Raw genomic sequence first — 50,763 nt, forward strand, 5'->3', positions numbered from 1 at the left:
AAAGAAATCCATAAAAATATTTGTTGGAAAAAGAAAAGGCTGTCATGAATATTCACAAGATCAAATCAATCAGTTGATTGTGGATAATGCGCTTACGTATGGAAATGTGGTTCGATTAAAAGGCGGTGATCCATTTATATTTGGACGAGGAAGCGAAGAAATAGAGTATGTAGAAAGCTTTGGAATCCCTACCTTTGTTATTCCTGGGATCTCTTCATCCATTGCAGTTCCCGCTTATCAAGGGATTTCTTTGACCAAAAGAGGAGTGTCCGAAAGTTTTTGGGTAATAACCGGCACGACCTCCGCTAGGAAATTATCGAACGATGTTGCCTTGGCAGCACAGTCTTCGGCAACAGTGGTAATCTTGATGGGGATGAGCAAATTGGAACAAATTATTGCCTTGTTTCAAAAGGAATCCAAAGGGGAAACTCCCGTAGCGATCATTCAAAACGGAACTATGCCAGATGAAAAAATAGGCGTTGGGACTATAGATACAATTCAACAGGTTGTCACGGAGAACAAATTAAGTTCGCCGGCAATAATTGTTATTGGAGAAGTGGTTAAAGAAAGCAATAAGTTGAAAGGATTTTACGAAGAATTTTTGTCTAAAGAAATCAGTAGATAAAGCAAGAGAACTCCATAGGAGTGTTACATATTGTGATTCCGAAGATTCGGGAGATTTCAATCCGATGATGATTATCTAGCGTCAGATTTTAATCCGATAAAAATGAAAATAAAATGGAAACTATTAACGAACGAAACTCCGTAAAGTCACCCCCTCCTTCGGAGGGGGCTGGGGGGAGGAACGAATTATATCCTATTTTTTTAAAACTACACAACCTCAATGTGCTTATTGTAGGCGGAGGAAATGTGGGTTTAGAAAAGTTATCATTTATGCTAAAATCCAGTCCAAATGCAAATGTTGAGGTGGTGGCACCAAAGTTTTTGCCAGAATTGGAAGAGTTGGTTGAAAAACATCCTTCGGTGAAATTGACTAAAGCCAAGTTCAAGAAAAAAATGTTGAAGAAAAGGCACATGGTTATTGCCTGTACCGATGATTTGAAAGTCAATAAACGAGTGTTTGATTTCTCCAGAAAAAGATATTTGATTTGCAATATTGCTGACACGCCAGATTTATGTGATTATTATTTGGGCGGTATTGTAACCAAAGGAAATGTAAAAATTGCGATTTCGACAAACGGAAAATCACCTACAACAGCCAAAAGATTACGGGAGTTTTTCGAAGAAATAATCCCGGACGATATCAACAAAATGGTCGAAAACCTAAATGAATATCGCAAAACCTTGAAAGGAAATTTCGAAGAAAAAGTGCAGAAAATGAATGAAATTACAGAAGCATTAAAAAATAAAGAATAGAACAGTCACAAATAAATGAATGATATAAATCATATAAATGTATAATAATAATTCGTTTATTTGTACTTATTAAGAATGATTACAAACAATAAATAAAATGGTTAGAACAGACATACTTATAATAGGAGCCGGACCGACAGGTTTATTTGCAGTTTTTGAAGCAGGATTGTTAAAATTAAAATGTCATATTTTAGATGCCTTGCCACAAGCCGGCGGACAATTATCTGAATTATATCCAAAAAAACCTATTTATGATATTCCAGGATTTCCTGAAGTATTGGCGGGTGATTTGGTTGATAATTTAATGGAGCAAATCAAGCAGTTTGAGCCGGGATTCACGCTGGGAGAACGTGCCGAAACAATCGAAAAACAAGAAGACGGAAGTTTCATCGTAACCTCAAATAAAGGGAAAAGATTTCATGCTTCGGTTGTAGCGATTGCTGGTGGTTTGGGAAGTTTTGAACCAAGAAAACCATTGATCGAAGACATCGAATTTTACGAAGACAAAGGAATCAAGTATTTCATCAAAAATCCGGAAAAATTCAGGGACAAAAGAGTAGTAATCGCCGGAGGTGGTGATTCAGCTTTAGACTGGAGTATTTTCTTGTCGAATGTAGCTTCTGAGGTAACTTTAATTCACCGTAGAAATGAATTTAGAGGTGCTTTAGATTCGGTAGAAAAAGTACAGGAATTAAAGAACTTAGGGAAAATAAAAATGATTACGCCGGCAGAAGTAGTTGGTTTGAATGGAGCTGAACATTTAGAATCAATTGACATTGAGGAGAATGGAGCACACAGAACCATTCCTACCGATTATTTTATTCCTCTTTTTGGATTAACTCCAAAATTAGGTCCTATCGGAGACTGGGGATTAGAAATCGAAAAGAATGCTATCAAAGTAAATAATGCATTGGATTATCAAACGAATATTCCGGGGATTTTTGCCATTGGTGACGTAAATACCTATCCAGGAAAATTAAAGTTGATCCTTTGCGGATTCCACGAAGCGACATTAATGTGTCAGGCAGCGTACCAAATCATCAATCCGGGCAAGAAATATGTATTGAAATATACTACAGTTTCTGGTGTTGACGGGTTTGACGGAACCCGTAAAGAGGCTCCAAAAGCCGTGGTGAAAGCCATAGTTTAACAACTTAACACAAACTAGTTAAAAAATATAGCGCTAATACTTGCAAGTATTAGCGCTATGTCTTTACTTTGCACTGTTCATATATTTATTGAAAGTTATCACGAAAGGCGGAGGGAAAGACCCAATGAAACCTTAGCAACCCTTTATCTTTAAAGAAGGTGCTACATTCTACTTTATACGGAACTAGTTTCAGTATCTAAGATAGATAACACACGAATACTCACTTAGTATTTCTCAAACCTTTTCTTGACAACATATCGATATTTAGCTTACTGAATTAATTTCAGTATCAGGAGCGAACAATTGGCGTTTTTCTGCCAATACCGTTCCCGCTTTACGCTATATCTTTTTTTTATTTTACCCTGTCAGGGTTTAAAACCCTGACAGGGTAAAATAAAAAAAAGGATACCGCTGCAATCGGGGCTAAAGAGCTAAAATAGTGAACTTTTGTAATTATTAATCAAAAGTATAAATCCCGATACATATCGAGATTTACAAGAAATAAAAAGTTATGTCAAGCATTTCAAAAGATAGTTTAGGAGTTCCCCCTTCGGGGGTTAGGGGGACAATTCAAGAAGAAATAAAAAAGAGAATACTCGTGCTCGATGGAGCAATGGGAACCATGTTGCAACGCTACAATTTTTCGGAAGAAGATTTCCGAGGCGAACGTTTCAAGGATTTTCCGCATTCTCTCAAAGGGAATAACGATTTGTTGTCGCTCACACAGCCTAAAGCGATTCGTGATGTTCACGCTGCCTATTTTGAAGCGGGAGCTGATATCGTAGAAACCAATACTTTTTCTGGAACCACCATCGGTATGGCCGATTATTATCTGGAAGAATATGTTTACGAACTCAACTACGAATCGGCAAGAATCGCCCGTGAAGTAGCAGATGAATTTACAGCCAAAAATCCAGATAAACCTCGTTTTGTGGCGGGTTCAATAGGACCAACAAACAGAACAGCGAGTATGTCGCCAGATGTAAATGATCCAGGTTACCGAGCCGTAACTTTCGATGATTTACGTATTGCCTACAAACAGCAAGTAGAAGCTTTAATGGACGGTGGTTGTGATTTATTATTGGTGGAAACTATTTTTGACACCTTAAATGCAAAAGCAGCCCTTTTCGCGATTGAAGAAGTCAAAGACGAACGCAATATCGATATTCACATCATGGTTTCTGGAACGATAACCGATGCATCAGGAAGAACACTTTCGGGTCAAACGGTAGAAGCTTTTTTGATTTCTGTTTCGCACATTCCGTTGTTGAGCGTAGGTTTTAATTGTGCTTTGGGAGCCGATTTATTGAAACCGTACTTGCAAACATTGGCGCAAAATACTTCGTTCAATGTATCGGCACATCCAAATGCAGGATTACCAAATGCGTTTGGAGAGTATGACGAAACACCCGAACAAATGCAGGCATTCATCAAAGAATATTTGGACGATAATTTAATAAACATCATAGGTGGTTGTTGCGGAACAACCCCGGAGCATATCAAGTTGATCGCTGATATAGCGAAGGATTATAAGCCAAGAGTTTCGACTGCGGTGATGTAATGGATAAATAAGAAATATGCACGGATTAGGTAATTTTTCGAAAACAAATAAACCTTAAAATCTAGATAAATGAATAATCTATTTTGTTTAATAAAATTTGGAAGAAAAGAGAATTTAGAAAAATTAATTGAAAAAGGACAAATGAGATTTGGTGCTATTGTTGATTTTCAAAAGTCAACAGAAAAAGAACGAGGTGACAAATTTGAGGGAGCAATCAATATTACAAATGAACAATTTTCAAAAATAGAATGTGACCATCCTGATTTAGGAAAGTTTACTTTTCAACCAATTGCTAATTCCCCAGCTAGCGCGAGCGTCCCGCTCGTGACCTCAAACAAAGGCAGGTAAAAAGATTTTGAAAAAAAATAATTTAGAAAGGCACGAGCGGGACGCTCGCGCCAGCAACATACGAGTTCCATAGGAACTATACATTTTGTAGCAACGGAATTTATTCCGTTGATTGTAGATAAAAAATATAATGGTAAGCAGGGTCTTGCGTGAGGGATAGTAGCGGCATCCTTTTGTGGAGCGATAGCGGAACAAAAGATATAGCGAATAGCCGACCTTTGGGGCACGCCCAAAATAATGAGAAATAAAAAGATTAAACCTACAAGGTTTCTAAAACCTTGCAGGAGCAAATAAAACAAAAATGGCACAAGTAGAAATTAGAAGAAACCTTGTATTATCAGGATTAGAGCCTTTAATCATTACGCCAAACAGCGTTTTTGTAAACATTGGCGAACGAACCAATGTGACAGGTTCTAGAAAATTCCTTCGATTAATCAAGGAAGAAAAATACGAAGAAGCACTCAGCATAGCTAAAGAACAAGTTGAAGGAGGCGCACAAATCATCGATATTAATATGGATGAAGGAATGCTTGATGGTGAATATGCTATGACAAAATTCCTGAATTTAATCGCTGCGGAACCTGATATTTCTAGAGTTCCGATAATGATTGACAGCTCGAAATGGGATATTATCGAGGCGGGTCTGAAAGTGGTTCAGGGAAAGAGTGTCGTAAATTCTATTTCATTGAAAGAAGGGGAAGAACAATTTATTCATCACGCCAAATTGATTAAACGCTACGGAGCTGCGGCAATTATTATGGCTTTTGATGAGGTGGGGCAAGCCGATAATTACGAACGTCGAGTAGAAATTTGCCAACGTTCGTATGATATTTTGGTAAACAAAGTTGGTTTTCCTCCACAGGATATTATTTTCGATTTGAATATATTTCCAGTGGCGACAGGTATGGAAGAACACCGCCTGAATGCTTTGGATTTCTTTAGAGGAACCAAATGGGTTCGGGAAAATTTGCCACACGCACACATTAGCGGAGGTGTAAGTAACGTTTCATTCTCATTTAGAGGAAATGACACGGTTCGGGAAGCCATGCACTCGGTGTTTTTGTACCACGCGATCCAAAACGGAATGACGATGGGAATCGTGAATCCGGAGATGCTTTCTATTTATGACGAAATTCCAAAGGACCTTTTGGAACACGTTGAAGATGTAATTCTAAACAGACGCGATGATGCCACCGAAAGACTGTTGGACTTTGCCGAAAATGTAAAAGGAGATGTAAAAAGCAATGAAAAAGCGGTTCAAGAATGGCGTTCGGGAACGGTTCAAGAGCGAATTACGCACTCATTAGTAAAAGGTGTAGATGCGTTTATAGAAATTGATGTTGAAGAAGCTCGATTGGCTGCTATAAAACCCATCGAAGTTATCGAAATCAACCTAATGACAGGAATGAATGTTGTTGGGGATTTATTTGGTTCGGGTAAAATGTTTTTGCCGCAAGTGGTAAAATCGGCTCGTGTAATGAAAAAAGCGGTGGCCTATTTGTTGCCTTATATTGAAGCGAGTAAACAGGCTGGAGACAAACAAGGGAATGGAAAAATCCTGATGGCAACCGTAAAAGGAGATGTACACGATATTGGTAAAAACATTGTAAGCGTGGTGCTTGCGTGTAATAATTATGAGATTGTAGATTTGGGCGTAATGGTGCCTCCCGAAAAAATTATTGCAGCGGCCATAGAACACAACGTAGATATTATTGGATTGAGCGGATTAATCACACCGTCACTAGACGAAATGGTTTATCTCGCCAAGGAATTAGATAAAAGAGGGCTTAAAATTCCAATAATGATTGGCGGAGCAACGACTTCGCGGGCGCATACAGCCGTGAAAATTGCACCACAATATAGAGAAACGGTTATTCACGTAAATGATGCTTCGAGAGCCGTAACGGTTGCTGGAAGTTTATTGAACAAGGATAAAAAAATATACGCAAGTGACATTAGAGCAGAGTATGATGCTTTTAGAGAGACGTTTTTGAACCGTTCGCGCGACAAAAATTTCTTGACCATTGAGCAAGCTCGTAAAAATAAATTGCAATTGGATTGGGAGAATTTTACTCCTGTAAAACCAAATATAATTGGAGAACAAACCATCGAAGTCGATTTGGATGTTTTGGTTCCGTATATCGACTGGACTCCGTTTTTTAGAACTTGGGAATTGTTTGGAAAATATCCAGCGATTTTAACGGATGAGGTTGTAGGAGAACAAGCCACTTCGGTTTTTGCGGATGCGCAAGAAATGTTGAAAGTAATTTTGAGAGAAAAGAAACTGACTGCCAAAGGAATTTACGGAATTTTCCCAGCCAATCAAGTCAACGATGATGACATAGAATTGAGCGATGAAAACGGAAAAGTATTAGAGAAATTCTTGACGTTGCGTCAGCAATCACAAAAAACGAAAGGCGCTCCAAATATCGCTTTATCTGATTTTATTGCTCCAAAAGACAGCGGTAAAACCGATTATATGGGTGCATTTTGTGTGACGACCGGTTTTGGTGTAGATGAATGGGCGGCTGAATTCGAAAAGGATTTGGACGATTATAATTCGATTATGGTTAAAGCATTGGCGGATCGTTTTGCGGAAGCCTTTGCCGAATATTTGCATGAAAAAGTAAGAAAAGAAATTTGGGGTTACGCAGCCGATGAGGCTTTAACTACCGAGGCAATGATTGATGAAGTTTATAAAGGTATTCGTCCCGCACCAGGTTATCCGGCTTGTCCCGACCATTTAGAAAAACCAACCATTTGGAAATTATTAAATGTAGAAAAAGAAATTGGGGTGACCTTAACAGAGAGTATGGCAATGTGGCCCGCTTCATCGGTTTCTGGATATTATTTTGGAAATCCCGAGAGTAAGTATTTTGGGCTCGGAAAAATAAAAGAAGACCAAGTCATCGATTACGCCAAACGAAGAAGCGTTTCGACAGAAGTGGCGATGAAATGGTTGAATCCGAATATAGCAGATTAATTGATTTATGATTGTTGATTAACGAATGTTGATTTCAGATTTCTCAACTCATGACTCATAATTTATAATTCATAATTTTACAATGAAAGTAACACAACATATAGAAGACGCAAAAGAGAAAACATTATTCTCGTTTGAGATTATTCCGCCACAAAAGGGAAAAAGTATTCAGGAATTATACGACAATATTGATCCGTTGATGGAGTTCAAACCTCCTTTTATCGATGTGACCACTTCTCGCGAAGAGTTTATTTATATTGACAAAGGCAACGGCTTATTAGACAAAAGACTGACCAGAATGCGCCCTGGGACACTGGGAATTTGCGCTTCCATAAAACACAAATACAATGTAGACACTATTCCGCATGTACTTTGTGGAGGTTTCACCAAAGAAGAAACGGAGTATTTATTGGTCGATTGTCATTATCTGGGAATTGATAATGTGATGGCTTTGCGTGGTGATGCCATGAAGGACGAACAATATTTTATTCCAAAACAAGGAGGGAATGATTTTGCAGTCGATTTGGTAAAACAAATCAATCAATTGAATAACGGTAAATACTTGCATGATGTAATGGAGGTGGACAACAAATCCAATTTTTGTATTGGAGTTGCGGGTTATCCAGAAAAACATCTGGAATCTCCGTCATTACAATCTGATTTAAAAAGATTGAAAGAAAAAGTAGATGCGGGTGCCGATTATGTGGTGACTCAAATGTTTTTTGACAATGCAAAATATTTCGAATTTGTTGCCAAAGCCAGAGAAATGGGAATTACGGTTCCTATTATTCCCGGAATCAAACCCATTGCTGTACAAAGACATTTGCAGATATTACCTCAGATTTTCAGAATCGATTTGCCGGAAGATTTAATTCATGCCGTGGATCAGTGTAAAAATAATGCAGACATCAGACAAGTAGGAATTGAATGGGCAATCCAACAATCGTTGGAACTTAAAGCAGCCGGTGTTCCCGTTTTGCATTATTATTCCATGGGAAAATCAGAGAATATTAGACAAATCGCAAGTAAGGTTTTTTAATTTCCAATCGTATTTCATAAAAAAAAAGCTCGTTTAAATTCATTTTAAACGAGTTTTTTTTAGTTGTAAACTACTTCGTAATCTCCCTAAATACGGCCTCCAAGTTTTTATTTTTCTGATTCAGTTGCAGCGTTTTCAAACCGTTTGCATTGGCAAAATCAAAAACGGCTGGGCGCATGTCTTTGTCGGCTTTAAAGGTTAGTTCCCAAATCATGTCGTGCGTATTTTTATAGGAAGAAAGATTTTCGATTTTAGCAATTAATTGTTCTTCGACTTTATAATCAAATTCTACTTCGATAACTTGTACTGCATCTTCAGAAATTAAGTTGTCCAGTTTTTTATCGGTAACAATTTTACCGTTATTGATGATAATAACGCGGTCACAAATGGCTTCGACTTCCTGCATAATATGTGTAGAAAGGAAAACGGTTTTGTCTTTTCCCACGTTTTTAATCACATTACGAATTTCCATCAATTGGTTCGGATCTAAACCAGTTGTTGGTTCGTCCAGAATCAAAACATCGGGATTGTGTAATAACGCATTGGCAAGACCTACTCGTTGGCGATATCCTTTGGACAATTGTCCTATTTTTTTATGACTTTCGGCACTTAAACCTGTCAATTGAATTACTTCATCGATCCTGGATTTAGCTACTTTGTACACATCAGCGTTAAAAGCCAAATATTCTCTCACATACAAGTCCAAATACAATGGATTGTGTTCCGGTAAATAACCAATGGAAAGTTGAACGGCTTTTTGTTGGGTGTTTACATCATTTCCATTTACGATTGCTGAACCTTCATCGGCATTAATATACGTTGTCAATATTTTCATTAAAGTCGATTTCCCGGCTCCGTTTGGACCTAAAAAACCAACTATTTCTCCTTTATTAATGGAAAATGAAATGTTATCCAGTGCTTTTTGGGCACCGTAGCTTTTGGATATATTATTAACTTCTATTGACATGGAATTTTATTTGTTGCAAAAGTAAACAGAAAAAGTATTGATTTATTGTTTTTTGTAGCCCAATAGCTAAAAAGACCTTTTTCAAAGTTTTACAAAGCGAGATGATATTCTATTTTAGATTTATATATTTACCATAAACTATATAAATATGAAAAATACACAGTCGGGCAGTTTCTTGAAAAACTACAAAAGTATTTTATTGCTACTTGGCGGTATTCTGGCAGGAAGTATATTAGGTTTAGTTTTTGGAAAAGGAGTAGAAGTGATTAAACCTTTGGGTGATATATTTCTGAATTTATTGTTTACAGCAATCATTCCATTGATATTTTTTACGATTGCATCTTCGATTGCCAATTTAGAAAAATCAGAGAAACTTGGAAAATTGTTTGTAATTGTCATTGGCGTGTTTTTAAGTACAGTATTGATTTCGGCCATTTTGATGATTGTTGGTGTGTTGTTATTTCCCATTCAGCAAGACATTATCATTTCCAAAATTCCATTAGAAAGCATTCAGGAAAGTTCTGCGGGTTCACAAATTACCCAGTTGCTTACTGCAAATGACTTTTTTGAATTGTTGTCTCGTAAAAATATGTTGGCGCTCATTATATTTTCTTTTTTAATAGGATTTGCCAGTTTGCATTCGGGTGAAAAAGGGAAAGATTTCAGTAGGTTCTTGAATTCAGGAAATGAAGTGATGAAACAATTGTTGCACATAATCATGAAAACAGCTCCAATAGGTTTGGGTGCTTATTTTGCGTATCAGGTTGGAATTTTTGGACCGCAATTATTTGGCGCTTATGCAAAACCGTTGGGACTTTATTATGCAGTTTGTGCTTTTTACTTTGTCGTATTTTTTAGTTTGTACGCTTTTATCGCTGGAGGAAAATTAGGATTTAAAGTATTTTGGAAAAATAATATTACGCCTTCATTAACGGCACTGGGAACCTGCAGCAGCATTGCGACAATTCCTGCCAATTTGGAAGGCGCGGAACAAATGAATATCCCGAGTCATATCAGGAATGTAGTTATTCCGTTGGGCGCGCCTTTGCACAAAGATGGTTCGAGTATGTCGTCCATTATAAAAATTGCGGTTATTTTCGCCATGTTTGGCAAAGATTTCACTGATCCGAATACCTTACTAATGGCTTTAGGAATTACTGTAATTGTTTCGGTAGTCGAGGGCGGAATTCCAAATGGAGGTTATATAGGAGAAATTCTGGCGATAACCGTTTATGGATTTCCTATGGAACAAGCCTTGCCAGCCGCGATGATAGTGGGGACTTTGGTTGATCCTATGGCAACATTATTGAATGCGAATGGCGATTTGGTTTCGGCAATGGTAGTAACCCGAATTGCGGAAGGAAAAAAATGGCTTTCGGCGAATTTAACCGCTTAAAAGCTTTTTGAGTTGGAATTAGTTGAAAAACGCATTTAGAAATCGGTAATAAGCGGTAGGTTAGAAGTCTCTTTTTTAGGTATTTTGTAATAAAAAGTAGTTTTCACAAAGAATTCTTTTTTTGTTACATATAATCAAATGTTTTTTTTGGTTGGGTTAAAATATGTTCTACATTTGCATAGAAATTAATACAAAAAACAACATCATGTTGAATAACCGATTTTATTTTAGCAACTCTTATTATTTCTTCTGGAAAGTGGAAAGGGATTGTTGTATGGTTATTTAATTATAAAATTAAATTGATACTATAAATATACAATCCCGATGCAAATCGGGATTTTTTTTTGCTTAAAAGTTTGTAAAATGAATGAAATAATTGGAATACAAGGCATAACGGGTTCTTTTCATCATCAGGTGGCACAGGAATATTTCAATCAGAATGTAGCTGTTGATGAATGTTTATCGTTTGAAGAGTTGGTTGACAGCTTGTTATCAGGGAAGTCAGATCAGGCGGTTATGGCGATAGAAAACTCTATTGCAGGGCCGATAATACCAAATTACGCTTTGATAGATAAAAATAATTTGCACATTATAGGAGAGCATTATTTGAATATTCATCAGAATTTAATGGCACTAAAAGGTCAAAAAATAGAAGATATTCAGGAAGTACATTCACATCCTATGGCACTATTACAATGCATGGAATTCTTGAAAAAATACCCAAACATAAAATTAGTTGAAGACAAGGATACTGCCGAAACAGCACGAAGAATACACGAAAAACAATTGAAAGGAATTGCAGCAATTGCGAGTAAAACAGCTTCGGAATTGTATGATTTAGAAATTTTGTTCCCAGAAATACAAACGATTAATAATAATATGACTCGATTTGTAATTCTGAAAAAAGAGAATTCATTTGTGGCAGAAAAAGAAATTAACAGGGCTTCTATTAAATTCGAACTGGATCATAAACGAGGCAGTTTGGCAGCAGTTCTGAATGTTATGAGTGACTGCAAATTGAATTTGACCAAGATACAATCCTTGCCAAAAATAGAAACGCCGTGGAAATATTCTTTTTTTGTAGATGTCACTTTTGAAGAATATGAAGATTATGCCAAAGCCAAAGCATTATTAGCGATTATGGCAGAATATTTTAAAGTTTTAGGCGAATATAAAAACACAAAACCATGATTAATACAGCGAAACGTCTGGATATAATTGAAGAATACTATTTTTCATCCAAGTTAAGAGAAGTAAGACAACTGGCTTCAGAAGGAAAGCCAGTCATCAATATGGGAATTGGAAGCCCTGATTTGCAGCCTTCACAAGCGGTGATTGATGCAGTGGTTCTAGCCATGCAAGATGAAAATGCGCATCAATACCAAAGTTATCAAGGGGTGCCGGAATTGAGACAAGGAATGGCTGATTTTTATCAGAACAACTTTCAAGTAGCATTGAATCCAGCTAACGAAATTTTGCCTTTGATGGGTTCCAAAGAAGGAATTATGCATATTTCACTGGCTTTTTTGAATGAAGGAGATCACGTTTTGATTCCAAATCCAGGCTATCCCACGTATACTTCGGTGACTAATTTAGTAGGAGCAGTTCCAGTTTATTACGATTTAAAAGAAGTAAATAACTGGGAACCGGATTTTGAAGCTTTGGAAAAATTGGATTTATCAAAAGTGAAAATCATGTGGATTGGTTATCCGCACATGCCAACAGGAGCAAGAGGAAGTTTACAGTTATTTGAAAAATTGGTGGCTTTCGCCAAAAAACATCAGATATTATTAGTCAATGACAATCCGTATAGTTTTGTTTTGAATGACAATCCGATGAGTTTGTTGCAAGTAGAAGGAGCCAAAGAAGTGGCTTTAGAATTGAATTCTTTGAGTAAAACCTTCAATATGGCAGGCTGGAGAGTTGGAATGGTTTTAGGAAATGCAGCTTGTATTGATGCCGTACTAAAAGTGAAAAGCAACATGGACAGCGGAATGTTTTACGGGATTCAAAAAGGTGCAATTGAAGCTTTGAAAAGCGACAAGACCTGGTTTGAATCGATGAATGCTATTTATAGAAAACGCAGAATTCTTACCGAACAACTGGCTGAGAAATTAGGATGTAAAGTATATAAAGAAGGGGTTGGATTATTTGTTTGGGCAAAATTGCCGGACGGAATTACATCAGCAGAGAAATTCATTGATGAAATTTTATATGACAAATCTATTTTTATTACACCAGGAACCATTTTTGGTTCTAATGGAGAAGGATACATACGATTTGCACTTTGTGTAAAAGAAGAAAAAGTACAAGAGGCGATAGAGAGAATTTAGTCCTCCCCCCAACCCCCTCCGAAGGAGGGGGAGCCGAAGCTAGTAAAGAGGGATTTAGATTTGTCCGTATTAATTTTTGACATTGACATTGATTTTTGCAATTGACATTGAAATTGAATAAAAAATGAAAATATACGTAATTGGAATAGGATTAATTGGAGGTTCGATAGCATTGGACATTAAAACGCTGCATCCGGATGCCAAAATTTATGGAATTGATACTAATGAAAGCCATTTACAGGAAGCAATTGCATTAGGAGTTGTTGATGCGGGCGCTACTTTTGATGATTTAGTTGATGCAGACTTTGTAATCGTTTCGGTTCCGGTTGATGTAGCGCTGATTGTTTTGCCAAAAGTATTGGATGTTATTGGTGATACTACGATTGTTTTTGAAGTAGGTTCAACAAAAACACCTATTTGCGAAGCGGTTGCCAATCATCCTAAAAGAAGGAATTTTATTGCCACGCATCCTATTGCAGGAACGGAGTTTTCAGGACCTTCAGCAGCGATAAAAGGATTGTTTCAAGGGAAAACCAATATTATTTGTGAAGTAGAGAAAACGACTTTTAAGTTACAGGAAAAAGCATTGGATTTGTTTAAAGAAATGGGAATGAGAATCCGTTACATGGATCCAAAATCACATGACAAACACATTGCTTATGTGTCGCATTTATCACATATCAGTGCCTTTATGCTTGGAAAAACGGTAATCAATAAAGAGAAAGATGAACAGGATATTTTTGATATGGCAGGTTCCGGTTTTGAAAGTACGGTTCGTTTGGCCAAAAGTTCCCCAGCAATGTGGACGCCTATTTTTAAACAAAACAGGAAACAGGTTGTGGAAACACTGGATGAATACATTTCGAATTTATCAAAATTTAAAGAATTATTAGAAAAGGAAGATTACGATGCGATTTATAATGAAATGCAAAGTGTCAATAAAATAAAAGAAATATTAAACGGAATTAATGTAAAAAAGTAGACCGTTTTCAGTAGACAGGCGCAGTCTCAGAAAACAGTTTCAAAAAGAAGAACAACACATAATAAAATAATTAAATAGTAACAATTATCCATTTATGGCTCCTTCCCTTTCGGGGAGGGCTGGGGTGGGGAAAAATTTAGAAAAGATGGAAAACAAGAAAGAAATGAGAAATTGGTTGAATGAATTCAATTTGACTCATCCATTTGTGATCGCAGGACCTTGTAGTGCTGAAACTGAAGAACAAGTATTGAAAATTGCACATGAATTGAAAGATTCAGATGTAAGTGTTTTTAGAGCAGGAATCTGGAAACCTAGAACGCGTCCGGGAGGATTTGAAGGAGTAGGAGAAATAGGTTTGAAGTGGTTGAAAAAGGCTAAAGAACAAACAGGATTGCTAATGGGTACTGAGGTTGCAAATGCTGCTCACGTAAAATTGGCTTTGGAATATGATATCGATGTATTGTGGATTGGTGCCAGAACGACAGTAAACCCATTTGCAATGCAAGAAATCGCAGATGCTTTAGCAGGAACTAAAAAAATCGTATTGGTTAAGAATCCGGTAAATCCAGATTTGTCTTTGTGGTTGGGTGGTGTTGAGCGTTTGTACAATGCTGGTATCGAAAAATTAGGGGTAATTCACAGAGGTTTTTCTACTTACGAAAAAACAAAATACAGAAATATTCCAGAATGGCAAATTGCGATCGAATTGCAAAACAAATTCCCTGATTTGCCTTTGATCATTGACCCTTCACACATTACAGGAGACCGTAACATGATTCTTGAAGTAACGCAAGAAGCATTAGATTTGAATTATGATGGTATGATTATCGAAACACATTACGATCCGGACAATGCTTGGAGTGACGCTGCACAACAAGTGACTCCAACCGCTTTGAAACAAATTTTTATTGATTTGAAAGTAAGAAAAGTAGATGATATGTCGGATGAGTTTACTCAAAAAATGAAAAAATTGAGAACGAATATCGATATTTTGGATGAAAACTTATTGGATTTATTAGGAAAACGTATGAAAGTAGCTGACGAAATAGGTCAGGTGAAAAAAGACGCGAACGTTGCTGTATTGCAAAACAACCGTTGGAACGAAATTCTAGGAAAAATGATTTTGGAAGGGGAGAAAAAAGGATTGACTGAAGAGTTTGTGCTAAAAATGTTCAAAGCGATTCACCAAGAAAGTATTGGTCACCAAGAAAAAGTATTGAACGCATAAATTTGAATTAGAGGTTATAAGTTAAGCGAACGCAGTACTGGATTAACCTTTGGGATCTGTATTCATGACTAAACAATCCCCACAGCTTTTGTCAAAAAAGTTGTGGGGATTTTCTATTTGTTGTTAGGAGTAATGTTATTCAAAGTGAAAAACTTTAAACTTTGAACTTCAAACCTAAAACAAAGAATTACCTTTGCAAAGTCTAAGGTTTTAAATCAAAAAACCGAATTCATAAATTGTAAATTAAAAAATGACAGGACTAGTATACAAATCTACAGGAAGTTGGTACACGGTAAAATCCGAACAAGGTGATTTTATCGAATGCCGTATGAAAGGGAAATTCCGAATTAAAGGAATCAAAAGCACCAATCCTATTGCTGTTGGTGATATTGTGGATTATGAACTCGAAGAAACATCAGATACCGTTACGGGAACTATTTATAAAATTCACGACAGGAAAAATTATATCGTACGTAAATCAGTGAATTTATCCCATCAGATGCATATTATTGCGTCTAATATTGATCGGGTTTTCTTGTTAGTTACCATTAATAATCCGCCAACAACTTTTAATTTTATTGACCGTTTTCTGGTTACTGCCGAAGCGTATGGAATTGAAACGATACTGGTTTTTAATAAAATAGATACTTTTGACGACGCTACGCTTGACGAACAATTGTACATGCAGCATGTATATCAGGAAATTGGATACAAATGTTTACGCGTTTCTTCTACTGAAATGAAAGGAATTGAGGAGTTGAAAGAAATGATGATTGGCAAAGTGAGTATGTTCTCCGGGCATTCCGGTGTTGGAAAATCAACTTTGGTAAATGCCATGGAACCTTCTCTACATTTAAAAACAAAAACGATTTCCGAAGCAAGTAAACAAGGGCAGCATACAACGACTTTTGCCGAAATGTATGATTTGTCTTTTAATGCCAGAATCATCGATACGCCAGGTATCAAAGGTTTTGGAATTGTAGACATGGAAAAAGAAGAAGTGAGTGGTTATTTTCCTGAGTTTTTTAAATTGAAAGATCAGTGTAAATTCAATAATTGTTTGCATAAAGACGAACCGCATTGCGCTATCAAAGCCGCATTAGAAAAAGACGAAATCGCTTGGTCACGTTATAGAAGTTATCTTAAAATTCTGGAAGGAGACGATGAACATTATCGTACTGATATTCATAATGAAGATAGAATAATCAGTGATAAAACGAGGGAATAACAATAGCAATTTCAAAAATTAATTTCAATTTCAAAAATGAAAATCGTCCTTCAAAGAGTTTCCTCAGCCTCCGTAACCATCGATAATAAAATTGTAGTCGATATCCAAAAAGGTTTATTGATCTTAGTGGGAATAGAAGATACCGATACGCAGGAAGACAGTAATTGGTTAGTTGGTAAAATTGCAAATCTTCGCATTTTTGACGATGCAAATCATGTCATGAATTTATCGGTTAAAGATATTGACGGAGATATTATTGTGGTAAGTCAATTTACATTGCATGCTTCTACCAAAAAAGGGAATCGTCCCTCTTATATAAAAGCTTCAAAACCAGAAGTTGCCATTGCATTATACGAGAATTTTGTAATTCAGATGGAGAAAGAAGTTGGTAAAAAAGTACAAACTGGCATCTTTGGCGCGGATATGAAAGTACTTTTATTGAATGATGGCCCGGTAACCATAATCATTGATAGTAAAAACAAGGAATAATTGTTTTAGTCCAATATGACTATCCCTGATGGGGCTTTTTATTTAAAAATATTACCCGATTTACTTTTGCTCAACTTTTTCTGTTTTTTTAACGGAATATCTACTTTTTAAATTGTATTTAATTGCTTACTTTTGAGACGATTAAAGTTAAGATTCCCCCCTCAATCTATTAGTAACTTAATATATCTCGAATTATGGCAAAAATAAACCATAACAATTACTTAGACGTTGTTGATAATGTTTGGACCTCTGCGAAAGAAAAAGGGATCATGCATATTAATTCTGAAGAACAAAGTTTTAATGGTAAAAAATTTACTATTAAAGGGAGAGATTTAATAAATTTTGGAACATGTGGTTATTTGGGCTTGGAAATGCATCCTGACGTAATAGCCAATTCAATGGAATTGACAAAGAAATTTGGTACGCAATTATCCATGTCTAGGGCATACATCCGTCCCACTTACATTCAGGAGTTAGAGGAGTTAATGTCTCAAATATTTGATGGTAATAAAGTTATCTGCTATACTTCAACTTCAAATGCGCATATTTCTGTTATCGCCACAATTATCAAATCGGAAGATTTAATAATACTCGATCAACAAGTGCACTTTAGCGTGCAATTTCCTTGTAAAAACACAAAATTACAAGGGACAGAAGTAAAAATGGTCAGACATTCTGATTATGAAATGTTAGAGGAAATGATTCGTGAAAACTACAATAAATACAACCGCATTTGGTATATGGCGGATGGTGTTTATTCGATGCATGGCGATTTACCAGATACAACTATTTTAAAAAATTTGCTTGATAAATACCCGAAACTACATTTATATTTTGATGATGCACATGGGATGGGCTGGGATGGAAAAAATGGAGCAGGGTATATTTACGATCGATTGGGGATTAATGAACGTATTGTCTTAATATCAACACTTGCCAAAGGTTTTGGCTGTGTTGGAGGAACGGCCATTTTTGCGGATCCTGAAATGTATCGAAGAACGGATATTTTTGGAGGACCGTTAAGTTATTCTCACCCATTATCTCCTGCAAATGTAGGAGCAGCAATAGCTTCTGCAAAAATTCATCTATCCAACGATATTTATACGTATCAATCAGAATTAAAAGAATTGATGAATTACATGAATATGAGATTGAAAGAAAAAAATCTCACGAATATTTCTTCTCCTGATTCCCCTATTTATTTTATTGGGAGTGGGTTAAATAAAGTAACACGTAATTTTGTTCATCGAATTTTGGAAGAAGGAATCTATGTAAACACAGCTGTATTTCCGGTGGTTCCTAACGATAAATCAGGTTTGCGATTTACATTGACTCGCCACAACACAAAAGCTGATATTGACTTATTTACCGATGCAATGGGGTATCATTTACCCAAGGCTATTGAAGAAGAAGGGGGTAGTGTTGAAAGAGTGTATAAAGAGTTTGGATATCGTTTGCAGAAAAATGAAAACAATTTACTAATTGACCCAATAAATAATTCGAGCTTAGTTGTCGAAGAATATGCAACAATACATGACATAAATGCTGAGAATTGGAATTTGATGTTTAAAGATAGAGGAAACATTACCCATTCAGGAATGCAATCTATGGAAGAAATTTTTTCCAATAATGAGAAACTAGAAGAGAATTGGAGTTTTCATTACATTGTAGTTAAAGACAAGGAAGGTAAATTAGTATTGTCTACATTTTTCACGGGGGCTATTTATAAAGATGATATGGTAGCACAAGAAAATGTGTCAAAACAAATAGAAGATGTGCGTAAGGATGACCCTTACTACCTATGCTCAAAAACATTAGCAATGGGTTCTCTATTTTGTGAAGGTGATTTTATTTATGTAGACATTGAACACCCTGAATGGAGAAATTCAGTTAATCATTTATTTGATTTTGTTTCAAAAGTGAAAAAAGACATTGATGCGACAGCAGTTATTTTTAGAGATTTTGAAGAAGGTAATGTTTTAAGCCAAATAATAGAAGATGAGGGGTATGCGAAAATACGAATGCCAAACACCAATGTCATTAAGAATTCTAAGTGGGAAACCACCGATGATTTGATGGCACTAATAAAATCTAGTAAAAAACGAGATAACATTAAACAATATGCTATCAGACATCTTGATAAGTTTGATATTAAAATCAAAAATCAAATAACAGATGAGGAGGCAATTCAATATTTTGATTTATTTACAAAGGTCAAAAATGCCAATTACTCATTCAACTTTTTTCAATATCCCCAAAAAATGGCTAAAATTCTTTCTAAATACGAAGAATGGGAATTTATTGAAATTAGTCTAAAAGAAAATGATCAAGTAGTTGCCGTTATCTTTGGTCATATTGGTGATGATCATTATTGTCCTTTGATCGTTGGATTAGATTATGATTATATTAATACGCATCATATATATAAGCAAGCCATGTTTCAAATGGTGAAAAGAGGAAACGATCTAAATAAAAAAATTACTTATTTAGGGTTGACCGCTGATTTTGAAAAGCAAAAATATTTAGCTTTGACAGTTCCTACATGGGCTTATCTGAAAGTAGATGAAACATATAACCTAGAATTAATTGAGTCGTATTCAAATATATAGTTGAATAATAGTAAGATACCAAAAAATAAATGTTGACTATGAAAGAAGTGGAAAATGATTTTATTAAATTTTGGATAGAAAATAATATTTTATATTCTCAATTTAAAAAACCAACTGATGGCACTATTGAAAACATAAAAGCAATAATTGATTTGCGCAATGAGATATCAGATGATAAGAAGCAATATTGGTGTTATGATTTTAATGGAATTAAATCGTATGATAAAGATGCACGCGATTATGCCGAAAAAAATGGGCAAGAACACTTATATGCATGTGCGGCAATATTAAATTCTCATATTGCAAAATTTATTCTCAATGCATTTATGGTATTGAAAAAACCCACAGTTCCGTTAAAAGGTTTTACAAAAAAAAATGATGCGATTAATTGGCTAAAAGAATTAAAGGAAAAAAACGAACGAGGTTAATCATTTTTAAATTATCTCTTTTTGAAGTCTTTTTCTTAAAAAAAGTTGTAAATTAGTTAGATAAAATGAAACGATAAATTAAATGACTAGACTGAAAGAAATATTAGCTTTGGTTCGTTCAATAAATATTGATGAGTTTCAAGAACAACTTACAACTGGAAATAGTTTAGATGATGTTCATAAAGAATTACTTTTCTTGGCTGAAAAGATTGAATCTAAAAAGACAAGGACTGATGTTATCATTGAATATATTTCAAATTGTTATGCCGGAGATTTTTTTAATTATTTACCCATTTCAGATGCTCAGGATGAATTAGATGTTTTCTGTATGGGGTTTAATACCTATATTGAAGAATTAAAAGCAGTTATGGTTTCTAAAAATTTATTAGAAACTAGTAATAAAAAATTAGTAGAGGAAAAGGAACGTTCTGAACAATTAGCCATGGCAAGAGATGAATTCTTGTCAAGTATGAGTCATGAAATTCGTACACCACTTAATGGTGTTTTGGGATTTACGGATTTATTGTTAAAAAATCCTTCTTTAGATGATGATAGTAAAAAGCAATTAGGCTATATAAAGATGTCAGGAGATATTCTTCTCGTGATTATTAATGATATTTTGGATTTAGCAAAAATTGAATCGGGACAAATTGCACTCTATGAAAAACCCTTCGATTTGTCAAAACTTACCCAGCTGATTTGCGATACTTTTTCTATTAAGATACAGGAAAAAGGGCTGGATTTTAAAATTTCAATCGATAAAAAAGTTCCTGTAATACTTAATGGCGATTCTATTCGAGTTTCTCAAATATTATTTAATTTAATTAGTAATGCCGTTAAATTTACCCCTACAAAAGGAAAAATTAGATTAAAAATTAAGTTTGATAAAGAAGAAGCAGGGTTTCATCATATAAAAGTCTCAGTACAAGATTCTGGAATAGGAATTCCATCAGACAGGATAGATGCTATTTTTGATCCATTTATTCAAGTAAGCAATGATACAGCAAGAAAATATGGTGGTACAGGATTAGGATTGACTATCATCAAGAAAATTATCACTATTATGAATGGCGAAATTCAGGTAAAAAGTAAACTTGGTGTTGGCACAAAATTTATAGTAAACTTACCTTTTGGTAAAGAGAATTTGAATTCAGTTGGTTCAAAATCAATTATAAATAAAGATAAATCAGTCATTCCTATTAATAGAGACGAAAAAATAAAAGTTCTTTTAGTAGAAGATAATCGGATTAATCAAATTTTGGTGCAAAAAGTGCTTTCAAAATTTAATTTCGATTGTGTTACTGTAGATAATGGAGTCTTAGCAGTTGAGGCAGTTATTAATGAAAATTTTGATATTATTTTGATGGATATAATGATGCCAATAATGGATGGATATGAAGCTGCTTTGATCATCCGTAATTTGGAAGATAAGATTAAAAAAAACATTCCAATTGTAGCATTAACTGCAGTTGTGACAGGTTCTGTTATCGAAGCTTGTTCTTCTGTAGGAATAGAAAGGTATCTATCTAAACCTTTCGAGTCAGAGGAGTTGTATAACGTTATCAATGAATTGGTTCATAAAGAAGTTAATGTTTAACAGCCATTATTTGAATTAAAAATATAATACATAATTCAATTTGTATTAATATAGATTTTAACTTTTGCTGTTCCATCTATATTTTTAAGATACATCTAGTTATTTTATGTAAGCGGGTTTGATGTTTAATTCGAAGACGCTTGTTTGCGAAATAGAATAATTATCCCAAAAGTAGAAGATGGATTTGTAAAAAGATAAAAAAAGGTATTTTTGCGCCGATATGAAAGTACTTTTGTTAAATGACGGTTCTGTAACCATAATCATTGATAGTAAAAATCGAGATTAAGTTTTCTTTAATCGAAAAATTCTTATATTTTTGACAAAAAGAATTTTATGATTTTTAAAAATATCTCTTTCCTATTTTTGTTTTTTACTTCTTTTATTTTTGCTCAAAAGATAGAATATAACTCTTTGAATATTTCCGATAGCTTAAAAGAAAATGCTAATGCTGTTGTTCGTCTGAATCAAATAGACATAGTTATTGCTTCACAAAGAAGCATGAATATCATCACTAAAAGAGTGGTAACGGTTCTAAATGAAAAAGGTCTTAGTGCAATTGACGCTATTGAAAGTTATGATAAAAGGACCAATATTAGAAATATCGAAGCAATTGTTTATGATATTTTAGGAAAAGAAATCAAAAAAATTAAGCGTAAAGATTTTAAAGACCAAAGTGCAGTTGATGGCGGTACCCTTTTTTCGGATAACCGTTATCTTTATTTAGATTATACTCCTGTCCAATATCCCTTTACAATAGTTTTTGATAGCGAGATAGAAACTTCTACTACGGCTTTTATTCCGAAATGGTATCCTTCAAGTGATTATTTTGTAAGTGTCGAAAAAAGTATTTTGAATGTAAAATATCCTGATAATTTAGGTTTCAAGAAAATGGAATTCAATTTTTCTAATTCCAAAATTGATAAAACTATTGATACTACAACGCAACTTTCATATAATGCTACTAATATTCTGGCACAAAAACAAGAAGATTACAGCCCTAGTTTTAGCTCTATTTTTCCAAATGTGATGATGGGATTAGAGTTGTTTCATTTGGAAGGGGTAGATGGGAATGCTAAAACCTGGAAGGAAATGGGCTTGTGGTTTTCGGATAAAATATTATCTGGAACAATGGATTTAACTGAAGAAACTAAAGTAAAAACAAAACAATTAGTGGGAGACGAAAAAGATCCTATAAAAAAAGCTAGAATAATTTACAAGTATGTTCAAGAAAAAGTAAGGTATGTTAGTATTCAAGAAGGAATTGGAGGCTGGAAACCTATGCTGGCTAGTGATGTAGATCGTTTAGGATATGGAGACTGTAAGGCTCTGACTAATTATACTAGAGCACTTTTACAATCAGTAGATGTTCCATCTTATTATACAAGATTGTATGGTGATAGAAATAAAAAAGATGTTATTGCTGATTTTGTTTCCATGCAGAGTAATCATGTCATTTTAGCTATCCCAACGGGAAATAATTATATCTGGTTGGAATGTACCAGTCAAGAGGATCCGTTTGGGTATCAAGGCACATTTACGGATGATAGAAATGTTCTGATCATGAAACCCGAAGGCGGAGAAATTGTCAGAGCAAAAAATTATGAAGACAAAGGCAATACACAAATAAGTAAAGGGGAATATATCATATCCCAAACGGGAGAACTTTCCGGAAGAATATCCATTGTATCGGAAGGAACCCAGTACAGCCAAAAAGCTCCTATTGAAAAACTTCAGCCAACAGAAAAGGAAAAACATTATAAAGAATATTGGGATAATATCAACAATTTGAAAATAAACAAAACAAGTTTCAATAATGATAAGAAAAAAATAAGTTTCACTGAAAACGTAGAGATTTCTGCCGGGAATTATGGTAAAATTACCGGAAGCAATTTGATTTTTACTGTTAATGTTTATAATCAATATACGGGTATTATCAAAAGAATCCGAAATCGTAAAAATCCATTCGAAATTCAAAGAGGCTATGCTGATACGGATGAGATAGCAATAGCCCTACCTACGGGGTTTACTATTGACTTTTTGCCGAGCAATTTTGAATTGAAAAGTAAATTCGGAGAATATAAAACCGAGATTATGAAAAATGACAATAGCAACATGGTTTATAAGCGTTCTATATTTATTAAAAAAGGACTTTATTCAAACCAAGAATACGATGAATACCGCCTTTTTATGGAGCAAATATCCAAAAATGACAATGCCAAAATTATACTAACTAAAAAACAATTATAAAATGAAATTCAATAAACTTATCATTGCATTGTTTCTGATGGTGTTTGTTTTAAAAACAAATGCACAAGAATTTAAATTAGGAAAAGTCTCCGTGGCAGAATTGGAAGAAAAGACACACCCTAAAGATTCTACAGCAGTTGCGACCATTTTGTTTAAAAAAGGAGAGGTTAGATTTGAATATTCTCAAGACAAAGGTTTTGAGATGGTTACGGTAGTGAAAACTCGTGTCAAAATTTATAAAAAGGAAGGGTATGATTGGGCAAATCAAGCAGTACAGTATTATATAGGAGGTAATTCAAAAGAAGGAATCTTTTTTTCGGACGCCATAACTTATAATTTAGTTGGAGGTAAAATAGAAAAAACCAAGCTAAAAAGCGATGGGGAATTTGACGAAAAAATTAATAAATATTGGGGTAGGAAAAAGATAGCGATGCCTAATGTAAAAGAAGGCTCAATTATAGAGTATGAATATACCATTAGAACGCTACGCATAAGCGAACTGAAAGAATGGTTTTTTCAAACCAGCATTCCAGTAAACTATTCGGAATTCACAACTTATATTCCGGAATATTTTGTCTATAATCCGAATCCAAAAGGCTACATATTTCCCAAGGTTACAGTGGATAAAAGTCAAAAATCCATAATAATAAGCAGTAAAGAAAGGTCAGGGTTTTATACTTCTAAAACTACCTTTTCTCAAGATAAAATAGATTATCAGGAAACAAAGACGACTTATTTAGCCAAAAATTTGCCTGCGATGAAAGAAGAGTCTTTTGTGAATAATATTGAGAATTATACGGCAAGTGTTTCGCATGAATTGGCCATGACCAAATTTCCGAACTCTCTTCCGGAAATGTATTCTACAGATTGGGAGACGGTTGTGAAAAAAATTTATGAAAATGAAGATTTTGGAACGGAACTCGATAAAACAGGATATTTCGAAGAAGATGTTATTACATTAATAAAAGGTTTGACTTCCCAAGAAGAAAAAATAGCCGCTATTTTTAATTTTGTTAAAACTAAAGTAAAATGGAATGATTATACTGGCTATTCTTGTAACGATGGCGTAAAGAAAGCCTATAAAGACAAAACGGGAAATGTGGCTGAAATCAACCTGATGCTCACTGCCATGTTGCGTTTTGCGGGAATTAATGCTAACCCGGTTTTGGTTAGCACCAGATCGAATGGAATTGCATTATTTCCAAACAGAACCGCTTTCAATTATGTAATAGGGGCAGTAGAAATAAATGATGGAATGATATTACTGGATGCGACGGAAAAGTATTCGATTCCCAATGTGTTACCGTTAAGAGATCTGAATTGGTATGGAAGATTAATCAGGAAAGATGGCACGTCAATGGAAGTTGATTTAATGCCTAAAGCCTTTTCAAAAGAATCTACAAATATGAATCTTGTATTGGGGAATAATGGTTCCATTGATGGAAAAATCAGAACTCAGTTTACAAATCATGAGGCTTTGTATTTTAGACAAAAGCATTTAGTGACAAGTAAGGATAATTATTTAGAAGCATTAGAAAATAAAAACAATAACATAGAGATAAGTGATTATGTTAGAGAAAATGAACTGGAATTGTCTAAGCCAATTGTAGAAAACTATTCGTTTAAAGATTCCAAAACAGTGGAGGTGATCAATGATAAAATTTACATTTCACCATTGATTTTTTTAGCTTCAAAAGAAAATCCGTTTAAGCAAGAAATAAGGGAATACCCTGTCGATTTCGGTTATCCAACAGAAAATAAATATAATATTAACATAGAAATTCCAGAAGGTTATGTTGTAGAATCCTTGCCTAAAGTGATGAATATTGCAACAGGAGAGAATGTCGGCGCTTTTAAATATATTATTGCCAACGAAGGAAATAAAATTCAGATTTCTATTACCGAAAATATAAATACAGCTATCGTACCAGCAGATTTTTATGATGTATTAAAAGATTTTTTTCAACAAATGATTGATAAGCAAAACGAAAAAATAGTTCTTAAAAAAGTGTAGCCTATAAACTAGGACCGATAAAGGATGCTTTGTCGGAGAGAAAATTAGATCTAGGGAAAAAAGATTATGACCTTTGTGGATTGAAACTTTTGGGTATGAATGACAAGTTTAATTAGTCCTTGTCTTGTAGCTTTGATAGCGCTTAATTTTTGAAGGATAAAAAAACTTTTTGAATCTTTGTGTTACCTTTGTGCTTGTCTGTGAAATAATTTTAAAAAAAAACAATGAACCTAAAAAACTCCCAACTAGACGTAGATACTTGGATTAAAGAACACGGTGTTCGTTATTTTAATGAACTCACAAATATGGCACAACTTACTGAAGAAGTAGGCGAAGTGGCCCGAATCATTGCCCGCCGTTACGGAGAACAATCCGAAAAAGAAAGCGATAAAAATAAAGACCTTGGCGAAGAATTAGCCGATGTGGTTTTTGTGGTATTGTGTTTGGCAAATCAAACCGGAATCGATTTGCAGGCTGCATTTGATAAAAAGATGGATTTGAAATCCATTCGCGACAAAGACCGCCACAAAAACAACGATAAACTAAAATAATGTTATATGTCGAGGTAAAGCTTTGGTACATGCTTTTTTTAAAATAAATTTGCCAAAACATACCAAACAATTACCAAAAATGAATTTACTGTTACAAACTTCCCATTCCAATTTACAAGCTCAAATTGCAGTTACCGGTTCAAAAAGCGAAACCAACCGACTATTATTGTTGCAAGCGTTGTTTCCTACTATTACTTTGGCCAATACATCCAACTCAGATGATAGTGAAGTCATGCAAAAAGCATTGAAAGGAAATGAGGAAATAGTAGATATTCATCATGCTGGAACGGCGATGCGATTTCTAACGGCTTATTTTGCTGTAAACGAAGGTCGCGAAGTAGTGTTGACTGGCTCTCAGCGAATGACCGAACGTCCGATAAAAGTTTTGGTGGAAGCGTTAGAGCAATTGGGTGCGAAAATCTCCTATGAGAAAGAAGCAGGGTATCCGCCTATTCGAATCAAAGGACAAAAAATCACAGCTTCTAAGGTTACTATTTCTGCAAATGTGAGCAGTCAATACATATCGGCATTGTTATTAGTGGCGCCAAAACTGGAAAACGGTATTGAAATCACTTTAACAGGTGAAATCACTTCGGTTCCTTATATCAAAATGACCTTGGCTTTGTTGAATGATTTGGATATTAAAACCAGTTTCGAAGGAAATGTAATTACCGTTTATCCAAAACAAGAAGTGGAATCGAAAGTAATGACCGTAGAATCCGATTGGAGTTCTGCTTCGTACTTTTTTAGTTTGGCTGCTTTGGCTGAAAATGCTTCCATTTCATTGACCAGTTATAAAGAAACCAGTTTGCAGGGTGATTCGGCTTTGGTTGAAATCTACAAACAAATGGGTGTCGATACGCATTTTGAAGGAAACAGAATGACTTTGGTTAAACAGTCTAATTTCAAACCTGAAACTTTAAACTTAGAATTAAATAATACGCCAGATATCGCCCAAACGATTGTAGTTACTTGCCTTGGATTAGGAATTGGTTGCCATCTTACAGGGCTGCATACCTTGAAAATTAAAGAAACCGATAGGCTGGAAGCATTACGAATTGAGCTAACAAAACTAGGAGCAAATATAGCAGTTACGAATGATAGCTTGACGCTTGTGGCTTCATCGAACATCAATCCTAATATTAAAATCGCTACCTATAACGATCACAGAATGGCGATGGCATTTGCCCCATTAGCTTTAAAAGTGCCGATAATCATCGAAAATGCCGAAGTAGTTTCAAAATCATATCCTGATTTTTGGGAAGACATGAAGAAATTAGGATATAATGTGTCTGAAATTTTGTAAATGAAATTTTGCTTAGTGCCCTTGCGCCTTTGTGGCAACGGACTTTTGAAAATAAACAGCAAAACACTTGACAACGCCTATCTCACAATCGTATATTTGCAAACGATTATAATTTATTGAGGCTTAACTCATAACTTATAATTCATAACTCATAACTTTATCAAATGAAATTATCACATTTTCAATTCGATTTACCAAAAGAACTTCTTGCCGAATATCCAGCTGAAAACAGAGACGAAGCACGTCTAATGGTTATTGATCGTAAGAAGCAAACTATAGAACATAAAATGTTCAAAGATGTTATCGATTATTTTGATGACGGAGATGTTTTAATTCTGAATAATACCAAAGTTTTTCCAGCACGTTTGTATGGAAACAAGGAAAAAACAGGAGCAAGAATCGAAGTTTTTTTACTTAGAGAATTAAACTCTGAGCAAAGACTTTGGGATGTTTTAGTTGATCCGGCGCGTAAAATCAGAATTGGTAACAAATTATATTTTGGAGATGACGACTCATTAGTTGCTGAGGTTATCGACAATACGACTTCTCGTGGAAGAACATTGCGTTTCCTTTACGACGGTTCTTATGAAGAATTCAGAAATAAATTAACAGAACTTGGAGAAACTCCAATCCCAAAATACATTTCAAGAGACGTAACTCCGGAAGATGCGGAACGTTACCAAACTATTTATGCTAAAGAAGAAGGAGCTGTTGCGGCGCCAACTGCAGGATTGCACTTCTCGAAACATTTATTGAAAAAACTGGAAATTAAAGGAATTAAATTTGCCGAAGTAACACTTCACGTAGGTTTAGGAACTTTCAATCCAGTTGAGGTTGAGGATTTGTCAAAACATAAAATGGATTCTGAGGAATTAAAAATTACTCAAGAAGCGTGTGATATTGTGAATGAAGCCAAAGCTAAAAAGAAACGTATTTGTACCGTAGGAACTACTTCTATGCGTGCCGTTGAAAGTTCAGTATCGTCACAAAACACCTTGAATCCTTTTGATGGATGGACAAATAAATTCGTTTTTCCTCCACATGAGTTTACGATTCCAACGTGTATGATTACCAATTTTCACACGCCAAAATCAACTTTATTAATGATGGTTTCAGCATTTTGCGGACATGATTTAATGAAAAGAGCGTATGCGGAAGCAATCAAAGAAGGATATAAATTCTATTCTTACGGTGACGCGATGTTAATCATCTAATCTGAATTACATCAGATTCTAAATAACAAAATCTCGTCAGTAATGACGAGATTTTTTTTGGTGTGCCCCAAGGTCGGGCTGTACGCTGTATCTTTATTTTCTTAAAGAAAGAAAATAAAGGATGCTGCTTCCATCCCTCACACAAAACAATTTAGGGATCATCATGATTTGTATTCCTAATTCACTTGATACACCAGTCGTACCGTAATATTAGCCGTTTTGTTTTTGGATTGCGTATTGAATGAACCGCCATAAGAAAAATCTTCCGATGAGTTTTGACCCGTAATTTGAAAAACACCCATATCTGATTTTTTTAGATTCCCTAAACTGGCATCTGCATTTTCAGCGATGCTTTTTGCTCTGATACTCGCGTCTTTTGTAGCTTCGGCAATCATTTTTATTTTTAACTCGGCGAGTTTTGTGTAATAATATTCAGGAGGAGTAGAATAAAATTCCACACCTGAGTTGATCAATTCACTTGATTGTCTAGATAATTCTTCAATTTTATTTACTTCCTTAGATTGGATGCTCACGCTTTGGGTTAAGGTAAATCCAGTGAAAATTTGCTGTCTTGTCGTTCCGTTTTCGTTATAGGTGGTTTCAAAATCTTTATTAAAATTCACCGCTGAGAATACCATTTCATTCGGAGCAATTCCTTTGCCTGATAAATAGCTTTTTATTTTCTCTCTGTCGGAATCTAATGCTGCGTAGGCATCTTTCAAAGTCATGCTTTTTTTAGAAAAAGAACCACGCCAGACAATTAAATCCGACACGAAATCCTTCTTTCCGGAGCCGGTTACGCTTATGGTGTCATTACTTTTATTTCGATTCTGAAAAGCATTCGAAAATAAATAGGAGGAAATTACCACGGCGATAGCAATAATAATAACGTTTAAACTGTTTTTAAGCATAGCTAAGAATTTTAAATTCAATCAAATATAGTTAAATAACGAGTTGTTTTTTAATTCCGTATAGTATTCGGAAACTATTTTTTCTCGTTCGGAATTTTAACTGTTTTATCTGTCGTCAATCGACTAAAAGTCTTTTATCTATCTGTCTTTTTTTACTACTTTTACAAAACAAAATACAAACCATGACATTCGAAAATACCCTTGAATTTGCAAAACAACTTGATTCACAAGATCAATTACATAAATACCAAGATGAATTTATTTTTCCGCAGGTAAATGGGAAAAAGGTGATTTATTTCACAGGAAACTCATTGGGATTACAGCCCAAACGTACTAAAGCGTATGTAGATGAGGTGATGAATGACTGGGCGAATTTGGCTGTTGAAGGTCATTTTTACAGTGAAAAACCATGGTGGGATTACCACGAACGATTTGCAAATCCGTTGAGTAAGATTGTGGGTGCTTTGCCAAGTGAAGTTACCGTGATGAATACGTTAACGGTCAATCTTCATTTGTTGATGGTTTCCTTTTACCGACCTACAAAAACCAGATATAAAATCATTTGTGAGGAAAAAGCATTTCCTTCGGACCAGTATATGTTTCAAAGTCAGGTTCATTTTCATTCCCGAAACATCGGGATAAAACCAGAAGATGCTATTGTTGAAATTAAACGTCGCGAAGGCGAACACAACATTCGCTTAGAAGATGTTTTGGCTAAAATTGAAGAAGTAGGTGATGAGTTGGCTTTGGTTTTAATTGGCGGTGTGAACTATTACACAGGGCAAGTTTTTGACATTAAAACGATAACTGAAGCAGGTCATAAAGCGGGTGCAAAAGTAGGTTGGGATTTAGCCCACGCTGCAGGAAATATAAAACTGGAATTGCACGATTGGAATGTGGATTTTGCAGCTTGGTGTAGTTATAAATACATGAATTCTGGACCTGGAAATGCTTCAGGATGTTTTGTTCACGAAAAACATCATAACAATAACGATTTACCAAGATTTGCAGGATGGTGGGGACACAATAAAGAACGTCGTTTCAAGATGGAACCAACTTTTGATCCTGTTCATGGTGCTGATGGTTGGCAAATCAGTAATTTACCAGTACTTTCTCTGGCACCTTATTTGGCTTCAGTAGAAATGTTTGATGAAATAGGAATGGACGCTTTAATTCAAAAAAGAGATAAAATCACTTCGTATTTAGAGTTCATTCTGCACGAAATAGACAAAGAAGTCGATAGTACTTTCGAAATTATAACGCCGTCAAATCCATCGGAAAGAGCGTCGCAATTATCAGTGTTGCTTCATGGGGAAGGACGCAGTTTGTTTGATTATCTTATGAAAAATGGTGTGATAACGGATTGGCGCGAACCTAATGTTATTCGATTAGCGCCAGTTCCATTGTATTGTTCTTTTGAAGATATGTATCACTTTGGACAAATATTGAAATCTGGAATTCTAAAATAAGTCAGACGCAGAATTATATAAGAAATAGTTTAAATTCTATAAAGTTTATTGCGCACTTTAGGTGTTTCTTTGTATAATTAAAAATTATAAAAATTTAAAATTATGAAAGCATTATATTTTATACTTATAGCCGCAGTTGTTGTTTCTTGTCAAAATCAAGGGAAAATGGAAATTCAAAAGGCAAAACAGGCTACTGTTGATTCCATGAAAGTTGAAATGGAGAAACAAAGAGTTATTGATTCGATGCAGGTTGAAATGGCTAAAATTGAAGAAGCCAAAATTGAAGAAGCCAAAATAGAAATTCAAAAAGAAGTTGTTGTTGTCAATCAACAAGCTGCTACAACAACTACCACTACGGCAAAAAAGAAAGGTTGGAGCGGAACTGCTAAAGGCGCTGTAATTGGTGCAGGAGTTGGTGCTGCAACGGGAGCAATCATAAGTAAGAAAAAGGTTCAAGGAGCTATAATTGGCGGTATCGCAGGTGCAGGTGTAGGTGCGGGAACTGGTGCTATTATAGACGGAAGTAAAAAGGAATAAATTTATTCTTATTATAATTGAGAGTGTTTAAGTTCGTATAGAATTTAAACACTCTTTTTGTTTAGTACCAAAAAAACAATGAAAATAAATTGTTTTAAATAACTTTCAAATCCTATATATTTGTTTATCAATTTATTCAAATATGAAATCGCCATGATTCCAAATCACAAACAGGAATGAAGAATGGCGATACCATATTCCGCTAAAAAAACAAATATTATCTTCGTATGAAAAAACTTAAAATAGTTCTTCTCGTTTTACTTTCAACAGTAGCAGTTTTAGCAGTAGCTTTAATTATTTATGGGTTTTATCTAAAACCAAAATATGAAGGTGAATTGCAACTGAAAAACATTCAAAAAGAAACGACAGTTTATTTTGATGAGTTTGGGATTCCACATATTTATGCGACCAATTCAAAGGATGCGATGATGGCTTTGGGGTATGTTCATGCACAAGATCGATTATGGCAAATGGAGCTGATGCGTCGTATTGCACCGGGACGATTATCGGAGATTTTTGGTTCAGTGGCACTCAAAAATGATAAATTCTTTGCAGGACTTGGAATCGAAGAAGCATCCGCAAAAGCGATTGCAGCTTTGGATAAAAACAGCCCAAGTTATCAATTGACTATGGCTTATTTAGATGGAATTAATCAATATTTGGAAGAAGGAACAACGCCAATAGAGTTTAGTTTAATAGGAGTTAAGAAAGAGAAATTTACGATTAAAGACGTTTATAATATTTTTGGTTACATGTCTTTTAATTTTGCGATGGCTCAACAAACAGACCCGTTATTGACTGATATTCGAAATAAATACGGAATGGAATATCTTAAGGATTTTGGAATCGATGGTTCGTTTAATACCACCCGAATTAAAAATGCTAAAGAGACATCACAAGAATATATCGCTATTTCAAAGTCAGTAGCTTCGCTATTGGAACAATCTCCAATTTCTCCGTTTATAGGAAGTAACAGTTGGGTTATTGCGCCAAAGAAAACTAAAAATGGGAAAGTTATTTTTGCTAATGATCCACACATTGGGTTTTCTCAACCGGGAACTTGGTATGAAGCGCATGTAGTAACGCCAGATTTTGAATTATACGGCTGTTATTTGGCTGGAACTCCGTATCCTTTGTTAGGACATAATCGCGAGTATGCGTATGGTTTAACGATGTTTGAGAATGATGATCTTGATTTGTACCAAGAGGAGAATAGTCCAAATGATGCCAATGCTTACAAGACACCAAACGGTTTCAGTGCGTATGAAATTCGAAAAAAAATTATAAAAGTAAAAGATTCTACTGATGTGGTTTTGAATGTAAAAATCACGCGCCACGGACCAATCGTGAATGACTTGATTGATGGTTTGCAGCAAGATAAACCCGTTGCGATGTCTTGGATTTATACGCAACAACCCATACAAATTCTGGATGCTGTTTATAAAATTTCGCATGCTAAAAGTAAAGCCGATTTCCAAAAAGGAGTCAGTTTGATAGCGGCGCCCGGTTTAAATATAATGTATGGCGATGCCAAAGGAAATGTGGCTTGGTGGGCAACTGGAAAATTATACAAGCATAATGCGGGAGTAAATCCTAATTTTATTTTGGATGGCGCCAGTGGTAAAGATGATATTAAAGAATATCTGGATTTCTCCAAAAACCCATCGGCGGTAAATCCAAAATGGGATTATGTCTATTCTGCAAATAACCAGCCGGAACCTATAGACGGATTTTTATATCCAGGCTATTACCTTCCTGAAGATCGAGCAAAACGAATCACGCAGTTATTAAATCCAAAATCGGATTGGGATAAAGCGGCTGTGGGAAGAATGATTTTCGATAATACGTCATTAGTTGCTCCAGAAGTGGTTCGGCATTTAATCTTGGATGTGGACCAGAAATCACTTTCTGAAAATGAAAAAGAAGCTTTGGTTGTTCTGAAAAGTTGGAAAGGTTCCAATAATCTTACTGATGTCGCGCCAACAATTTACAATAAATGGGTTTTTAATTATTTGAAAAATACTTTCGAGGACGAACTTGGTGCAGCTAATTTCAAGCAATTTTTGGAGACACATATTATGAAGCAAATTATTGCAAAACAAATCGGGAATAAAGAATCGCTTTGGTGGGATAATATAAGTACTAAAAATGAAAAAGAAACCCGAAGTCAAATTATATCACAATCGTTTAAAGAGTCGATTGTAGCTTTAGAAAAACAATTGGGAACTTCGGTTGCTGAATGGACTTGGAATAAGGTTCATACGGTAGAACACCAACATCCATTGGGAAAAGTGGCAGCTTTAAGAAGAATTTTCAATGTAGGTCCTTTTGAAGTTTCGGGTTCCACTGAAGTTATTAATAACCTGTTTTTTGATTTTACTGATGATGGAAATTATGTTGTAAAAGGAGGTCCGTCAACGAGAAGGATTATTGATTTTTCGGATATAGAAAACAGCTGGAGTATCCTTCCAACGGGGCAATCAGGGAATCCGTTAAGTGCGCATTACAGTGATCAAGCGGAGCTATATAATGCTGGAAAATTTAGAAGAATGAAGCTAAACAAGGAAGAGATTGTTAGAACTTCAACAAAATTGGTTTTTATTCCACATAAAAATTAATAGTTTTAAAGTTCTTAGTCTAATAAAATCAGTAATTTTGCCTAACTTTTTATAAAAAATTAATGCAAATTTCCAAAAAAATAGCGGTTGTAGGTTCTGGATTAGTTGGATCTTTATTAGCTATTTACCTTCGCAAAGCGGGTCATACGGTTCATGTTTTCGATAGAAGCCCAGATATTAGACAAATTCAGTTTTCAGGTCGTTCTATTAATTTAGCCATGTCTAACCGAGGCTGGAAAGCACTTGACGGTGTGGGAGTAGGCGATGCCGTGCGAGCCATTGCAATTCCAATGGACAAACGTGCCATTCATCTTGTAGATAAACTTAATTTTCAAAATTACGGACAAGAAGGCGAATCTATTTACTCGATTTCCAGAGGGACTTTGAATAGAAAAATGATCGATTTGGCGGAAGCTGCAGGAGCTGAATTCTTTTTCGAACATAAAATTTGGGATGTAACTTTAGATGATGCTACTTTGCACATCGGTGAAACCGAAAGAGGTGCTTGGGAAGAAAAAAAGTATGATATGGTTTTTGGTGCCGATGGTGCTTTTTCCAGAATTCGTCATCGCATGCAGCGTCAAAGCATGTTTGATTATTCACAAGAATTTTTACCTATTGGATATAAGGAATTAAACATTCCTGCAAACGCGGATGCAACTCATAAATTAGACAAGAATTCTTTTCATATTTGGCCCCGTGGGGAATATATGTTGATTGCGTTACCCAATTTAGATGGTAGTTTTACGTGTACTCTGTTTATGCCTTTTGAAGGAGAAAATTCTTTCGCTTCATTAAAAGACCAAAAAGAAGTGGAAGCTTTTTTTGAGAAAAACTTACCGGATACTATTGATGTTATTCCAAAATTGACTGAGGATTTTTTCAAAAATCCAACAAGTACTTTAGTGACTATGAAATGTTTTCCGTGGACTTACGAAGATAAAATTGCTTTAATTGGCGATGCTTGTCATGCAATTGTTCCTTTTTACGGACAAGGAATGAATGCAGGTTTTGAGGACATTTCGATTCTTTATGAAATGATTGAAAAGTATGGAGATGATTGGAAAACGATTTTCTCCGAATATCAAAAATCCCGTAAACCAAATGCAGATGCTATTGCGGAACTTTCCTATCGTAATTTTATGGAAATGAGTTCTAAAACGGCTGATGAAAAATTTCTATTGCAAAAGAAAATCGAAAAATCATTCTCAGATAAATATCCGGAAAAATGGATTCCGCTTTATAGCAGAGTAACCTTTAGTGATCGTCCTTATGCCGAAGCTTTGGCTATTGGGGATTATCAAAATGCTATTATGGAAGAAGTTTTGAAAATGGAAAACATCGAGAATATTTGGGATAGCGAAGTGGTAGAAAAGAAAATTTTAGAGTTGTTGGAGCAAGAATAATTTTTTAAACCATATAAGTGATATAAGTTCATGTAAAAAGTTATGCATTTAGCTTAATTGAACTTATATCACCAGATCAAACGCATTAAAAATTGAACCACATAGGAGAAACATAGTGTTTATTCCTGTAAAAATAAATTTTGACGATGATAAGAGTTCACAATAGAAAAAAAAGCATTGGCTTTTTTTCTATGTCACCTAAATTTCGACTGTTCGGAACAGATTTAAATCAAAAATTAAATTAAATTCTATGTTTCTATGTGGTTTAATTTTAATGCGTTTGGCCTGCTTATATCACTTATATGGTTTGACTTTTACTTTTTGAATATTTTCGATAAAACACCAAAAGCACCTCTTATAAAAGTAGCACTTGTTAATACTTTTAAAACTGATTTCCCTACTACACTCGCTGTACTCGGGCCTTTACTTTCTTCTTTTTCAGATGTTTTTTCCTGTTCTTGTTCTGCTGTTTCCTGTTCGATAACGGCAATTTTTTTATTCAGCATTTCGTAAGCACTTTCGCGATCAATAAGTTCGCTGTATTTTTTTACCAGCTTAGATTTGTTATTAATTTCCTGAATCTCACTTTCGGTTAAAATATCCATTCTGCTCATAGGTGCACGCATCATCGTTGCTGCAAGTGGTGTTGGAATTCCTTTTTCGTTCAATGCAGTGACTAATGCCTCTCCAATTCCAAGACTTGTCAAAACTTCATCTGTTTTGTAATAGTCAGAAGTAGGGTAGTTGTCGGCAGTTTGTTTGATGGCTTTTCGATCATTTGCTGTAAAAGCCCTTAAAGCATGTTGGATCTTTAAACCCAATTGCGCCAAAACACCACTTGGGATGTCCATTGGGTTTTGAGTGACGAAGTAAATCCCGATTCCTTTGGAACGAATCAGTTTTACAATCGTTTCTATTTGTTCTAATAATGCTTGGCTGGCTTCATTGAAAATTAAATGAGCTTCATCGATAAAAATAACTAATTCTGGTTGATCCGAATCTCCTTTTTCAGGCATTTGCTGGTAGATTTCGGCTAATAAACTCAACATAAATGTCGAAAATAATTTTGGTTTGTCTTGAATGTCAGTCAATCGTAAGATATTGATATATCCTTTACCATTTTCATCAATGCGCATTAAATCCTCCACGTCAAAAGACATTTCGCCAAAAAACAGATCGGCTCCTTGTTGTTCTAATTCTATTATTTTTCTAAGAATTGTGCCTGTTGTTGAAGTAGAAATCTTGCCATAATGTTCCTCAATTTCGTCTTTTCCTTCTTCGGTGATATAGTTGATTATTTTTTTGATGTCTTTTAAATCTAATAAAGGCATTTTATTATCATCGCAATATTTAAAGATAACAGAAACGACACCAGCTTGAGTATCATTTAAGTTAAGGATTCTAGAAAATAAAACCGGTCCAAACTCAGAGATAGTAGCGCGAAGACGAACTCCATTTTGTTCAGACAAAGTCAATAATTCAACTGGAAAACTAGACGTACTATAAGGTATATTTATTTTAGCATGACGTTCAGTAATAAATGGTTTCTCTTCGCCTTCTTTGGCTATGCCACTAAAATCACCTTTTATATCCATCATCAATACAGGAATCCCAAAGGATGATAATTGTTCAGAGAGTATTTGGATAGTTTTGGTTTTCCCGGTTCCGGTAGCTCCGGCAATTAATCCATGACGGTTTAAGGTTTTTAGGGGTATTTTTACAGGTGCGTTGGGCAAAGCTTCGCCATCTAATATCGCTCCGCCAAGAGTAATTCTTTCTCCTTTAGAGTTATATCCGTCTGTAATTTGCTGTATAAAATCTTCTTTTCTGCTCATAATAGGTTTAGATTTAAATCATTTGCAAGGTATTATATTTTTTATAAAACCTGAAATTTTAGTGTATACTGCAGTTTTCCTGCTTTTTTATTGTTAATAACACAAAATATTAGTTTTGATTAATAAGAAGAGGTTGTTGAAATATTATGTTAATAATTCATAAAAAAACACGTTATTTTTTATAAAAGAGTAGATTTGTTTGAGTATTTTGATATAAATGCAACGTTGTGAATTGTAAATGTATTTTTTAAATAAATTTAATTATAATAAAATTAAAAAAAGTTTTTTTATTTAAACTAAAAATATAAATTTGCTCCTCTACAAGTTTATTATAACTAAAGATAAATTATTTAAAACTATTAAAATTAAAAAAAATGGCAAACGTTAAAAAACAAAACGATTCAAAAGGAGGAGGAATGATTTCAGGAATCATTATTGTAGCATGTGTTTTTGTAGGATGGTTAATATGGCAATTTATAATGGGTAATGGCGCAAATTTTGAAGGCGGTGTTAATACAGGTCACCCATTACCAGGAAATATGTTAGCAATGGTATATAAAGGAGGACCTATTGTACCAATTTTGTTAGGATGTCTTTTGATGGTGGTTGTGTTCTCATTTGAACGTTATGCTGTGATCTCAAAAGCAGCTGGTACAGGAAATCTTGATAAATTCATGACAAGTGTACAAAAAGATATTAAAGAAGGTGATATTGAAGGAGCGATTGCTGCATGTGACAAACAAAAAGGATCTGTTGCAAATCCAATAAAATCAGCTTTATTGAAATACCAAGAAGTTAAAAAAGAAGGTTTAGATAGCGAAGCTGCTGCTGAAACTATTCACAAAGAAATAGAAGAGGTTACTTCATTAGAAATGCCAATGTTAGAGAAACACATGACTATTCTTTCTACAATGGTATCATTAGGTACACTTGCAGGTTTGTTAGGAACGGTAACTGGTATGATTAAAGCATTTAGTGCATTGTCTGCTGCTGGTACTCCAGATTCATCTGCACTTGCAAATGGTATTTCTGAAGCATTGATTAATACGGCTACAGGTATTGCTACTTCTGCTTTAGCAATTATTGCTTACAACTTTTTTACTTCTAAAATTGATACTTTGACTTACTCTATTGATGAGGCTGGTAATACAATTGTAAATACGTACAGACATTACAGAAGTACAAAAAAATAATTAATAATTTAATTTACAAGGAAATAGAGATCTGGAAAACAGATTCTATTTTCTTGTAAGTATAAAAAAATATATTAATGGCTATAAAAATGCAAAAAAAAGCTGGGTCTACTGATATGACAGCTATGTGTGATGTCGCTTTTCTTTTGTTGTCGTTCTTTGTAATGACAGCAACAACTAAGATACCGGAAGCGCTGCCAGTAGATACGCCTGCATCAGTTGTTCAAACTAAGTTGCCAGAAGATAATTTAGCTATTATTACTGTTGGAAAAGGAAAAGTTTTCTTTGACTTAAAAGGTAGAGAAGTTAGAAAAAAGGCACTTGAGTTAATGGGTCAAAAATACGGTGTTGTATTTACGGAAGAAGAATCTGCGAAATTTGCTTTAATGGAAGGTATTGGAGTTCCAATTACTAGTTTGAAGCAATTGATTGCAATGAAGACTGCGGACAGAAGTAAACCGGGTTTACAGCCGGGTGTTCCTAAAGATTCATTGAATAATCAATTACATGATTGGATTTACAATTCTCGTATTGCAAATATTGATATTAATGACAAAGAATTGCAACTTGCTATAAAAGGGGATGCAAAAGAAGAATATCCTGCGATTAAACAAGTTATGGATATTTTACAAGACCAGAAAATCAATAGCTTCAATCTGGTTACCGGTTTGAGAGCAAAAGATAAATAACTAAAAAAATACACTAAAATGGCTGAATTAAATACCGGCGACGGTGGAGGCAAAAAAGGTGGAAAAGTAAGAAGTAAAAAATCAAACTCAAAAGTAGATTTAACTGCTATGGTGGATTTGGCATTCTTATTGATTACATTCTTTATGCTTACGACTACGTTGTCTAAACCGCAATCGATGCCTTTGGGTTTGCCAGATAAAGAAGATGATAAAAATAAGGATAAGCCAATCAAAGTTGATGAAAACCGTACCTTGACGGTTTTATTAGGAGACAATGATAAGATGGTTTATTATATGGGTTTATTAGCGACTCCAATTGCTGGTCCTAAAGATATTTCTTATGGTAAAGAGGGTATTCGTAAAGAATTATTGAAAAGAAAAAAATCAGTAGTTGAATACACTGGGAACAAAGACAAAGGTTTAATAGTAATTATCAAACCAAGTAAAAAATCAAATTACCGTAATTTAGTAGATATACTAGACGAGATGGCAATTGTAGGAGTACCTTCAAATGCAATTGTAAATGATTTTTCTCCAGAGGAACTAAAATTGTTAGAAGGTAAATAAGATTTTCGTATTTACTCTATAACCTAATAATTAAGAAAAATGAAATTAGATATATTCACAAACCAATGGCTTGATATTGTATTCGAGGGACGCAACAAGGCCTATGGGGCTTATGAGCTAAGAAAATCAAATACCAAGACTAATATTAAAGCTCTTATCATTGGTGCTTTAGTTTTCGCTTTTGCAGTTGGTGCCCCGCTTATTTTAAATTTGCTGCCGGATTCTTCGGATGCTGATGAGACTTTAGATACTAAAATTGTCAGTATCAAATTACCACCTAAAGAAGAAATAAAAAAAGATGTTCCACCGCCGCCACCACCGCCACCAAAAGTGGATCAGGTGAAATTTGTTAAACCAGTGGTTGCAAAAGCGGAGGAAGTTACTGAAGAACCACCTAAAACTGTCGAAATTAAAGATAAAAAGTTAGGTGCTGAAACTATTAAAGGAGATCCAGATGCTGTTTTAACTGTTGAGCCGGTAGGTACTGGAACTGCAGCTGTAGTAGAAGAGGTTGATAACCAAATTTATAACACCGCAGGTATTGAGGTTAAACCTGATTTCCCGGGAGGAATTGATAAGTTTTACAAATTTGTTGGTAATAACTATCAAACTCCAGAAGAAGAAGGATTGAAAGGTAAAGTTTATGTTACTTTTGTAGTTGAAAAAGACGGTTCTTTGACTGATATTAAAGTGATTAGAGATATCGGTTATGGAACAGGAAAAGAAGCGATCCGTGTTTTGAAAAAATGTCCTAAATGGACACCAGGTGAGCAAAATGGTAAAAAAGTGAGAGTACTTTATTCTCTTCCAATTACTATTCAATCTGCAGAATAATGTTGAATAACATACTTAATAATATTAAGAAGAAATCGCTTAAAGAGCGATTTCTTCTTGTTTTAGGAATTTTGTTTTTTCTACTTTACCTTGTTTTGGGTTTATTTATTATCTTTATGAAGAATTTTCCTCTAGCAATGGAACCTACTTATAGAGTAGCTTTTGGGGCTTTACTTATTGTATATGCTTCTTTTAGATTCTTTCGAATTATTAATGATAATAATAACTAGATCATGAAAAATTATTCTAAACTTCCATATTTTATTTTATTTTCACTGGTAATATTGGTATTTGCTTGTAATCAAACGAATAATAAAAAAGGAAATGAAACTATACTGAAAGGTTCAACCACAATCTATGTAGATGAGACTTTAGCTCCTATTATTGAAGATCAAGTAGCCGTGTTTGAAAATGAATATGAGGCTAAAATAAAACTTGTCGCTAAATCTGAATCTGAAACGGTTAATTCTTTATTTAATGAAAAAGCTGCAATAGCTATTTTGTCTAGAAATTTGACAACTGAAGAATTGAAGATTTTTAAGCAAAGAAAAATTAATCCAAAAATAACTATTTTTGCTACAGATGCTGTAGCTTTTATCTCTAATAAAAACAATAAAGATACTCTTGTAGCGTTAAAAGATGTTATTAGTTTTATGCAAGGAAAACCGGTAGCTTCAATTAAAGGATTAGTTTTTGATAACCTAAACTCAAGTACGGTACGTTACATGAATTCTTTGGCTGGAATAAACGCTATCCCAGAAAAGGGTGTTTTTTCATTTAAATCTAATGATGAAGTTATAAAATATGTTTCAGAAAATGATGGTATGATTGGAGTAGTAGGAGTTAATTGGCTTTCTCAACCACTTCCGGCAATGCAAAAATACGTTGATAATGTTAATACTTTAGGTGTAAAAGGACTTAAAAGTGATGACTATTATATTCCATCACAAAATAACATAGCGGAAAAAAAATATCCTTTGGCACGTGATTTGTATATAATCAATTGTCAAGGTTTTTCTGGATTAGGAATGGGCTTTGCTTCATTTGTTGCCGGAGATGTCGGACAAAGAATAATTTTAAAATCTGGATTACTGCCGGTTCGTATTCCCACAAGGAAGTTTACGATAATTGGTAAAAACCAAAATGATGAAAAATAAATTAATTATAATGAAAATGAATAAATTCACAACTTTTAGTGTTGCCTTATTGGCTTCAGCTTTTACGACACAAGCGCAAGACATTAATCAAGCAAAAAAAGCTATTGATGCTGAGCAATTTGAAAGCGCAAAAACGATATTAAAATCAATTATCAAAACAAAACCAAGTAATGGTGCTGCTTTCTTTACTTTAGGGAATGTGTATCTTACACAAAGTGTGGAAGATTCTGCTAAGATTTATTTTCAAAACGGATTAAATACATCTGAAGGGGCTAAATTGAACTATATTGGTTTAGGTCAAATGGATTTAGATAAAAATGATGCGACAGGTGCACAGGCTAAATTTGCTTTGGCTACTAAAGACATCAGAAAGAAAGATGTACAAGAGTATGTTTACATTGCGAGAGCTTACATGAATGTTGCAAAACCGGATTATAAAAGTGCAATTGCAATTTTGAACCGCGCTGTGATAAACAATCCTCAAGATGCTCAATTGCAACTTGCCTTAGGAGATGCTTATTATGGTGATGGAAAACAAAATGAAGCTTATGTAGCTTACAGAAGTGCTTTTCAAGCAGATAATACTTTGCTAAGAGCTAAAATGCAATTGGGTGTTTTGTTGAAAGGTGCTAAATCTTATGACGAAGCTTTAAAAGCATATAATGAAGTAATTGCAATAAATCCTAATTATGGACCGGTTTACAGAGAATTAGCTGAAACATATTATAAAATTGCACGTAACAAACCTTCTCAAGCTGCTGCAAATTATAAAACGGCGATAGGTTATTATGATAAATATATGTCTTTAACAGATTATTCTATTCACTCAAGAATGCGTCGTGCCGATTTCCTTATTTTGGTAGAAGATTATGCAGCTCTTGAAGTTGAAGCAAATAAGATGATTGAATTGGATAAAGTTAATCCAAGAATCTACCGTTATTTAGGATATGCTGCTTATAAAAATGGGAATGTTGATGTAGCTATTAAATCATTGGAAAGTTTTATCACAGCTCCTGGAAATAAAGCAATTGCTTTAGATTATTTATATTTGGGTTTAACCAAAATTAAAAAAGGAACTAGTGCTGATGGATTATCAATTGATCCAGTTGCTCTTAACGCTGGTTTAGTAGATATTAAAAAGGCAGTTGAAATGGAGCCTTTGGCAGTTCAAGATTTAAGTGAAGTTGGTAAAAAATTATTTACACAAAAATTGTACAAAGAGGCTGCTTCAATTTTTGAATTTGGATCTAATGTTATGGATTCAAAAACATATCTTGATGATAATGTTTATTATGGTTTATCAAATTATTATGCTAATAATAGTAAAGATACAAAACCGGATGTTATTGCTTTACAAAAAGCAGATGCTGCTTTCGAAAAAGTATTAGTGGCATCGCCAACATATCATGAAGCATATCTTTATAGAGCAAGAACAAATAGATTGCTTGAAAAAGATGACGTTATGACTAAAAATTATGAAGAGTATGTAGCTAAAGTTACTGCTTTAGGTGCTGAAGAAGCTGCAAAACCTGCGGTGAAAGCTAAAATCATTGAGTCATACAATAATATTGCAGCCAGTTATGCTAATACGGATAAAGCAAAAGCAATGGAATATTTCAAAAAAACATTAGCGCTCGATCCTGCTAATGCTTATGCAACTGAATCATTGAAAACATTGAAATAAGATATTTGTTTCTTACATATTAAACCGATAGTTTTTTGACTATCGGTTTTTTTGTTTTTAATGGTATTCGAAATACTAATTTTAAAAATAACCAAGTTAGATCCTTTTTTGTAGAATCATTATGGGTCGTAAATTTCTGTTTTTTAAAGTTTATTGTTTTAGTTCCTGTTTTCAAATTGTCTCATTTTCAAATTAACTATCTTTGCACTTTAAAATTAAATAATGTTATCAAAAGAAATACAATTAGAAGTTAATAAAGGTGCCATGCTACCATTAATGGAAGAATTCTATACTATTCAAGGGGAAGGATTTCATACAGGAACTGCTGCATACTTTATTAGAATAGGCGGATGTGATGTGGGTTGTCATTGGTGTGATGTTAAGGAAAGCTGGAATGCTGAATTACATCCTCCGACAGGTATTGATTTAATAGTTACAAATGCAAGCAAATATTCGGAAACTGTTGTTGTCACTGGTGGTGAGCCTTTGATGTGGGATATGAATTTGCTGACGCAAAAGTTAAAAGAAAATAATAGAAAAGTTCATATTGAAACTTCAGGAGCGTATCCGCTTACAGGAAATTGGGATTGGATTTGTTTGTCTCCAAAGAAAAATAAATTGCCAACACAAACTGTTTATGATAATGCACATGAGTTGAAAGTTATCATTTACAATAAACATGATTTTATTTTTGCCGAAGAGCAAGCTGAAAAAGTAAATGACAATGCTATTTTATTCCTACAACCTGAATGGAGTAAAAAAGAAGAAATGACTCCGCTTATAGTGGATTATGTGATGAACAATCCGAAATGGCGCGTTTCTTTACAAACCCATAAATATTTGAATATTCCATAACAATCGGTAATGTCGCTAGAATGAATTACGCTATAATTCTTGATTGATCTCTTTTTTTATTAATATTTGATCTATGCCTTTTTTACACTTTATAAAATGAAAAATCACTAAAATTAAATACATAGTATTGCATTAAATCTAAAAAAAAACCTTTATTCTTTTTTTTGCTGATTATCAGATGATTTATGTTTGCTTTTTTCTTACATTTAAAAAAAAATAATACGATGTATTTAAGATCAATTTCAATAATTTGTTTTCTTGTTTTTCAATTTTCTACAGCTCAAAATGGAGATGTTAATAATAATCTTTATGATTACCAAACAGTGGAATATCAGCCACAATATGCGGGAGGATTTAAAGAATTCCTTAAGTTCATTGCTAAAAATTATCGAACTCCTGATGTAGAGGGATTGTTTGGAGTAGTAAAAATTGATTTTGTAATTGAAACTAATGGGAGTGTAAGCTCTGTAAAAGTTATAAAGGACATTGGAGAAGGGACAGGAGATGAGGCTATTAGAGTTTTGTCAAAATGTCCAAATTGGTCTTCAGGAGAACAAAACGGAAAAAAAGTGAGAGTTGTATATCATAATTTTCCGATAAACATAAGGAATTAGATTTTTATATTGAATTTAAGAAAGAATTAAATTCATAAAAATTTTTTCTTTAATTCCGTAATATGTGCTAAGTGATGGTTTCCATGCCAAGCATAAGTTCCAATTATTTCCTTAATTTTAAATTCCTTGTTGTTCTCAGGATGAATAAAGGTTTTTTCTAAATCTGATATAGATAGACTATTCATTAAATACGCTAAGCGAAAGTGCAAACCTTCCAGAAAAGAAAGAGTAGGTCGAATAGGCATTGTCAAATTATCATGTAATTCTGCCCAACGATCTTCATGATAAAATTTTATTGTTGGATTATCTTCGGTCAGCGCCCATTTGATTCTGATGAAACAATTCATGTGACTGTCCGCGCAATGGTGAATCACTTGACGAATCGTCCAGCCGTCTTGTCGATATGGTGTTTCGAGTTGTTCTTCGGTTAAATGAAGCACTTCTTTTTTCAATCGTTCTGGGAAACTGGCAATTTCTGCTATTTTAGTATTGAGATAATCGCTAGAATAGATTTCCGGGACGATAAATTTCCCGATAGGATAACGTAATTTTTCTAATGTTGAGTTTTCCATACTATAATGTGTTCTTTTAAATCGAAAGCTTCGCTAAATAGTCATAATGTTCCCCTTCAAGAATTAACTCGCTTTGTAATCCATTGGCGAAAGCCGCATTTTGTAAAGTGTTATAATCCAAGTAAAGCCAAGGGAATTGGTCTTCTTTTTCGTTTTTATAACGTATTGTAAAGGTCAATTCACCGTAATAACCGTTACTTGGGATCCATTTTCCGCCATCTTCATCATTATCAAACATATAAATTATATCCGAAGAATCAATAAGAATTTGTCCGTTTGGATTAAGTAAGCTTTTTAGTTTCTGTAAAAATTTAGTGGTTTCTTTTAGTGTTCCAAAAATACCGGTTCCATTCATTAATAATAAAATGGTATCAAATTTATTTTCTGGATTATTAGAGTCCATTTCAAGAATGTTCTGAACTTGAGTATTTTTTAAGCCTCTTAGTTTACAAGCTTCAATTGCATTTTGAGAAATATCAATCGAATGAACATCAAGATTTCTTTCGTTTTGTAAATACAAACTATGACTTCCTGCGCCACAACCTACATCCAAAATTTTTCCCTTCGCAAGTTGTAAGGCTTTCTGCTCCAGTTTTGGCATTTCATTATAAGAACGAAATAGATATTCAACACTCATTTCATCCTCTTCAGAAATAGAGGTTTCCGTGATTAAATCTTCCGGGGAATTATTAGTTTGAAAATCGAGTATGGCTTTGCCAAAAAGGTCTTTCATTGTAGTTGATGTGTTAATTTAGTAATTTGTTGATTTGTTTTAAGTAATTTCGCGGAATGTTTTATCGAATAACCGAAAAAACAAATCTACGAATGAACAATATTTTAAACAATCTTCCTAAAGAAGCCAAAGATAAGCATATCGAAAACAAAAAGTATTTCGATAAGTTGAAAAAGAAGACGCCAAAGAATTTGGATTACGTGATGCAAGATTTGCATGACGCCGAATTTAAGAAAACGGATTGTTTAAAGTGTGCAAACTGCTGTAAAACTACTGGGCCATTATTTACAGATGCGGATATTGAGCGTGTTTCAAAATATTTTCGACAAAAACCACAACAATTTATCGAGCAATATCTTCGCATTGATGAAGACAGGGATTATGTGTTGCAAAGTGTGCCATGTACTTTTCTGGATAATGAAAATGCATGCATGATTTATGATGTTCGCCCCAAAGCGTGCAGAGAATTTCCGCATACGGATAGAAAAAAGTTTCAACAAATCACTGATCTAACATTGAAAAACGTAGCTATTTGTCCCGCTGCATTTAACATTGTTGAAGAAATGAAGAAGAAAATGCCTTTATAATTAATGTAAAAGACTGTCTTTCTTGGTTTTTAATAGATCAAATATTTCAATCTCATTTCCTTAAACTCAATTAACCCTTTCTTCCAACTTTCTCTTATTTCTGTTTCCGAAGTTCCAGCTTCTATTTGCTGTTGTAGTTTTTTAGTTCCTGCAAGTTTGGTAAAAAAAGGATTGAAGAATTTTGATTGGTCAGTTGTCGACGCATAGGCTTTAATCAACCATTTTAATTCCAGTCGATTTACTTTTGTAGCTATAGATAAATCTTCTCCGTAACATTCTATGCCATTGTAAACAGGATTTTGTGCTCCAAAATTTGGTTTCGGAATAAAAGTGAAACTGTTTTTCGGTAAATAAGGAGAGCCATAAATTTGAAATTGTTTTTCAGTTCCTCGTCCTACGCTTACATTCGTACCTTCAAAAAGACACAAACTTGCATATAAATTCACGGCTTGATCGTTCGGAAGATTCGGTGAAGGTTTTACGGGTAAGCTATATTTCATTTTTCGATTGTAATTGATACATGGAATTACTGTCAATTTACATTGTACTCTATTTTTTAACCATTTTTCACCATTAATCATTTTGGCATATTCGCCAATTGTCATCCCATGAAGCAAAGGAATAGGATGCATACCCACAAAACTGGTGAATGCTGTCTCAAGAATTGGGCCGTCCACAATACTTCCGTTAGGATTTGGTCGGTCAAGAATTAAAAGTGGAATATTATTTTCGGCACAGGCTTCCATTATATAATGCAACGAAGAGATATAGGTGTAAAATCGAGCGCCTACGTCTTGCAAATCAAAAACCATAATGTCAATTCCAGCTAATTGCGCGGCTTTCGGTTTTTTATTGTCACCATAAAGCGAAATAATCGGGAGTCCAGTTTTAGAATCTTTACCATCAACGACATGTTCGCCTGCATCAGCAGTTCCACGAAAACCGTGTTCTGGTGCGAATATTTTTTGGATTGCTATATTTTTTTCTAAAAGAAAATCCACTAAATGTATTTTATTAGAGAGAATACCGGTTTGATTGGTTGCAATTCCAATTTTCTTGTCCTTTAATAATGGTAAATAGTTGTTGTAATTATCTGCCCCAGTCTTTATTTCTGTTTTTGGATTGTCTTTAACTATTTCTAAATCCGATTTTACATTTTCCCTTGCATCTGTTTTTCTGGCAGAACAGGAAGTCGAAACGATTGTTAAGAATATAAAGCTAAGCGATATTTTAAAAAATGAGTTCATATATAGGTTCAAATAAAATTAATGTCAATTAGTGTAATTCGTGTTTTAGCTGTATTTTTGGCTTTAGCAACGCAAACTGGCGAAGCAAATCCAAATTAGAAACGCAATCAAATTGAATTTAGAATATTTCATCGCCAAACGACTTATAACTGCTAAAGATTATAAAAGTAGCATATCTGCGCCAATTATAAAAATTGCAATCTCGGCAATTGCCATTGGTATGATTATGATGATTGTTTCAGTAGCAACCGGAATTGGACTGCAGCAAAAAATCCGTGAAAAGGTTTCAGCCTTTAATGGGCATATCATTATTTCGAATTACGACAATAATCAATCCGAAGTCACATTAGTTCCAATTTCTAAAAAACAGGATTTTTATCCAAAGTTCACATCTGTTCCTGAAGTTAACCATATCCAAGCCATTGCCAGTAAAGCTGGAATTATTAGAACCGAAACTGCTTTCGAAGGAATTATCTTCAAAGGAGTGGGGAACGATTATAAATGGGATAATATAAAGGAGTACATTGTTCAGGGGAGAATTCCAAATAGCAAAGGGGATTTAAATGAAGAAGTTGTGATTTCTCAGTTTATTGCAAATAGATTGAATTTAAAAGTAGGTGACGCATTCAATACTTTCTTCATGAAAGAGAAAGGATATAACCTGAGGAATTTTGATGTTGTTGGAATTTTCAATTCTGGTTTTCAAGAATTCGACGCTACCTATATAATAGGAGATATTCGCCACATGCAGCGCATCAACAAATGGGCTCCAGATCAAATCGGTGCTTTCGAAGTTTTTGTAGACGATTTTAATACTATAGAATCTACCGGAGAGCAGGTTTATGCACAAACAGCATCGACATTAGACAGCAAAACCATAATCGAGAAATACAGTTATATTTTCGAGTGGCTTCAGCTATTCGATTTCAACATCATAGTAATATTAGCAGTCATGATTCTTGTTGCCACAATCAATATGGTAGTGGCGCTATTGGTGCTGATTCTCGAGCGAACCCAAATGATAGGAATTCTAAAGGCTTTAGGGGCTAATAATTGGTCTGTTAGAAAAATATTTCTTTACAATGCCTTCTATCTTATAGTAAGAGGACTGCTCTGGGGAAATTTAATCGGAATATCACTATTGCTAATCCAGCAACAGTTTGGCGTAATCCAATTGAATCCTGAAAACTACTATGTCAATCAAGCGCCTGTCTACCTCAATTGGGGATACATACTTTTATTAAATCTGCTTACCGTGACCGTTTGTTTTCTGGTATTGTTAATTCCGTCCTATATCATAACCAAAATTTCACCGGTCAAAGCCATACGTTTCGATTAGAATATTCTTTTTGGCGTTCCTGATTATATAAAGCGAGGCAATTATCTTAGCGGGTAGTTGCCTCTCTTTATATAATGAGTCGGGCTATACGCTACAAGTCCTCGTCCCGCCAAAAAAAGCGGGACTGTGGGCTTTTCGCTTTTATCCCTAACGCGGGCAGCGTTTCATCGACTATGTGATTTAGGCAAAAATGAAATCTCATTCACAGTATGGTATGTGTTACCTTATATATAGGAACGAAGTATCTACTTAGAATACTATATTTCTATTCCCTATATATAACGATACCCACGGTTTTTTACCCATTTCGTCTCCCTCTCCTTCGGAGAGTCCCGTCCCTTTCCTTCGGGATCGGGACGGGAGAGGAAAAAACTTTCGACTTCAAAAGCCGTATTTCCAGCGAGTTAAATCGAGAGTTAAAAAAACATTAAAAAAAGGTATTTAAAAAGCTTGAATAACGGGATAAAGGTGGTAGTTTTGCACCCGCAATGACGCAGACGTTCTTTAACAAACTGACAAGTAATACGAATTAATCAAGAAAATTTATTTTCTAAAAAAGATTCAAAAAAGCTTGTGAGATTAGAAAACGCTTGCTACATTTGCACCCCGCAAAACAAGCGAAGTTCCTTGACAAACTGCTAAGAAAAAAAGAAGAAAAACGGAAATAAAAATTTCAAAAAAAACTTCAAAAATTTCTTGCCAGTTAAAAAAAGAAGTTGCACTTTTGCACCCGCTTTGAGAAACACTTTAAGAAGTGCAAACGAAGGGAAAAACAAAGAAGAACACGTTCCTAGACATATTGAATTGACAGCCGTTTTAAGAGAGATCTTAAAACAAAAGAATAAGAGTAATAGAATCGAGAGATTTGA

General features: G+C 34.4%; 42 protein-coding genes and 1 riboswitch (1 of these 43 running past the window's edge). Of the genes, 36 read left to right on the forward strand and 6 right to left on the reverse strand.

Features of this window, described 5'->3' with window-relative positions; translation table 11 throughout:
* From cobA to metF, 7 genes are all read left to right on the forward strand, one after another.
* Positions 1–625: the 3' portion of a uroporphyrinogen-III C-methyltransferase gene (gene cobA / locus ACNQGX_RS08155; protein WP_417975415.1), read on the forward strand. 152 nt of this gene lie to the left of the window's left edge; only the last 625 of its 777 coding nucleotides appear in the window; the start codon falls outside the window, past its left edge; it ends in the stop codon at positions 623–625.
* 113 nt (positions 626–738) lie between these two features.
* On the forward strand, positions 739–1,377 hold the full coding sequence (locus ACNQGX_RS08160) for a precorrin-2 dehydrogenase/sirohydrochlorin ferrochelatase family protein (protein ID WP_417975416.1): 639 nt from the start codon (positions 739–741) through the stop codon (positions 1,375–1,377).
* 97 nt (positions 1,378–1,474) lie between these two features.
* Positions 1,475–2,527: an NAD(P)/FAD-dependent oxidoreductase gene (locus ACNQGX_RS08165; protein ID WP_417975417.1), complete on the forward strand. Its 1,053-nt coding sequence runs from the start codon at positions 1,475–1,477 to the stop codon at positions 2,525–2,527.
* A 92-nt stretch (positions 2,528–2,619) separates the two neighbouring features.
* Positions 2,620–2,739, forward strand: a riboswitch (SAM riboswitch).
* Positions 2,740–3,038: 299 nt separating this feature from the next.
* Complete coding sequence (locus tag ACNQGX_RS08170; RefSeq protein ID WP_417975418.1) at positions 3,039–4,088, forward strand: homocysteine S-methyltransferase family protein; 1,050 nt, start codon at positions 3,039–3,041, stop codon at positions 4,086–4,088.
* Positions 4,089–4,157: 69 nt separating this feature from the next.
* Entirely contained in the window at positions 4,158–4,436 is a 279-nt protein-coding gene (locus ACNQGX_RS08175) for a hypothetical protein (RefSeq protein ID WP_417975419.1), read from the forward strand.
* 301 nt (positions 4,437–4,737) lie between these two features.
* A complete protein-coding gene (gene metH, locus ACNQGX_RS08180) occupies positions 4,738–7,419 on the forward strand; it encodes a methionine synthase (RefSeq protein WP_417975420.1) in 2,682 nt (893 codons plus the stop codon).
* 82 nt (positions 7,420–7,501) lie between these two features.
* Entirely contained in the window at positions 7,502–8,458 is a 957-nt protein-coding gene (metF, locus tag ACNQGX_RS08185) for a methylenetetrahydrofolate reductase [NAD(P)H] (RefSeq protein WP_417975421.1), read from the forward strand.
* Between the two features lie 70 nt (positions 8,459–8,528).
* On the opposite strand, the gene gldA is transcribed toward metF, so the two are convergent.
* Positions 8,529–9,425 carry a gliding motility-associated ABC transporter ATP-binding subunit GldA gene (gene gldA, locus ACNQGX_RS08190; protein WP_417975422.1) on the reverse strand — a complete coding sequence of 299 codons (897 nt, stop codon included), beginning with the start codon at positions 9,423–9,425 and terminating at the stop codon, positions 8,529–8,531.
* Between the two features lie 148 nt (positions 9,426–9,573).
* Here gldA and ACNQGX_RS08195 point away from each other — a divergent pair, with 148 nt between their 5' ends.
* From ACNQGX_RS08195 to queA, 15 genes are all read left to right on the forward strand, one after another.
* The gene (locus ACNQGX_RS08195) at positions 9,574–10,821 is read left to right on the forward strand and encodes a dicarboxylate/amino acid:cation symporter (protein ID WP_417975423.1); all 1,248 of its coding nucleotides are present in this window, start codon (positions 9,574–9,576) and stop codon (positions 10,819–10,821) included.
* A 363-nt stretch (positions 10,822–11,184) separates the two neighbouring features.
* On the forward strand, positions 11,185–12,012 hold the full coding sequence (locus ACNQGX_RS08200) for a prephenate dehydratase (RefSeq protein WP_417975424.1): 828 nt from the start codon (positions 11,185–11,187) through the stop codon (positions 12,010–12,012).
* A complete protein-coding gene (locus ACNQGX_RS08205; protein WP_417975425.1) occupies positions 12,009–13,154 on the forward strand; it encodes an aminotransferase class I/II-fold pyridoxal phosphate-dependent enzyme in 1,146 nt (381 codons plus the stop codon). Before ACNQGX_RS08200 ends, ACNQGX_RS08205 begins: the two co-directional genes overlap by 4 nt.
* 124 nt (positions 13,155–13,278) lie before the next feature.
* Positions 13,279–14,136 (forward strand): prephenate dehydrogenase, encoded by an 858-nt coding sequence (locus ACNQGX_RS08210; protein WP_417975426.1) that lies wholly within the window; start codon positions 13,279–13,281, stop codon positions 14,134–14,136.
* Between the two features lie 145 nt (positions 14,137–14,281).
* A complete protein-coding gene (locus tag ACNQGX_RS08215) occupies positions 14,282–15,364 on the forward strand; it encodes a bifunctional 3-deoxy-7-phosphoheptulonate synthase/chorismate mutase type II (protein ID WP_131991525.1) in 1,083 nt (360 codons plus the stop codon).
* A 250-nt stretch (positions 15,365–15,614) separates the two neighbouring features.
* Positions 15,615–16,592, forward strand: coding sequence for a ribosome small subunit-dependent GTPase A (gene rsgA, locus ACNQGX_RS08220; RefSeq protein ID WP_131915438.1), 978 nt, complete (start codon positions 15,615–15,617; stop codon positions 16,590–16,592).
* 36 nt (positions 16,593–16,628) lie between these two features.
* On the forward strand, positions 16,629–17,081 hold the full coding sequence (gene dtd, locus ACNQGX_RS08225; protein ID WP_417975427.1) for a D-aminoacyl-tRNA deacylase: 453 nt from the start codon (positions 16,629–16,631) through the stop codon (positions 17,079–17,081).
* Positions 17,082–17,275: 194 nt separating this feature from the next.
* Positions 17,276–19,690, forward strand: a complete 2,415-nt coding sequence (locus ACNQGX_RS08230; protein ID WP_417975428.1) for an aminotransferase class I/II-fold pyridoxal phosphate-dependent enzyme — start codon at positions 17,276–17,278, stop codon at positions 19,688–19,690.
* Between the two features lie 38 nt (positions 19,691–19,728).
* Positions 19,729–20,118, forward strand: a complete 390-nt coding sequence (locus tag ACNQGX_RS08235; protein ID WP_417975429.1) for a DUF7793 family protein — start codon at positions 19,729–19,731, stop codon at positions 20,116–20,118.
* 82 nt (positions 20,119–20,200) lie between these two features.
* Complete coding sequence (locus ACNQGX_RS08240; protein ID WP_417975430.1) at positions 20,201–21,715, forward strand: ATP-binding protein; 1,515 nt, start codon at positions 20,201–20,203, stop codon at positions 21,713–21,715.
* Positions 21,716–22,048: 333 nt separating this feature from the next.
* Positions 22,049–23,962, forward strand: coding sequence for a DUF3857 domain-containing protein (locus ACNQGX_RS08245; RefSeq protein ID WP_417975431.1), 1,914 nt, complete (start codon positions 22,049–22,051; stop codon positions 23,960–23,962).
* Between the two features lies 1 nt (position 23,963).
* Positions 23,964–25,976 (forward strand): transglutaminase family protein, encoded by a 2,013-nt coding sequence (locus ACNQGX_RS08250; RefSeq protein WP_417975432.1) that lies wholly within the window; start codon positions 23,964–23,966, stop codon positions 25,974–25,976.
* 224 nt (positions 25,977–26,200) lie between these two features.
* Positions 26,201–26,527 (forward strand): nucleotide pyrophosphohydrolase, encoded by a 327-nt coding sequence (locus tag ACNQGX_RS08255; protein WP_314897461.1) that lies wholly within the window; start codon positions 26,201–26,203, stop codon positions 26,525–26,527.
* A 79-nt stretch (positions 26,528–26,606) separates the two neighbouring features.
* Positions 26,607–27,833: a 3-phosphoshikimate 1-carboxyvinyltransferase gene (gene aroA, locus ACNQGX_RS08260; protein WP_417975433.1), complete on the forward strand. Its 1,227-nt coding sequence runs from the start codon at positions 26,607–26,609 to the stop codon at positions 27,831–27,833.
* Between the two features lie 164 nt (positions 27,834–27,997).
* Positions 27,998–29,047: a tRNA preQ1(34) S-adenosylmethionine ribosyltransferase-isomerase QueA gene (queA, locus tag ACNQGX_RS08265; protein WP_417975434.1), complete on the forward strand. Its 1,050-nt coding sequence runs from the start codon at positions 27,998–28,000 to the stop codon at positions 29,045–29,047.
* A gap of 176 nt (positions 29,048–29,223) precedes the next feature.
* Here the strand turns inward: queA and ACNQGX_RS08270 are convergent, their stop codons facing one another.
* Positions 29,224–29,958: an SIMPL domain-containing protein gene (locus tag ACNQGX_RS08270; protein ID WP_417975435.1), complete on the reverse strand. Its 735-nt coding sequence runs from the start codon at positions 29,956–29,958 to the stop codon at positions 29,224–29,226.
* Positions 29,959–30,140: 182 nt separating this feature from the next.
* Between ACNQGX_RS08270 and kynU the strand changes: the two genes are divergently transcribed.
* From kynU to ACNQGX_RS08290, 4 genes are all read left to right on the forward strand, one after another.
* Entirely contained in the window at positions 30,141–31,427 is a 1,287-nt protein-coding gene (gene kynU / locus ACNQGX_RS08275; protein WP_417975436.1) for a kynureninase, read from the forward strand.
* Between the two features lie 102 nt (positions 31,428–31,529).
* The gene (locus tag ACNQGX_RS08280) at positions 31,530–31,964 is read left to right on the forward strand and encodes a glycine zipper family protein (RefSeq protein ID WP_417975437.1); all 435 of its coding nucleotides are present in this window, start codon (positions 31,530–31,532) and stop codon (positions 31,962–31,964) included.
* A gap of 227 nt (positions 31,965–32,191) precedes the next feature.
* Positions 32,192–34,582: a penicillin acylase family protein gene (locus ACNQGX_RS08285; protein WP_417975438.1), complete on the forward strand. Its 2,391-nt coding sequence runs from the start codon at positions 32,192–32,194 to the stop codon at positions 34,580–34,582.
* 62 nt (positions 34,583–34,644) lie between these two features.
* The gene (locus tag ACNQGX_RS08290; protein ID WP_417975439.1) at positions 34,645–35,988 is read left to right on the forward strand and encodes an FAD-dependent oxidoreductase; all 1,344 of its coding nucleotides are present in this window, start codon (positions 34,645–34,647) and stop codon (positions 35,986–35,988) included.
* Between the two features lie 314 nt (positions 35,989–36,302).
* Here ACNQGX_RS08290 and ACNQGX_RS08295 read toward each other — a convergent pair whose 3' ends face one another.
* Complete coding sequence (locus ACNQGX_RS08295; protein ID WP_417975440.1) at positions 36,303–37,823, reverse strand: helicase HerA-like domain-containing protein; 1,521 nt, start codon at positions 37,821–37,823, stop codon at positions 36,303–36,305.
* A gap of 374 nt (positions 37,824–38,197) precedes the next feature.
* On the opposite strand from ACNQGX_RS08295, the gene ACNQGX_RS08300 reads away from it, so the two are divergent.
* The 8 genes from ACNQGX_RS08300 to ACNQGX_RS08335 all read left to right on the forward strand — a co-directional run bounded on the left by ACNQGX_RS08300 (position 38,198) and on the right by ACNQGX_RS08335 (position 45,416).
* The gene (locus tag ACNQGX_RS08300; RefSeq protein WP_417975441.1) at positions 38,198–39,016 is read left to right on the forward strand and encodes a MotA/TolQ/ExbB proton channel family protein; all 819 of its coding nucleotides are present in this window, start codon (positions 38,198–38,200) and stop codon (positions 39,014–39,016) included.
* A 77-nt stretch (positions 39,017–39,093) separates the two neighbouring features.
* Positions 39,094–39,705 carry a biopolymer transporter ExbD gene (locus ACNQGX_RS08305; protein WP_417975442.1) on the forward strand — a complete coding sequence of 204 codons (612 nt, stop codon included), beginning with the start codon at positions 39,094–39,096 and terminating at the stop codon, positions 39,703–39,705.
* A gap of 18 nt (positions 39,706–39,723) precedes the next feature.
* The gene (locus ACNQGX_RS08310) at positions 39,724–40,272 is read left to right on the forward strand and encodes an ExbD/TolR family protein (RefSeq protein ID WP_417975443.1); all 549 of its coding nucleotides are present in this window, start codon (positions 39,724–39,726) and stop codon (positions 40,270–40,272) included.
* 39 nt (positions 40,273–40,311) lie between these two features.
* Positions 40,312–41,106, forward strand: coding sequence for an energy transducer TonB (locus ACNQGX_RS08315; RefSeq protein WP_417975444.1), 795 nt, complete (start codon positions 40,312–40,314; stop codon positions 41,104–41,106).
* 233 nt (positions 41,107–41,339) lie between these two features.
* Positions 41,340–42,263, forward strand: a complete 924-nt coding sequence (locus ACNQGX_RS08320; protein WP_417975445.1) for a PstS family phosphate ABC transporter substrate-binding protein — start codon at positions 41,340–41,342, stop codon at positions 42,261–42,263.
* Positions 42,253–43,947 (forward strand): tetratricopeptide repeat protein, encoded by a 1,695-nt coding sequence (locus tag ACNQGX_RS08325; RefSeq protein WP_417975446.1) that lies wholly within the window; start codon positions 42,253–42,255, stop codon positions 43,945–43,947. The genes ACNQGX_RS08320 and ACNQGX_RS08325 overlap by 11 nt, the downstream gene beginning before the upstream one ends.
* 222 nt (positions 43,948–44,169) lie before the next feature.
* Positions 44,170–44,802, forward strand: coding sequence for a 7-carboxy-7-deazaguanine synthase QueE (locus ACNQGX_RS08330; protein WP_131991650.1), 633 nt, complete (start codon positions 44,170–44,172; stop codon positions 44,800–44,802).
* A 224-nt stretch (positions 44,803–45,026) separates the two neighbouring features.
* Positions 45,027–45,416 carry an energy transducer TonB gene (locus tag ACNQGX_RS08335; protein ID WP_417975447.1) on the forward strand — a complete coding sequence of 130 codons (390 nt, stop codon included), beginning with the start codon at positions 45,027–45,029 and terminating at the stop codon, positions 45,414–45,416.
* 32 nt (positions 45,417–45,448) lie between these two features.
* Here the strand turns inward: ACNQGX_RS08335 and ACNQGX_RS08340 are convergent, their stop codons facing one another.
* A complete protein-coding gene (locus tag ACNQGX_RS08340; protein WP_417975448.1) occupies positions 45,449–45,988 on the reverse strand; it encodes a YfiT family bacillithiol transferase in 540 nt (179 codons plus the stop codon).
* 16 nt (positions 45,989–46,004) lie between these two features.
* Positions 46,005–46,721 carry a class I SAM-dependent methyltransferase gene (locus ACNQGX_RS08345; protein WP_417975449.1) on the reverse strand — a complete coding sequence of 239 codons (717 nt, stop codon included), beginning with the start codon at positions 46,719–46,721 and terminating at the stop codon, positions 46,005–46,007.
* Positions 46,722–46,813: 92 nt separating this feature from the next.
* On the opposite strand from ACNQGX_RS08345, the gene ACNQGX_RS08350 reads away from it, so the two are divergent.
* Positions 46,814–47,308 carry a YkgJ family cysteine cluster protein gene (locus tag ACNQGX_RS08350; RefSeq protein ID WP_417975450.1) on the forward strand — a complete coding sequence of 165 codons (495 nt, stop codon included), beginning with the start codon at positions 46,814–46,816 and terminating at the stop codon, positions 47,306–47,308.
* A 29-nt stretch (positions 47,309–47,337) separates the two neighbouring features.
* Here the strand turns inward: ACNQGX_RS08350 and ACNQGX_RS08355 are convergent, their stop codons facing one another.
* On the reverse strand, positions 47,338–48,555 hold the full coding sequence (locus ACNQGX_RS08355; protein WP_417975451.1) for an exo-beta-N-acetylmuramidase NamZ family protein: 1,218 nt from the start codon (positions 48,553–48,555) through the stop codon (positions 47,338–47,340).
* Between the two features lie 112 nt (positions 48,556–48,667).
* On the opposite strand from ACNQGX_RS08355, the gene ACNQGX_RS08360 reads away from it, so the two are divergent.
* Entirely contained in the window at positions 48,668–49,894 is a 1,227-nt protein-coding gene (locus ACNQGX_RS08360; RefSeq protein ID WP_417975452.1) for an ABC transporter permease, read from the forward strand.
* Positions 49,895–50,763: the final 869 nt, after the last annotated feature.

The organism is Flavobacterium glycogeni (assembly GCF_048286775.1).
GTDB lineage: Bacteria > Bacteroidota > Bacteroidia > Flavobacteriales > Flavobacteriaceae > Flavobacterium.

Excerpts from the sequence above, each read along its gene's own strand:
- ACNQGX_RS08160 (WP_417975416.1), top strand. The coding sequence starts at position 739 with ATGGAAACTATTAACGAACGAAACTCCGTAAAGTCACCCCCTCCTTCG.
- ACNQGX_RS08165 (WP_417975417.1), top strand. The coding sequence starts at position 1,475 with ATGGTTAGAACAGACATACTTATAATAGGAGCCGGACCGACAGGTTTA.
- ACNQGX_RS08170 (WP_417975418.1), top strand. The coding sequence starts at position 3,039 with ATGTCAAGCATTTCAAAAGATAGTTTAGGAGTTCCCCCTTCGGGGGTT.
- ACNQGX_RS08175 (WP_417975419.1), top strand. The coding sequence starts at position 4,158 with ATGAATAATCTATTTTGTTTAATAAAATTTGGAAGAAAAGAGAATTTA.
- metH (WP_417975420.1), top strand. The coding sequence starts at position 4,738 with ATGGCACAAGTAGAAATTAGAAGAAACCTTGTATTATCAGGATTAGAG.
- metF (WP_417975421.1), top strand. The coding sequence starts at position 7,502 with ATGAAAGTAACACAACATATAGAAGACGCAAAAGAGAAAACATTATTC.
- gldA (WP_417975422.1), bottom strand. The coding sequence starts at position 9,425 with ATGTCAATAGAAGTTAATAATATATCCAAAAGCTACGGTGCCCAAAAA.
- ACNQGX_RS08195 (WP_417975423.1), top strand. The coding sequence starts at position 9,574 with ATGAAAAATACACAGTCGGGCAGTTTCTTGAAAAACTACAAAAGTATT.
- ACNQGX_RS08200 (WP_417975424.1), top strand. The coding sequence starts at position 11,185 with ATGAATGAAATAATTGGAATACAAGGCATAACGGGTTCTTTTCATCAT.
- ACNQGX_RS08205 (WP_417975425.1), top strand. The coding sequence starts at position 12,009 with ATGATTAATACAGCGAAACGTCTGGATATAATTGAAGAATACTATTTT.
- ACNQGX_RS08210 (WP_417975426.1), top strand. The coding sequence starts at position 13,279 with ATGAAAATATACGTAATTGGAATAGGATTAATTGGAGGTTCGATAGCA.
- ACNQGX_RS08215 (WP_131991525.1), top strand. The coding sequence starts at position 14,282 with ATGGAAAACAAGAAAGAAATGAGAAATTGGTTGAATGAATTCAATTTG.
- rsgA (WP_131915438.1), top strand. The coding sequence starts at position 15,615 with ATGACAGGACTAGTATACAAATCTACAGGAAGTTGGTACACGGTAAAA.
- dtd (WP_417975427.1), top strand. The coding sequence starts at position 16,629 with ATGAAAATCGTCCTTCAAAGAGTTTCCTCAGCCTCCGTAACCATCGAT.
- ACNQGX_RS08230 (WP_417975428.1), top strand. The coding sequence starts at position 17,276 with ATGGCAAAAATAAACCATAACAATTACTTAGACGTTGTTGATAATGTT.
- ACNQGX_RS08235 (WP_417975429.1), top strand. The coding sequence starts at position 19,729 with ATGAAAGAAGTGGAAAATGATTTTATTAAATTTTGGATAGAAAATAAT.
- ACNQGX_RS08240 (WP_417975430.1), top strand. The coding sequence starts at position 20,201 with ATGACTAGACTGAAAGAAATATTAGCTTTGGTTCGTTCAATAAATATT.
- ACNQGX_RS08245 (WP_417975431.1), top strand. The coding sequence starts at position 22,049 with ATGATTTTTAAAAATATCTCTTTCCTATTTTTGTTTTTTACTTCTTTT.
- ACNQGX_RS08250 (WP_417975432.1), top strand. The coding sequence starts at position 23,964 with ATGAAATTCAATAAACTTATCATTGCATTGTTTCTGATGGTGTTTGTT.
- ACNQGX_RS08255 (WP_314897461.1), top strand. The coding sequence starts at position 26,201 with ATGAACCTAAAAAACTCCCAACTAGACGTAGATACTTGGATTAAAGAA.
- aroA (WP_417975433.1), top strand. The coding sequence starts at position 26,607 with ATGAATTTACTGTTACAAACTTCCCATTCCAATTTACAAGCTCAAATT.
- queA (WP_417975434.1), top strand. The coding sequence starts at position 27,998 with ATGAAATTATCACATTTTCAATTCGATTTACCAAAAGAACTTCTTGCC.
- ACNQGX_RS08270 (WP_417975435.1), bottom strand. The coding sequence starts at position 29,958 with ATGCTTAAAAACAGTTTAAACGTTATTATTATTGCTATCGCCGTGGTA.
- kynU (WP_417975436.1), top strand. The coding sequence starts at position 30,141 with ATGACATTCGAAAATACCCTTGAATTTGCAAAACAACTTGATTCACAA.
- ACNQGX_RS08280 (WP_417975437.1), top strand. The coding sequence starts at position 31,530 with ATGAAAGCATTATATTTTATACTTATAGCCGCAGTTGTTGTTTCTTGT.
- ACNQGX_RS08285 (WP_417975438.1), top strand. The coding sequence starts at position 32,192 with ATGAAAAAACTTAAAATAGTTCTTCTCGTTTTACTTTCAACAGTAGCA.
- ACNQGX_RS08290 (WP_417975439.1), top strand. The coding sequence starts at position 34,645 with ATGCAAATTTCCAAAAAAATAGCGGTTGTAGGTTCTGGATTAGTTGGA.
- ACNQGX_RS08295 (WP_417975440.1), bottom strand. The coding sequence starts at position 37,823 with ATGAGCAGAAAAGAAGATTTTATACAGCAAATTACAGACGGATATAAC.
- ACNQGX_RS08300 (WP_417975441.1), top strand. The coding sequence starts at position 38,198 with ATGGCAAACGTTAAAAAACAAAACGATTCAAAAGGAGGAGGAATGATT.
- ACNQGX_RS08305 (WP_417975442.1), top strand. The coding sequence starts at position 39,094 with ATGGCTATAAAAATGCAAAAAAAAGCTGGGTCTACTGATATGACAGCT.
- ACNQGX_RS08310 (WP_417975443.1), top strand. The coding sequence starts at position 39,724 with ATGGCTGAATTAAATACCGGCGACGGTGGAGGCAAAAAAGGTGGAAAA.
- ACNQGX_RS08315 (WP_417975444.1), top strand. The coding sequence starts at position 40,312 with ATGAAATTAGATATATTCACAAACCAATGGCTTGATATTGTATTCGAG.
- ACNQGX_RS08320 (WP_417975445.1), top strand. The coding sequence starts at position 41,340 with ATGAAAAATTATTCTAAACTTCCATATTTTATTTTATTTTCACTGGTA.
- ACNQGX_RS08325 (WP_417975446.1), top strand. The coding sequence starts at position 42,253 with ATGAAAAATAAATTAATTATAATGAAAATGAATAAATTCACAACTTTT.
- ACNQGX_RS08330 (WP_131991650.1), top strand. The coding sequence starts at position 44,170 with ATGTTATCAAAAGAAATACAATTAGAAGTTAATAAAGGTGCCATGCTA.
- ACNQGX_RS08335 (WP_417975447.1), top strand. The coding sequence starts at position 45,027 with ATGTATTTAAGATCAATTTCAATAATTTGTTTTCTTGTTTTTCAATTT.
- ACNQGX_RS08340 (WP_417975448.1), bottom strand. The coding sequence starts at position 45,988 with ATGGAAAACTCAACATTAGAAAAATTACGTTATCCTATCGGGAAATTT.
- ACNQGX_RS08345 (WP_417975449.1), bottom strand. The coding sequence starts at position 46,721 with ATGAAAGACCTTTTTGGCAAAGCCATACTCGATTTTCAAACTAATAAT.
- ACNQGX_RS08350 (WP_417975450.1), top strand. The coding sequence starts at position 46,814 with ATGAACAATATTTTAAACAATCTTCCTAAAGAAGCCAAAGATAAGCAT.
- ACNQGX_RS08355 (WP_417975451.1), bottom strand. The coding sequence starts at position 48,555 with ATGAACTCATTTTTTAAAATATCGCTTAGCTTTATATTCTTAACAATC.